The following is a 57671-nucleotide window of genomic DNA, read 5'->3' on the forward strand; positions in this document are numbered from 1 at the left end:
GGCGCGCGGCGTCGGTGTCCGTGAAGTTGTTGTACGACATTTCCTTGCCGTGCAGCTGCTCCGCCTCGGCGAGGCCTCCCTCGCCGGAGGTGTAGAGCGCGGCGGGCTGGTGCGGGTTCTCGCCGTAGCGCAGGACGTTCTTGCGCTCGTAGGTCGCACCCGTGAAGTCGGGGAAGCCCGAGTCGTCGGCGGCGGCGTAGTCGGCGGCGAACCAGGAGGCGACGGCCACGTCGTACGCGGCGGTGTGCTGGAAGGCCTCGGCGGCGAGCCGCTTGCGGGCGGTCAGGTCGAAGCCGCCCGCCTTGACGGCGGCCAGCACGTCCGCGTAGCGCCCGGGGCTGGTGACGACGGCCACCGACGGGTGGTTCTTGGCGGCGGCACGGACCATCGACGGGCCGCCGATGTCGATCTGCTCCACGCACTCGTCGGCCGAGGCGCCGGAGGCGACGGTCTCCTTGAACGGGTAGAGGTTGACGACCACCAGGTCGAACGGCTCCACGCCCAGCTCGGCGAGCTGCTCGCGGTGGGTGTCCAGACGCAGGTCGGCCAGGATGCCCGCGTGGACGCGTGGGTGCAGCGTCTTGACGCGGCCGTCGAGGCACTCGGGGAAGCCGGTGAGCTCCTCGACCTTGGTGACGGGCACTCCGGCGGCCGCGATCTTCCCGGCGGTGGAACCGGTGGAGACCAGCTCGACACCGGCCTCGTGCAGACCGCGGGCGAGGTCTTCGAGCCCCGTCTTGTCGTAGACGCTGACCAGGGCGCGGCGGATGGGCTTATTCACCGACATGATCGAGATGAACCTTTCGTCCCTCAATGCGATAGCCGTCACGGGCGAGCCGCCCCACGGCCTCGACGAGCAGCTTGCGCTCGACTTCCTTGATGCGTTCATGGAGGGCCGCTTCGCCCTCCGGGGTGTCCTCTTCGGCCACCTCGACCACGCCCTGCGCGATGATCGGACCGGTGTCGACGCCGTCGTCGACGAAGTGGACGGTGCACCCGGTGACCTTCACGCCGTACGCGAGCGCGTCACGCACTCCGTGGGCACCGGGAAAGCTGGGGAGCAGGGCGGGGTGGGTGTTGATGATCCGGCCACCGAACCCGGCGAGGAACTCCTTGCCGACGATCTTCATGAACCCTGCGGAGACGACGAGGTCCGGGCGGTGCGCGGCGGTGGCGGCGGCGAGCGCGGCATCCCACTCCGCGCGCGTCGTGTGGTCCTTGACCCGGCACACGAACGTGGGGATTCCGGCTCGTTCGGCCCGCTCGAGACCGGCGATTGAGTCACGGTCCGCGCCGACCGCCACGACCTGTGCGCCGTACCCCTCGGGGTCGTCGCCGATCGCGTCGAGCAGGGCTTGGAGGTTCGTACCGGAGCCGGAGACCAGCACGACCAGTCGGGCCGGGGCGGCGGAGGAGAGCGGGGAGGCCACGGCTGGGCCCTTTCTCGCGTATGGAGCAGTTCGAAGCGGCCGCTTCGGCTGCCGTATCGCCCGCCTCGTTGCGGGCGCAGCGGCACGGCGACACGACGGCCATGCTGTTTGTACGGTCGTACGAAAGAATCACGCTCCCCGATACGGGGAACTCTACGAACGAGCCGACCGTCAGCAACGATACCGGCACCTTGCGAGGCCCTTGCGTGACGGGGGTGAGGGACCGGTGGCGCTCCGGCAGGTGCCGGGAGCGGGCGCGACCGGCGGCAGCTCTCGGCCACCGCGCGTACACGCCCAGCTTTCGGCCCCTCCTCGCCGGGAGGTAGCGTCAGGGACAGCGAACCGTCCGCAGGGCGGCAATGACGAGATGGGGAAGACGTTCACCATATGCCGGACCGACGCCGCCGCACCGCCTTCCGCCACCCGCTGCCCGAGCCGAGCTCACTGCTGATGCGGGAGCGCCAGTCCCCCACGCCGGGCTCCTCCTCTTCTTCCTCCTCTTCTTCCTCTCCCTCTTCTCCCTCTTCCTCGTCCTCTTCGCCGTCGGGTTCCTCCGGGTCCGGCCCGCAGGACGACAATCCCTTCGCGCCGCCGCCGGAGGACCGTCCGGACCAGCCGTGGCAGCCGCGCCACCCGGTCAACGGCGGGAACAACGGAAACGACGGGGACGGCGCGGACGGCGGCGACGCCCCCGAGGGCGGCTCGCCGGACGACCGGCCCGTCTGGGGCAGCCAGTGGAGCAGCCACCAGCCGGGCCGCCAGAGCGGCGGCTTCGGCGGACAGCCCGCCGGACCCACCGGGCCGAACGGGCAGGGCGGCGGCCGGGGCGGCCCCGAGGGCAAGCCCGGCGGGATGCGCTGGGATCCGACCGACCCGTTGCAGCGCCGGGCGCGCTACTCCCTGCTCGCCGGCATGTGGGCCTTCTTCTTCGCGATCTTCGATCTCCCGGAGATCGCCCTGTTGCTGGGCGCTCTCGCGACCTACTGGTCGATCAGCGCGCTGCGCGCCAAGCCGAAGGACCCCTCGACGGCCGGCGAGAAGCCCGCCGGGCCGGGCGAGGCCCACGCTCCTGGATCCGCTGCCGCGCCCCAGGCTCCGGTATCCGCTCCCGCACCCACCGCACCGGGCGCACCGGGCGCCAACGTCGTGCAGCGCGGCAGCCGGCAGCAGACCACGGCCGCGGTCAGCGGTCTGGTGACGGCGCTGATCGCTCTGGCGATCGTCGCGACGTCGTTCACGGTGCAGCTGGTCTACCGGGACTACTACACCTGCGTGAACGACGCCCTCACCAAGTCGGGCCAGGTGTCCTGCAACGACCTGCTGCCGAAGCCGCTGGAACCCCTCTTCGGCGTCAAGAAGTAGCGGCCGGGTCAGGAAGCGGCGTCCGGCGGGCGGACCGGTCCGGCCTCGGCCGGCCGGTCCGCCCGTTCGTCTGCCGCCCTCGCGTGCCAGGGATCGGTCGGCAGGAAGTCGTACAGCTCGTCGTCCCCGTCGTCCTCGGCATCGTCCGCGTCGCCGGCATCGTCGCCGCCCGCTCCGGGCAGCGATACGGGCACGAGCGCGGGCGCGGGTGCGGACGCAGCTGCGGGCGCGGACACGGCTTCCTTCTTCCCGGTCGCTGCGGCCCGTTGCGCCCCTCCCGTGTCCCCGGCCCCTTCCGTCTCGGTCGCCGGCTTTTCGGGGGCGGTGCCTCCACGCAGCCGCCAGGCCCGCAGCAGCAGCGCCAGCGGAACGCCCAGCGCGGCCGTCCACGCCAGGGCCGCCGCCCCGGTGAGCCACCATACGGGGCCGAACTCCGCCAGCGCCCGGGTCCCGAGCGGTCCTCCGGCCGCCGCCGCGAGGAGCGCGGCGCCGATCCCGCATCCCAGCGCCCCCAGCGCGGCGGTGAGCGCGGTCTCCCGCAGGCTCCACGCCTCCTCGCGCGCACCGTGGGCGGGGGCCGCCCGCCGCACGGTGAACCAGGCGACAGTGACCGCCGCGGCGACCGGGACCGCCGCGGTCGCCCAGTTCAGCGGCGCCCCCGCACCCTCGGCCGGCATCGCGGCCAGCAGCGGGAAGTCCGGCACCGCCGCGCGGCCGGTGAACCCGAGCGGGGTGACCGTGGCCGCCGTACCGAGCGCGAACCCCGGCCCCAGCCCGTACGCCGCGCCCCACAACGCCGCGTTCGGCACCAGCAGCAGTGCCAGGAACAGCACCGCGAACCGCCCGCCCCAGTCGCCGGAGAGCCGCAGGAACGAGTCCTGGACCGGGTCCGCGTGCCACACCAGTGCCGCCGCGACCACCAGCGCGCCCCCGCCCAGCAGGACCATCACCCCGGCCGCCGCGGACCGGCCCACCACCTCCGCCCGCCGGACGAACAGGGAGCGCGCCATCGCCTCGTGCAGCCGCACCGGTGCCCACGACGGGGGCGGCCCGAGCGGGCGCCCGGAGGCCGTCCACACCCCGGCCGCCGCCGCGCCCGCCACCACGAGGAGCGACGGGAACAGCAGGGAGAGCGGCTCGGCGGACAGCGCACCGCCTCGTGCGTAGAGCGCGACCGGCGCCCCGACCAGCAGGTATCCGGCCGTCACCAGGGCGAACGCAGCGGCGGGCGAGGGGGCTCCGCGCCCCTCGTCGGGCTCCAGCGCATCCCTGACCGCGCGGTGCACCAGCCAGACCGGCAGCGCGGCGAGCAGGAGGGGGACGACGCCGACGGGGGCCGGGGTGCCGGTCAACGTGTCGGTTCTGATCAGTTCGGCGCCATGGGCGAGCAGCCAGAGGCCGGCCGCCGTGTGGACGGCCTCGCCGGGACCGCTGTCGGAGGCGGGCGAGCTGATCCACAGCACCATGACGAGCACCGCGACGGAGCCCAGCCCGAGCCCTGCGGCGAGCACTCCGCGCAGCAGCGCCGAGGCCAGTACGGCGGGCCGTCCCTGCTCTGCCGACAACGAGGGGCTGAGTTCGGTCACTTGGGTCACACCGCAATGCTCCCAACGACACGCGCTTAATCCATGTAACGGGCGAATGACCGCTGTGTCGCTCAATATACGTTTATGTACTTTTTCACCCAGTGCAGGCCGGGCGGGGAGCCCTCATGACACAGAGCACGACCGGCACGGCAGCCGCCCAACCGCTTCCCTCACCCAAGGAGCGTCGCAGGCTGCGGGAGGCGAAGTCACTGAGCGAGGAGCAGGTCGCGGCGGCCGTGGGGGTCACCCGGGCCACGGTCAGGGCCTGGGAGACGGGCCGTACCAGTCCGCGCGGGCGCAAGCGCGAGGCATACGCCCGGCTCATCGGGACGGCCGACGCGACGTCCACGCCGCCCGCCGAGGCCGTCGGCGCCGTCGAGGCCGTGGACGCCGTGGACGCCGTGGATGCCGTGGATGCCGTGGATGCCGTCGAGCCGGATACCTCGGACAAGTGGTCGAAGGATGCCTCCGGAGACGCCCCGGGACCGGCGGACCGCCCTTCGGTGGACCGCCCGTCGGCGCCCGCCTCGGTCACGAAGCCGGCCGACACCCCGGCACCGCCCCCGGTGCTGCCCCCGGCGCCCTCTCCGGCCCCGGCCGGGACGCCCGCCGAGTCCCCCGCCGAACCGCCCACCGAGCCGTCCGCCGAGGCGCCTGCGGAGGCGCCTGCGGAGGCGTTCGACGCCCTGTACCGGCACACCGCCGCCGCACTGTTCCGCCAGACCTACCTGTTGACCGGGCGCCGGAGCCTGTCCCGCGAGGCCGTCGGCAAGGCCTTCGACCTCGCCTGGCAGCGCTGGCCGGAGGTCGCCGTGGACCGCGACCCGGCGGGCTGGGTCCGGGCGGCCGCCTACGAACACGCGATGTCGCCGTGGCGCCGGCTGCGCCCCGAACACCGCCGCGCCGATCCGCCGCCCGAGGCGCCCGGCCCGCGTGCGCTGCTCGACGCGCTGCTGTCCCTGCCGCCCGCGTACCGTCGCACGCTGCTGCTCCACGACGGCGTCGGCCTGGGGCTGCCCGAGACCGCGGCGGAGACGGAGGCGAGCACTCCGGCAGCGGCGGGGCGGCTGATGACCGCTCGGGCGGCCGTCGCCGAGCGGCTGCCCGAGCTCGCGACGCCGACGGAACCGGCCGAGCAGGTGGCGCTCCTGCACGAGCGCCTCGGCGCACTCGCCCTCGCCCAGCCCGCGACCTCACTGCCGGTCCCGGAGCTGATCCGGACGGGCAGCGAGCGCAAGGCGCAGCTCTGGACGCGGGCGGCGATCGCGTTCACCGTGCTGCTGATCGGGCTGACGCTGATCACCCTGGCCACCGCGCCCAGGAAGTACGAGACGCCCCAGTCGCCCGCCCAGAAGGTCGGCGGGGTGCCCGCGCTCGGCGGGCCGCAGAAGCTCACGCCGCAGGACAAGAAGCTCCAGAAGAAGCTCGGCGCCGAGCTGGTGCACGGTCCGGCCCGGCTGGTTCCCCACGTGGGCTGAGCCCGGACGCGTACGCGAAAGACGCGGGCCCGTACCCCCGGCCGGGGGTACGGGCCCGCGTCTGTGCGCTCGGTGGCGCGATCGCTCGGTGCTGCTGCGACGCGGTGAGCGTCAGGCGCCGAGGATCTCGCGCGCCAGCTTGGCGGTCTCGGTCGGCGTCTTGCCGACCTTGACGCCGGCGGCCTCGAGGGCCTCCTTCTTCGCCTGCGCGGTGCCGGAGGAGCCGGAGACGATGGCGCCGGCGTGGCCCATGGTCTTGCCCTCGGGGGCGGTGAAGCCCGCGACGTAACCGACGACCGGCTTGGTGACGTTCTTCGCGATGAAGTCCGCCGCACGCTCCTCGGCGTCGCCGCCGATCTCGCCGATCATGACGATGAGGTCGGTCTCGGGGTCGGCCTCGAACGCCGCGAGGGCGTCGATGTGCGTCGTACCGATGACCGGGTCGCCACCGATGCCGACGGCGGACGAGAAGCCGATGTCACGGAGCTCGTACATCATCTGGTAGGTCAGCGTGCCCGACTTCGACACGAGACCGATGCGGCCGGGCTTGGTGATGTCGCCCGGGATGATGCCGGCGTTGGACTGACCGGGGGTGATCAGGCCGGGGCAGTTCGGACCGATGATCCGGGTCTTGTTGCCCTTGGCGTTGGCGTACGCCCAGAAGGCGGCCGAGTCGTGAACGGCGATGCCCTCGGTGATCACGACGGCGAGGGGGATCTCGGCGTCGATCGCCTCGACGACAGCGGCCTTCGAGAAGGCCGGCGGCACGAAGAGGACGGACACGTTCGCGCCGGTCTTCTCGATCGCTTCCTTGACGGAACCGAAGACCGGTACCTCGTTGCCGTCGATGTCGACGGAGGTGCCGGCCTTGCGCGGGTTCACGCCGCCGACGATGTTGGTGCCGTCGGCGAGCATGAGCTTGGTGTGCTTCATGCCCGTCGCGCCGGTCATCCCCTGGACGATGACCTTGCTGTCCTTGGTGAGGAAGATAGCCATGGTGGTCTGAGTCCCTCTTCCTTACTTCGCAGCCGCGGCGAGCTCGGCGGCCTTGTCGGCCGCGCCGTCCATGGTGTCCACGCGCTGAACCAGCGGGTGGTTGGCGTCGGAGAGGATCTTGCGACCCAGCTCCGCGTTGTTGCCGTCGAGGCGCACGACGAGCGGCTTGGTGACCGCCTCGCCCTTGGTCTTGAGCAGCTCGAGCGCCTGGACGATGCCGTTGGCGACCTCGTCACAGGCGGTGATGCCGCCGAAGACGTTGACGAACACGGACTTGACGTCCGGGTCGCCCAGGATGATCTCCAGGCCGTTCGCCATGACCTCTGCGGAGGCGCCGCCACCGATGTCGAGGAAGTTGGCGGGCTTCACGTTGCCGTGGTTCTCACCGGCGTACGCGACGACGTCCAGGGTCGACATGACCAGACCGGCACCGTTACCGATGATGCCGACCTCGCCGTCGAGCTTGACGTAGTTGAGGTTCTTGGCCTTGGCGGCAGCCTCGAGCGGGTTGGCTGCGGCCTTGTCCTCGAGCGCCTCGTGCTCCGGCTGGCGGAAGTCGGCATTCTCGTCGAGAGACACCTTTCCGTCCAGGGCCAGGATGCGCCCGTCCTTGGTCTTCACCAGCGGGTTGACCTCGACGAGGAGCGCGTCCTCGGCGACGAAGGTGTCCCACAGGGTCACCATGGCCTCGGCGACACCCTCGGCCACGTCGGCCGGGAACTTCGCCTGGGCCACGATCTCGCGGGCCTTCACGATGTCGACGCCGTCAACGGCGTTGACCGGGACCTTCGCGAGGGCCTCGGGGGTCTTCTCCGCGACCTCCTCGATGTCCATGCCACCCTGCACCGAGGCCATGGCCAGGAAGGTGCGGTTGGTGCGGTCCAGGAGGTACGAGACGTAGTACTCGGCCTCGATTTCCGGCGACAGCTCGGCGATCATCACCTTGTGGACCGTGTGGCCCTTGATGTCCATGCCGAGGATGTCGGTCGCACGGGCGACCGCCTCGTCGGGGTTGGCGGCCAGCTTGACGCCACCGGCCTTGCCGCGGCCGCCGACCTTCACCTGCGCCTTGACGACAGACTTGCCGCCCAGCCGCTCGGTCGCCTCGCGGGCTGCCTCAGGCGTGTCAATGACTTCACCGGCCAGCACCGGTACACCGTGCTTGGCGAAGAGGTCCCTCGCCTGGTACTCGAACAGGTCCACGCGCGTCCGTCCCTTATCAAATGGTCTCGCGGTTGGTTTTCTGCGTGGGCGTGCCGCGAGGGGCAACGTGACTGCTCTGTCACCAGGAAGGCGCACACGGTGACCGAATACGCGGCATGTCCATCTCGCAGGTTATCCCCGTGCCCCGCAGGACCCTAAATCGCAGCTGACCCCTGGGCGGTGATTACGGTCACAGACCGCCCTGGTGGCCGGGTCGCAGTGGACAAACCGGCCCCGGTACGGGGGTCCGGGGCAGCCCGTCGCGCAGGTCACGCGGGGGCCTCCCGGTCCGGCACGGGCAGCGGCCGCTTCTCGATCGCGGCCGCCATCACCTCGGGGAAGAGGTCCGGGGTGCAGGCGAAGGCCGGGGCACCCAGCGCGGCCAGCGCCGTCGCGTGGTCGCGGTCGTAGGCGGGCGCGCCCTCGTCGGAGAGCGCGAGCAGCGTCACGAACTGCACCCCGGACGCCTTCATCGCGGCGACCCGCTTCAGCATCTCGTCGCGGATGCCGCCCTCGTACAGATCGCTGATGAGTACGACGACGGTGTCCGCCGGGCGGGTGATCTGCGACTGGCAGTAGGCGAGTGCCCGGTTGATGTCGGTGCCGCCACCGAGCTGGGTGCCGAAGAGCACGTCCACCGGGTCGTCGAGCTGGTCGGTGAGGTCGACGACGGCCGTGTCGAAGACGACGAGCCTGGTCCGCAGGGCGCGCATGGAGGCGAGTACCGCGCCGAAGACCGAGGCGTACACCACGGAGGCCGCCATCGAGCCGGACTGGTCGATGCAGAGGATGACGTCCTTGCGCACGGACTGAGCCGCGCGCCCGTAGCCGATGAGCCGCTCGGGCACTACCGTGCCCGTCCTCTCCTCGCCGTCCGCCCCGGGGAGGGTCAGGTAGTTCTTGAGGTTGGCCCGGATGGTCCGGTTCCAGTCGATGTCGTGGTGGCGCGGCCGGCTGACCTTCGCGGAGCGGTCCAGGGCGCCGGCCAGTGCGGCCGCGGTCCGGGTGGTGAGCCGGCTCTCCAGCTGCTCGACGACCTTGCGCACGACGGCCCGCGCGGTCTCCTTCGTCGTCTCCGGCATGACCTTGTTGAGCGAGAGCAGTGTGCCGACGAGATGGACGTCCGCCTCGACGGCCTCCAGCATCTCCGGTTCGAGCAGGAGCGCGGAGAGGCCCAGGCGGTCGATGGCGTCGCGCTGCATGACCTGGACGACGGAGCTGGGGAAGTACGTACGGATGTCCCCGAGCCAGCGGGCCACGGAGGGCGCGGACGCGCCGAGCCCGGCCGAGCGACCGCTGCCGCCCCGCCCGCCGGGCTGTCTGCCGCCGCTCTCGTACAGCGCGGTCAGCGCGCCGTCCATCGCGGCGTCGCGGCCGGCCGGGGTGTGGCCGGTGCTCTCCGTACTGTCCGCGCCCAGCACCATCCGCCAGCGCCGCAGCCGTTCGGCGTTGTCCGCGACGTGCGCGGCGCGGACAACACCGTCCCCCTCGGTCGGCCCGTCCGTTGTCGTCGGCTCGTCCGTTGTCGTCGGCTCGTCCGTTGCGGTCGGCTCGTTCGTCCTGGTCGTCGTCATCCCGTTGCCCCCAGCGGTTCCTCGGTGTTCTCGTGTCCCTCCGCCTCCGTGCCTGACTCCGCTTCCGTGTCCGGGCCGAGCAGGAGGCGCAGCACCGGCACGACCGCGTCCGCGCGCGGCCCGTCCAGGACGGGGCCGAATCCGGGGGCCGTCGTCCCACCGGGTGCGGCGGCCGCCGCGTGGCCTCCCCCGGCGGCCGGGCCGCGCCGGACGAGCTCGCCCAGCGTGCGCCGGACGCCCGACTCGTACGCCGAGAAAGTGCGGCGCAGCAGCGGCAGCACGTCGGTGAAGGTGTCCGGGGAGACTCCGGACAGCCAGGTGTCGACGAGGGCGAGCAGCCTCTCGTCGTGGACGAGGAGCATGCCGCCGCCGGCCGCCCCGCCGACGAAGCCCTCGATCCAGGCGGCGGCGTCGGCGGGCGGTGTGCCGGGCGACAGGGCCAGGCCCATCAGCCGGGCCGCGTCGTCCTGTTCGAGGTGCCCGTCGTCGAGGAGGAGCCGGGCGGCCCGGCCGCGGATCACTCCCGCGACCGTGTCCCGGGCGGCGAGCTTGTGCAGCACCGCTCTCCACCGCTCGCGCAGCCCGTCCGCGTTGGCCGGTACGGCACCGGCGAGCAGGCCGATCGCCGTGTGGACTCCGTCCACCTGGCGGCGCAGGGCTGCCGCTCCCTCGTCGTCGAGTCCGGTGCAGGCGGGTGGCAGCCCGACGCAGATCCGCTCCGCGAGCCCTGCCGCGACCTCCCCGAGCGCGGCGGTGTCCGTGGAGCGGACGTCCCCGTAGCGCAGCGAGCGGGCCAGGGACGGCAGGGCGTCGGCGAGGTGGCCGACGTCGGTGTCGAGCGCCGCGCGGTCCGCGAGCACCCGCATGACGACGGGCAGCGCGTCGGGCAGTCCGGCCAGCAGGCACCGTTCGGCGAGCGCGGTGACGTCGGCCAGGGCGGTGGCCGACAGGGCGTCCGACTCGGCGCGGGCGGTCGCGGCGGAGAGCACGGTGGTGCCCCAGATGCCGGCCTCCGCGACGCGTACGTACAGCTCGGGCTCCCAGCACAGCCGCCAGCTCTCCCGGAAGGTGCCGGTGCTCCCCCGGCCCTCGGTGGGCTCGCCCCAGCCGACGCCGAGGATCCGCAGCCGGTGCAGCAGCCGGCCGCGGGCCGCGTCGGTGTCCTTGCGGAGGTCGAGCTCGATGTCCCGTTCGGACGCCTCCGGCTTGAGCCGCAGGGTGCGCTGACTGCGGGTGAGGTCGCGCTGGAGCGGCACGGCGGGGGCGGTGTCCGGTACCTCGCCGAGTGTGCCGCCGACGATCAGCCGGTCCCGGACGAGGGCGAGCGGTACGTCGGAGCCCTCGCACATCACGGCCCGCACGGCGTCGGTCGCCTCGCTCAGTCCGGCGAGCGGGCGGCCCCGCATGGCGGCGAGAGTCGCGGCGAGCCGGACGGCCTCGATGACATGGGCGGACGACACGAACCGGTCCTCGTCGCGCAGGAGTCCGGCGACCTTGGTCATCCAGCGTTCGACCGGGCGGTCCGGGGACGCGAAGAGGTGTGCGTACCAGCCGGGTGAATCGATACCGGCCCCGTATCCGCTGTGCCGGGCGAGCCGCCGGTGGGTCCAGGGCACCCAGGTCAGCTCGGTCTTGACCTTGGGCAGCCCCTTGAGGAGGGCCCGGTCGGCCGCGAGCGTCGCCCTCGCTCGGAGCGCGGGTACGTGCCAGGCACCGCAGACCACGGCGACGTCGTCGTCGAACTCCTTGCGCGCCGTGCGCAACTGGATCCGCATGCAGGCCTCGCGGACCGCGTCCCTGGGGTGGCCGCCGTCCCCGTACACCTCGCGCAGCGCGGTCATCGCCTCGCCGAGCGCGGCGAAGGCCGCCAGCGGGTCGGCGGGGGCGCCGTCGTGGGCGCGGTGTTCGACGACGTCCTCCCACCAGCGCTCGGGGTCGTCGTAGCCGGCGGTCTCGGCCAGCACCCCGATGGGGTCGACCGGGGCGGGCGCGGGGGCCGCTTCCCCGGAGTCCTCGGACGCCGCCCGGCGCCCCTCCTCCTCCTTTTCCGTCATGGCCAGCGAGTGCGCGGCGGGGAGGTCGATGAAGCGGACCGGGACGTCGTTCGCGAGGGCCCAGCGGATCGCGACCCATTCGGGCGAGAACCCGGCGAGCGGCCAGAACGCCGCCCGGCCGGGATCGTCCACCGCGTGGGCGAGCAGCGCGACGGGCGGCCGCATCTGCTCGTCGGCGGCGAGCGGCAGCAGCGCGTCCCCCTCGGGCGGGCCCTCGATGAGCACCGCCCTGGGGCGGGCGGCCTCCAGTGCGGCGCCGACGGCGCGGGCCGAGCCGGGGCCGTGGTGACGCACCCCCAGCAGCAGCGGCCCGGCGGGGCGCGGGGCGCCGGTCATACGGAGGCCTCTCGGCAGGCGCGGTAGAAGTCCTTCCAGCCGTCCCGCTCGCGCACCACCGTCTCCAGGTACTCCTGCCAGACCACCCGGTCGGCGGCCGGGTCCCGGACGACCGCGCCGAGGATGCCCGCGGCGACGTCCCCCGCGCGCAGCACCCCGTCACCGAAGTGGGCGGCGAGCGCCAGGCCGTTGGTGACGACGGAGATGGCCTCGGCCGTGGACAGCGTCCCCGAGGGCGACTTGAGCTTGGTACGGCCGTCCGTGGTGACGCCGTCGCGCAGCTCACGGAAGACGGTGACGACGCGGCGGATCTCCGCGAGGCCGTCGGGTGCGGGGGGCAGGTCGAGCGAGCGGCCGACCTGCTCGACGCGCCGGGAGACGATGTCGACCTCCGCCTCGGGGGTGGCCGGCAGCGGCAGGACCACCGTGTTGAACCGGCGGCGCAGCGCGCTGGACAGCTCGTTGACCCCCCGGTCGCGGTCGTTGGCCGTGGCGATGACGTTGAAACCTCGGACCGCCTGGACCTCCTGGCCCAGCTCGGGCAGCGGCAGGGTCTTCTCGGACAGGATCGTGATCAGTGAGTCCTGCACGTCGGCGGGGATGCGGGTGAGCTCCTCGATCCGCGCGGTCATGCCCTCGGACATGGCGCGCATCAGCGGGCTGGGCACCAGCGCGTCGCGGCTGGGGCCGTGCGCGAGGAGCTGCGCGTAGTTCCACCCGTAGCGGACCGCCTCCTCGGGGGTGCCCGCCGTGCCCTGGACGAGCAGGGTCGAGTCGCCGCTGACGGCGGCCGCGAGGTGTTCGGACACCCAGGTCTTGGCGGTGCCCGGCACACCGAGCAGGAGCAGTGCCCGGTCGGTGGCGAGGGTGGTGACGGCGACCTCCACCAGCCGGCGCGGGCCCACGTACTTGGGGGTGATCACGGTGCCGTCGGGCAGCACGCCGCCCAGCAGGTACGTGGCGACGGCCCAGGGCGACAGCCGCCAACGGGCGGGCCTCGGGCGGTCGTCGGCGGCCGCGAGCGCCTTCAGCTCGTCGGCGAAGGCGACCTCGGCGTGCGGGCGCAGCGCCTCGGCGCCCACGGCTGCGGTGGTTTCGGACACGGTCATGGATCCCCCTCCGGATCGGTCGTCCCGATTCGCTTCCCACCGTGCACCATGGCACTGACAATCAACGTTCCCGCAGGTCGGGGCCGTTGTCAGTGGTGCGGCCTACCGTCGTACCCATGCTGCTGACTGACGGGGGAGAACCCTTGCGCACCGCTGCTCCGGCAGTGCGCTGGACGGTGGAGCAGGTCCTGGCCCTGGCTCCTGACGACGCTTCACGCAAGGCGGGGAACAAGCTCGGTTCGGCCGGGCCGTGGTCGGACACCGGGTGGGACGGGCCGGGTGCGGTGTGGGGGCTGTGCAAGGGAAGCGGGAGCAAGCCGTACCGGACGGTGATCGACACCACCGGCCCCGCGTACAAGTGCAGTTGCCCGAGCCGGAAGTTCCCCTGCAAGCACGCGCTGGGCCTGTTGCTGCTCCGCGCGTCCGACGAGACGGCGCTGCCTGCGGCCCAGCCGCCGGACTGGGCTGCTGAGTGGCTGGCGGACCGGCGCCGACGGGCCGAGGCCGCAGCGCTGAAGGAGCGGCCGGAGGGCGGCGAGGACGCCTCGGCCGGACCCGCCGATCCGGAGGCTGCCAGGCGGCGGGCCGAGCGCCGGGCCGAGCGGATCGGCGGCGGCGTGCAGGAGCTGGAACGGCGCCTGACCGACCTGGTGCGCGGCGGGCTGGCGGCGGCCGAGCAGACGGGGTACGGGCTGTGGGAGGAGACGGCGGCCCGCATGGTCGACGCCCAGGCACCCGGCCTCGCGGGCCGGGTGCGGGAGTTGGGCGCGATACCGGCGTCCGGGCCGGGCTGGCCGGTGCGGCTGCTGGAGGAGTGCGCGCTGCTGCACCTGCTGGACGCGGGCTGGCAGGGCATCGACCGGCTGCCGCGACCGCTGGCCGCCACCGTCCGTACCCGGATCGGGCTGCCGGCCCCGCCCGGGGGCGCGCCGGTCCGTGACCACTGGCTGGTCCTCGCCCAGTACGACACCCCCGAGGGCAAGATCGTCGCCCGTCGCATCTGGCTGTACGGGCGGGAGTCGCGCCGCACCGCGCTGCTGCTGTCCTTCGGGGCCGCCGGCCGCTCCCCCGGACAGGCCCTGCCGGTGGGCACCACGCTGGACGCGGAGCTCACGCCGCATCGGGGGGCCGGGCAGCTACGGGCGGACCTGGGGACGCAGTTCGGGACCCCGGCACCGGCCGGCGCGCCGCCGCCTCCGGGCGTCACGGCCGGTGAGGCGATCGCCGCGTACGGGCGGGCCCTGGGCGAGGACCCCTGGCTGGACTCCTGGCCGGTGACCTTGCGCGACGTCATACCCGTGCCGTCCCGGGACGGTTGGCAACTGGCCGACGCGGAAGGGGATTCGGCCCTGCCCGTCGCTCCGGCCGCGCTGTCCCGGCCCGCGCTGTGGAAGCTCGTCGCGCTCTCGGGCGGCGGGCCGGTCACCGTCTTCGGGGAGTGCGGCCACCGGGGCTTCGACCCGCTCGCGGCCTGGCCGGCCACGCCCGCACGCCCTGCCGGGACGGAGACGGAGACCCCGGTCGAGACCGTGCCGCTCATCTGACTCCGGTAACTCCTGCAACTCCCGTGACACCGGCTACTCCTGGAGGAGGAACGATGCCCCGCACCCATACGCCCACCACACCCACCCCGATGCCCGGTACCGCCGCCTCGGCGGCCACCACCCCGTGGGACGAGCTCGTCACCTCGGCGCTGCTCGGCACGGACCGCCGCCCGCCCGCGATGCCGGACGGCACCGGTCCGGACGGCGCGGCGGCCGCGCTGTTGAACGCCGCCGCCCTGCACACCGTGCGGCGCCGGGCAGGCCTGCTGCCCGCCCCCGCCGCGCCCCGGCCCGTTCCGGCGCCCCCCGACCCCCGGCCGGCCCTGCCGAGGGCTGCCCGGAGCCAGCTGGAGCGGCTGCTCGCGGACCGGGCGGCCCCGAGCGGCTCGGGTGGCCGACGCGGCACGGCCCCCGATCTGACGGAACTGATCCCGCAGTGGCTGGCCATCGCCAATCTGCACGGCTACCGGGCACCGGACGCCGCCCTGCCCGCCCTGCTGGACGCGGCCCGCGCGCGGACCGATCTGCGGCCGCAGGCCCTGACGTTCGCCGGACCGCGCGGGCTCTGGCTGGCCGGGCTGAACCCCGAGTGGAAGTTCGCGCTGCGCGGTTCGTCGGGCACCTCGCTGCTGCCGGACGTGACCGACCGGGAAGCGGTCCACCGGCTCTGGGAGGAAGGCCTGTTCGCCGAACGGGTCGCTCTGCTGTCGGCGGTCCGGGCGCACGAGGCCGGCGCCGCCCTCGCCCTGCTCGCCACCACCTGGGCCACCGAGCGGGCCGAGGACCGGCTGATGTTCGTCGACTCGCTGCGTACCGGGCTCTCCGGCACCGACGAGCCCTTCCTTGAGCAGGCCCTGACCGACCGCAGCCGCAATGTGCGGGCGACGGCCGCCGAGTTGCTGTCCGCGCTGCCCGGATCGGCGCTCGCCCTCCGGATGGCGGAGCGCGCGCTGTCCTGCGTGAGCCCCGGCCTCACCGGCACCGGGCCGTCCGTGGCGGTGGAGGCCCCGCACGAATGCGATGCGGCGATGCAGCGCGACGGCGTGGTGGCGCTCCCGCCCTCCGGGCGTGGCGAACGGTCCTGGTGGCTCGGCCAGTTGGTGGAGTCGTCCCCGCTCGCCATCTGGCCGGCCCGGTTCGGTGGCCGCGAGGCGCGGGACATCGTCGCGCTGCCCGTGGCCGACGGCTGGAGCGAGGAGCTGCACGCGGCCTGGTGCCGGGCCGCCGTCCGGCAGCGGGACCCTCAGTGGGCACGGGCGCTGCTGGGCGCCCCCTCGACACCCCCGTCGAACGGTCCCGGCACGGCATCGCTCGCCGAGCGGTCAAAGCTCCTGATCGTACTGCCCGCCGCCGAACGGGCCGCCTGGGTGGCCGAGTTCATCGCGGCGCACGGACTGTCGGAGGCGTTCCAGCTGCTGGGGGTCTGCCCGACGCCCTGGGCGCAGCCGCTCGGCCGCTCCGTCGTCGACGCCCTCGACATCGCGCGGGACGCCGGCAGCTATCCGTGGAGCTTCAGCGGCGTGATGGGCCTCGCGGAGCGCTGTCTGAACCCGGCCGAGGCCGACCGCCTGGAGGTCCTCACCACGACCCCCGACGAACCGGCGGACGCCTCCCCCGGCGCGAACGGCTACTGGTCGGAGGCGTTCCAGCGGCTGGTCTCCACCCTGCGGCTGCGCGCGGGAATGGAGGCGGAGCTGACGCCTGACCGGTGAGCCGGACAGCGCGGAAGGGCGGCACCGGTCCGAGGGGGCGGACGGACGGGGCAGGCCCGCCCGCAGGATCAGGCTTCCGCCGGCTGACGGACGTTCGCGTTGACCCAGGAGACGATCTCGACCGTCGTCGCGCCCGGGGTGAAGATCTCCGCGACGCCCTGCTCCTTGAGCGGTGCGATGTCCGCCTCCGGGATGATGCCGCCGCCGAAGACCTTGATGTCCTCGGCCTCGCGCTCCTTCAGCAGGGCGATCACCTTCGCGAAGAGCGTGTTGTGCGCACCCGAGAGGATCGACAGGCCGATCGCGTCGGCGTCCTCCTGGATCGCGGTGTCCACGATCTGCTCGGGAGTCTGGTGGAGCCCCGTGTAGATGACCTCCATACCGGCGTCGCGCAGTGCCCGCGCGATCACCTTGGCCCCTCGGTCATGGCCGTCGAGGCCCGGCTTGGCCACCACCACTCGGATCGGACCGGTCACACCCATCACTGCCTCCACACGCGTCTCCCGCCCCCGACAGGCCGGGGATGTGAACGAACGTTATCCACAGCATCCCGCAAGCCGCTGTTTCGCGGTGGGCGGGGAGGGGGAAATCACACATGGGACATGTTCACCGGGCGCCGTTTCCCGCAGCACGCGGCACACCTGCCGTGCGGGACCGGCCGCCGGGAGAGCCGCACGAGGTCGTCGTACCACCGCGCCGTCAGCCGCACGGCACGGTGGTACGGCTTCACCGACCGCCCACCGGCCGCTCACCGAGCGGTGACCCGGAAGGCACGGCGGGCGGCGGTCCCGGACGGTGCACGGCCGCCCGGACCTCCGCACGGCTCCCCACGAGGGCATACGGGGCAGGAGCCGCCGCTCCCCGGGTGCCGGAGCAGGAGGTCGGCCGATGAAGGCCCTGCCCTTTCTTCCCCTACCGCTGCGCCGGCCGGGTCCGCACAAGGCCTGGCTGCCGTCCGCACTGCTGAGAGCGACCGCGCTGGAACTCGTGGTGCTCGCCGGACACGCACTGATCTACCCCACCGGCATCACCGGCGAACGGCGCACCACGCCACGCCCGGCGGCCGGCCCGGTCCCCGTACCGCCCGGGACCACCGCCCTGCCCAGCACGAATGCCGGAGCCGGCGCGAGCACCGGGCACACGGACCGGCCGCCCGTCGTGCTCCTGCACGGCTTCATCGACAACCGCTCCGTGTTCGTCCTGCTGCGCCGCTCACTGGCCCGGCACGGCTGGCGCCATCTGGAATCGCTCAACTACTCCCCGCTGACCTGCGACATCCGCACCGCCGCCGAGCTGCTCGGCCGCCACATCGAGGAGATCTGCGCCCGCACCGGACACCGCGAGGTCGACGTCGTAGGACACAGCCTGGGCGGCCTGATAGCGCGCTACTACGTACAGCGGCTCGGCGGTGACCGGCGCGTCCGCACCCTGGTCACCCTCGGCACGCCGCACGCCGGCACCGCCGTCGCCCCGCTGGCCAGCGCCCACCCGATCGTGCGGCAGATGCGCAGCGGCTCCGCCCCGATCGAGGAGCTCCGGCTGCCGGCGCCCGGCTGCCGCACCCGGTTCATCAGCTTCTGGAGCGAGCTGGACCAGGTCGTCGTCCCCGCCGAGGCGGCCTGCATCGAGCACCCCGACCTCGACGCGGTCAACGTGCGGGTCAGCGGGATCGGCCATCTCGCGCTGCCCGTGCACCCGGCCGTGGCCGCCGGAATCCGCCAGGCGCTCGACGCGGACGGGGCGGCGCGCGAGGCCACCGGCGCCGCGTCCGTGGCCTGAGGCCACGGTCTACCAGCCTGCTCCCTGCCCGCCGGTCGGCCGGCAGGGAGCCGCCACCCCCCGAGGACGGCTCGCAGTGATCAGGAGTGCCCTTCGGCGGTGATCAGTGACCAGCAGCGGCCGGCCGGAATGTCTCGATTCCGGGGGCATCAGTGGCGGCCTCCGCAGCAGCGGCCCAGCGGCGCGAAGGCCCCTGGGAGCGCGGCCCGATGAGCCTCCCTCGGCAGGTCAGACCGACAGCGTCCGACCGGGTCGGCGCTTCTTCCACGGCAACCCCGGTCAGCCCGGGGACGCACGCCTTCCCCGGTCCTCCGACCTCAGTCGCACGGGCGGACGACTCTTCGGGATGACGCAACCGGCGCCCGCGGATCAGAGCATTGGTGCAAGCGGGCAGCGGACATCTTCCGCCCGCACCACATCATCGACCGGAGGCCCCCATGAGCCGTGTGAATCCCGCGAGTTCCCTGTTCCGCACCCGCGGGGCAGCGGCCTTGGCCATCGCTGTAGCGATCATGGCTTCCGCCACCGCGGCCACTGGTGCGACAGCGTCCGTCCGCTCACGGGAACGACCGGTACGGGCGGACGTCACCGGATCCGCCGAGTTCCGTCTGCCGTACCTGGAAGACGCCGACATCCGCTCGCTGGCCTTCGACGCGCACGCCGCCCCCTACAGCAGGCCTTTTCCCGGCGTACCTACCGGACTGCCGACCGACGCGTACGGCACGGTGAAGGTCTCGCACTACTCCGCGGAGAGGGGCATCACCTATACCGCCGAGGGCACGGTCGACTGTCTGGTGACCGCGCCCGGCAGCAGCGCCACCCTGACCGCGGTCATCACCGAGGTGAGCACCGGAGGTCCGGACTGGGTGGGAAAGCGGCTGGGGTTCAGCGTTTATGACGGCGGCACGGACAGACCCGGGAAGGTGTCACGGGACCGGGTGGGGTTCTCCTGGGACGACGGGGTGAACTGGACGACCGGCTCCGACGAACACATGGATTCGGTCGGATCCTGCATGGCACCGGCCCCCTTCGCGCCCGTGGCAAAAGGTGGCTACCGGGTCCGGCACGCAGATCTGCCGCCCTGGCCGACGGTGGGCTGATCCCCCGGGCGGAACCGTGCCGCAGCCGGCGGACCGAACCACTACTGATCCACGAGGCCTCCCCCGAACCCTCAATCCCCCGCCCGCTCACCGCCGTCCGTGAACCAACCGTCACCGGGGGGAGTGGCACCGGCGCCTGGCGCGACAGCCACGAGCTCGGTGGCGGGATCGCCCCGGACCCCCGATGGACACCGCGTCAACGGCTGACACCACTCCCCCCAATAGAACAAATTTCGAACATAGAGCCAAGGCTGTGTGAGTGGTCCGTCGAAAGACGGCCGATTGCCCGTTTCTGGAGCACCCGCGGGCCGTGGAAGATTGTCGGTGTCGCATACCGCCGGGTACAGTCGCGGCCACTGCTTTCCCCCGGGGTCCCCCACGGGCCCCGGACCAAGGTCCTGCTGCCGAGGCGAGAGAGAAGTTGGTGAACGACCAGCACCCCCACGCCGGGTATGTCGGATACGACAGCCACTCCACAGGCGGCTTCGACGACGACCCGCTCTTCGGCTCCCTCCCCAGCGGTTACGACGGTTCGTACGACACCACGACCGGTTACGCGGCCCCGTACGACAACGGCCAGACCGGATACAGCGGGCAGTACGACAGCACCCAGTGGGACACCGGCGCACACCGGACCGCCGAGTACGACCACACCAGCGGTTACGCGGCCTACGCCCCCCACCCCCAGCAGTACCCCCAGTACGACGCGGCGCCGCAGCAGTACGACACCACAGCCGCCTGGGCGACGACCGACGGTCACGGCGCGAACATCCCGTCGCAGGGCGGCGCCCCGGACGCATCGGGCCAGTGGGACACCTCCGGCTGGTACGCCAACGGCCAGTGGTCGAGCGCCGACACCGCGGGATACGACTCCGGCGCGTACGACGCCACCGCCTGGAACGCGGGCGCCACGCCCGAGCACGCACAGCAGACGTCGCAGAATTTGACGGCATCGCACGAATCCGAACAGACCCGGCAGCATCCGTACGAGACGCACGAGTCGTACGGAACACCTGAGGCGTACGGGACATACGAGGTAGCCGAGGCGCACGAGGCCTACGAACCCTCCCGAACCGCCGAGTTCAGCCTCCCGGAGCCGGAGCCCGAGTCGGAGCCGGTCCCGGAACCGCCCCCGTCCCCCGCCGACTCCCACCGCCCCGCAGGCCGTCAGGTCTCCCGCGGTGGCAGCCGCAGCCGCAGGCGTTCGCCCGCCAAGCGCTCCGCTCTCCTCACCGTCGCCGTTCCCTCCGCCTGCGTGATGAGCGTGGCGGGCATCGCCGCCGCCTCCGTGGGCGGCATGGGCGGCGGCGAGGAGAAGAAGGACGACACCACGACGATGGCGGCCGCCGACCCCGGGACGGTCGAGCCCGTCGCCGCCAACAACAAGCTGGACACCCAGCTCGCCAACCTCAGCGCCGACGCGGAGAACTTCGCGGACCGCGCCAGCCGCACCCAGGAGCGCATCGACCTGAAGGAGCGGCAGGCCACCGAGAAGAAGAAGCGCGAGGAGGAGGCCGCCCGCAAGGAGGCCCTGCGCCCCAAGTACGTCATGCCGGTCAAGGATCACGGTCTCAGCGCGTACTTCGGCCAGGCCGGGGTCAACTGGATGTCCGTGCACACGGGCATCGACTTCCCCGTGCAGTACGGCACTCCGGTGATGGCGGCGACCGACGGCACGGTCCGTACGCAGTTCAACACCGCCTACGGGAACATGGCCATCGTCACGATGGCCGACGGCACCGAGACCTGGTACTGCCACCTCAGCAGCACCCGGATCCGCTCGGGCCACGTCAAGGCCGGTGACGTGATCGCGCACTCCGGGAACTCCGGCAACTCGACGGGCCCCCACATGCACTTCGAGGTGCGGCCCGGCGGCGGCGCGGCCGTCGACCCGCTGCCCTGGCTCCGCAGCCACGGCATCGACCCGACCTGACCTGGCCCCTCGTTCCGGCCCGGGGCGTCCCGGGCCGGAGCGCTACAGCTTCTGGACCGGGGCGTACCGCAGCAGCAGCTTCTTCGGCCGCTCGTCCCCGAAGTCGACCGTGGCCTTCGCCTGGTCCCCGATGCCGTCGACCGCCGTCACCGTGCCCAGACCGAACTGGTCGTGGGTGACCCGGTCGCCGACCACCAGCGTGATCGTGGGCTTGTCCGACGTCCGCCGCGTCGCGAAGCCCGAGGGCCCGGAGCGCGAACGGGACGAGGACAGCGACGAGGTGATGCCCGACGTCGGTCCCGCAGGGGCGCCCATCGGGCCCTTGCGCTTCCACTCCAGGTGCTGCTCCGGGATCTCCTCCAGGAACCGCGACGGCGGGTTGTACGAGGGCTGGCCCCACGCGCTGCGCATCGACGCCCGGGTCAGATAGAGCCGCTCGCGGGCGCGGGTGATGCCGACGTAGGCGAGCCGGCGCTCCTCCTCCAGCTCCTTGACCTGGCCCAGGGCCCGCATGTGCGGGAAGACGCCGTCCTCCATGCCGGTGAGGAAGACCACCGGGAATTCGAGGCCCTTCGCCGTGTGCAGGGTCATCAGCGTGACGACTCCGGAGCCGTCGGTGTCCTCGTCGGGGATCTGGTCGGAGTCGGCGACCAGCGCGACCCGCTCCAGGAACTCGGCGAGCGTCCCCGCCCCCTCCTCCTCGCCCCGGTCCTGCTCGAATTCGAGTGCGACGGAGGCGAGCTCCTGGAGGTTCTCAATCCGGGTCTCGTCCTGCGGGTCGGTGGAGGCCTGGAGCTCGGCCAGGTAGCCGGTCCGCTCCATGACGGCCTCCAGCACCACCGCGGGGCCCGCGCCCGACTCGACGATCGTGCGCAGCTCCTCCATCAGCGTGTTGAACCGCTTGACGGCGTTCGCGGAACGCGCGGCCATGCCGTACGCCTCGTCGACGCGGCGCAGCGCCTGCGGGAAGGTGATCTTCTCGCGCAGCGACAGGGCGTCGATCATCGCCTCGGCCCGGTCCCCGATGCCGCGCTTGGGCACGTTCAGGATGCGGCGCAGCGGGACCGTGTCCTCGGGGTTGGACAGGACCCGGAGGTAGGCCAGGACGTCCCGGACCTCCTTGCGCTCGTAGAAGCGCACACCGCCGACGACCTTGTAGGGCAGGCCGACCCGGATGAAGATCTCCTCGAAGACACGGGACTGCGCGTTCGTCCGGTAGAAGATCGCGACGTCACCGGCCTTGGCGTCGCCCGCGTCGGTCAGCCGGTCGATCTCGTCCGCGACGAACTGCGCCTCGTCGTGCTCGGTGTCCGCGACATAGCCGGTGATCCGGGTGCCGGAGCCGGCGTTGGTCCAGAGGTTCTTCGGGCGGCGGCTCTCGTTGCGCTCGATGACGGCGTTGGCCGCGGACAGGATCGTCTGGGTGGAGCGGTAGTTCTGCTCCAGCAGGATCGTGGTCGCGTCCGGGTAGTCCTCCTCGAACTGGAGGATGTTGCGGATCGTCGCGCCGCGGAAGGCGTAGATCGACTGGTCGGCGTCACCCACGACGCACAGCTCGCCGGGGGCGTCGGCGGCACCGGCCGGGCCGACCAGTTCCCGTACGAGCGTGTACTGGGCGTGGTTGGTGTCCTGGTACTCGTCGACCAGGACGTGCCGGAAGCGGCGGCGGTAGTGCTCGGCGACGTCGGGGAAGGCCTGGAGCAGGTGCACCGTCGTCATGATGATGTCGTCGAAGTCCAGCGCGTTGGCCTCGCGCAGCCGGGACTGGTACATCGCGTAGGCCTGGGCGAGGGTCTTCTCGAAACCGTCCGTGGCCTGGCCGGCGAAGGTCTCCTCGTCTATCAGCTCGTTCTTCAGGTTCGACACCTTGGCCGTGAACGACTTCGGCGGGAAGCGCTTCGGATCGAGGTCGAGATCGCGGCAGACCAGGGCCATCAGCCGCTTGGAGTCCGCGGCGTCGTAGATCGAGAACGAGGAGGTGAAGCCGAGCTTCTTCGACTCGCGGCGCAGGATCCGTACGCACGCGCTGTGGAAGGTCATGACCCACATGGCGTTGGCGCGGGGGCCGACGAGCTGCTCGACGCGCTCCTTCATCTCGCCCGCGGCCTTGTTGGTGAAGGTGATCGCCAGGATCTGCCCGGGGTGCACGCCGCGCTCGGCCAGCAGGTGGGCGATGCGGTGGGTCAGCACCCGGGTCTTGCCGGAACCGGCCCCGGCGACGATGAGCAGCGGGGAGCCCGCGTGCACGACGGCGGCACGCTGCTCGGTGTTCAGCCCGTCGAGCAGCGCGACGGCGTCGATGACCGGGCGGTGGGCGCCGTCCCGGTAGTACGCGTCGCGGGGCGGCGGGGGCCCGTCGAACACGCCTGAGAAGAGGTCCTCCGGCACCGCTTCGGGTGCGGAGTCCTCGGGGGGCGGCGGGGGCCCTTCCTCCGTGTGCTGGAGGCCGGCCAGGAAACTGTCGTCAAAGAGGCTGCTCATCGCTGTCCGAGTCTAGGCGGCCGCACTGACACCCCGGGGCCGCATGGGGAAACGCACACCGTCCGGGGCCACACACGGCGACGCCCGGCCCACCCTGCGTAGGGAATTCGCGCGCCGCGCCGGGCCGGACCGCACGGCTTCCGCAAGGTCACGAAAACGTATCGGGCATATCGAACATCAACCTTCACAGCGGCACCATGAGTTGGCTAGCGTGCTCGTTCGGACGGCCCGTACCCCCAAGAGGCGAACCACGCCGAGCGGGCGTCCACGTCGAATCCGGGCCGCCTCCAGGGGTCCGGAACCGGGGACCCACACGCAGCACCGGGGTGAATCGGTCCGAAACCCCCACCAGGACCGTAGGGCAGCCTTCCGTTCCGCCCGAACCCGACAGCTAACCCGGTAGGCGGTCCACGGAAGGAGATGCCGGCCTTGGCATCGCATCGCAAACCGCGCCCCCGGGTGCGCAGCTCCGCCCCGGCCATCGGGTTCACGACGGCCGCGCTCGCCTCGGTGACCCTGCTGTCCACACAGAGCGCGCTCGCGGCCCCGGCCCCGAAGCCCGGCATCGAGGACGTCCAGAAGAAGGTCGACGCCCTGTACCGGGAGGCGGGCACCGCCACCCAGCACTACGACGAGGCGAAAGAGGCGTCCGCCGAGCAGCGCACCAAGGTGGACACGCTGCTGGACGACATCGCCAAGCGCGCCGACAAGCTGAACGACGCCCGCCGCACCCTCGGCAACTACGCGGCCGCCCAGTACCGCGACGGCGCGCTCGCGCCGACCGCCACCTTCTTCCTGGCCAACGACCCGCAGTCGTTCTTCGACCAGACCCATCTCATGGACCGGATGGCCTCGAACCAGCAGCAGGCCGTCACGGACTTCCGTACGAAGCAGGCCGAGGCGTCGAAGAAGCGTGCCGAGGCGGTGACGAGCCTGGAGACGCTCACCGCGACGCAGACCAAGCTGCGCACCAGCAAGCAGAACGTGCAGACGAAGCTGACCGAGGCGCGCACGCTGCTGTCGAAGCTGACCGCCGAGGAGAAGGCGCGGCTGGCCGAGCTGGAGCAGAAGAAGAAGGCCGAGGCCAAGCGCAAGGCGGCGGAGCTGGCGAAGAAGCAGGCCGCCGCGGAGGCCGAGGCCGACCGCAAGGCCAAGGAAGCGGGAAGCGGGACCGGCTCGGACACCGGAACGGGCTCGGATGCCGGCACCGGGTCGGATTCGGGTTCGGGTTCGGACAGCAGCGCCTCGACGAAGGCCGAGAAGGTCCTCGCGTTCGCCAGGGCCCAGCTCGGCAAGCCGTACGTCTGGGGGGCGACCGGCCCGTCCTCGTACGACTGCTCGGGGCTGACCCAGGCGGCCTGGAAGGCTGCGGGCGTCACCATTCCGCGGACCACCTGGGACCAGGTGAACGTCGGCACCCGGATCGCCACGGATGACCTGCGGCCCGGGGACCTGGTCTTCTTCTACGACGACATCAGCCACGTCGGCATCTACAAGGGCGACGGCATGATGATCCACGCGCCGAAGCCGGGGGCCAACGTGCGCGAGGAGTCGATCTTCTACATGCCGATCTACGGGAGCGTGCGCCCCGGCTAGGGCGTGGCGTCGGACTGCCGTCGTCGCCCGGAGGGCGACCACGCGGTGTCAGGCGCGTGCTTTCGGCGTGCCGGCCTCAGGCTCCTGTACTGGACGTACTGGGGTCTGGGGCCGGTGCGACGAGGGCGCACGGGCCCGGAACGCTCCGGCCGGGTGCGCTCGGGCCGGGTGTGCTCAGGTCCAGATCGTGGCGATGAAGATGTTGACCATCGTCAGCCCGCCCACCGCCGCGAAGAGGCCCTTGTCGACCTTCTCCTCGTCCCGCTTGACGTAGACGAGCCCAAGGATGACGACGAGGATCAGCAGCTTGATGCCGATCTTGACGTTGTTCACGGGGTGGTCGTCGGCCTGATCGAGCCCGACCAGGGCGATCCCGGTGACCAGCATGGTCAGCGCGCCGTGCAGCATCCCCGGCACGAACCGCGCCGTCCCCGCGCCCATCGCCTTCATCTGGGTGAGGAAACCTCCCAGCAGGGCGGCGATCCCGATGATGTGGAGGGCGACGAAGACATCGATGAGTACACGCATGGTTCCGCACCCTAGCCCTGGCCATATCAGGCATCGGCAGCCAGGTCAGGCTTACTGGATGCTTGACTCATGAATGCACCAATTGCCTTACTCTGGTGCAATTATTCCGGTCACCCAACAACAACGAAGCGCCAAATTCAGGCAATAAGCGTCATTACGACTCTTCCCCGTGCCCCGGGTTTAGCGTCCCTACCAGGTGACCGGATCACCGCCGCTCCGCACCCGGGCGGCACCGTCCGGTCGCCCCGCCGAGAGATCCGGCGGCGGGCCGCTCCCCCTGTTGGCGACCCGCCGCCGGACCGGGCGGGCCCTCCGGTAGGCCCCGGCGGGCAGTCGACAGGAAGGACCACCGCCCTCGTGGCCGCGCACCGGAAACCCAAGCAGCGCCCGTACACCGGCTCTGCTGCCCGCACCGCAGCGACCCTCGCCCTCGCCGGGGCCGCGACCGCTGCCGCGCTGCCGGGATCCGCGCACGCCGACCCGACGCCCTCCGCCGCCCAGGTCAAGGCCCAGGTGGACCGGCTGTACCGGGAGGCGGAGGTCGCCACCGAGCAGTACAACGGCGCGAAGGTGAAGACGGCCGCCACCGCCAAGGCGATCGACGCGATGCGCGACGAGGCCGCCCGCAAGACCGAGCGGCTCAACGCCGCGCGCGAGGAGCTGGGTTCGTACGCCGCCGCGCAGTACCGCTCCGGCGGCCTGGACCCGTCGCTGCAGCTGGCGCTCTCCTCGGACCCCGACCAGTACCTGCGGCGCGCCTCGTACGTGGAGCGGGCCGCCGCCGGCCGCAGCGACGAGCTCCGCACCGTGCGGCGCCAGGTCGCGGACGTGGCCCAGCTGCGGTCCGAGGCGGCGGGACAGCTGGCCGAGCTCACCGCCCGCCAGGCCGACCTCCAGAAGCACAAGGCGACGGTCCGGTCCAAGCTCTCCGAGGCCCGCAAGCTGCTGGCCCGCCTCTCCCCCGCCCAGCGGGCCTCCTACGACGCCTCCGACGACGACGGCCGAGGTACGGGCCATGCCGACCGCAGCGCCCCGCGCGGCTCCGACCGGGCGCCCAACGCCCGCGCCGCCTCGGCCGTCGCCTTCGCGTACGGGGCCCTCGGCAAGCCGTACGTCTGGGGCGCCACCGGCCCCTCCTCGTTCGACTGCTCCGGCCTCACCCAGGCTGCCTGGCGCTCCGCCGGTGTCTCGCTGCCCCGGACCACGTACACCCAGATCAACGCCGGCCGGCGCGTCTCACGCTCCGAACTCGCCCCCGGGGATCTGGTGTTCTTCTACTCGGGCGTGAGCCATGTCGGCCTCTACATCGGCAACGGACGGATGATCCACGCCCCGCGCCCCGGGGCCCCGGTCCGCATCGCACCGATCGACGAAATGCCCTTCGCCGGAGCGGCCCGGGTGGCATAGGCTCCCGTCCTTCCGACCGACCGGACCGAGGGACACCCACTCATGCCCATGGACTTCGACGTCCAGACCCATGCCCGTACGCTCGCCCTCCGCTCCCCGGACCACTACCGGGTCGGCCCGTTCACGGTGCGCCACAACGTGAACTGGTCGCTGAAGTACGCCAACTACGCAATCCCGGACCAGGGCGCCGAACCGGCCCCGGAGGACATCGACGCCCTGATCGCGGGCTTCCGCGAACGGGACCGGATGCCGCGCCTGGAGTACCTGCCCGGCTGGGCGCCGGCGGTCGAACCCGCGCTGCTCGCCGCCGGGTTCACCGTCGAGAACCGGGCCCCGGTCATGGCCTGCGCGCCCGGCGGCCTGCTGCCGCCGAAGCCGGTGGACGGTCTGGTGACGGCCGAACCGATCACGGCCGCGGAGTTCGACGCCGCCGCCCTCGTACAGCACCTGGGGTACGGCGGGACCGGCGAGCCCGAGGGCGGCGAGGCGAAGTGGCTGCGCGACGCGGCGGCGAACGGCGGGGTCGCCGCGCTCGCCACGCTGGAGGGCGTCCCGGCGGGCGCGGGCGGCTGCTCGGTGCCGGTCGACGGCCTCAGCGAGCTGGTGGGCCTGGCCGTCGCCGAGGAGTTCCGGCGCCGCGGCATCGGCGCCGACCTCTCCGCCCGGCTCACCGCGACCGCCTTCGAGCAGGGCTGCCGGGTGGTCTGGCTGGAGCCGGGCGACGCCGATGTGGAACGGATGTACGCGGGCATCGGCTACCGCAGGGTCGGCGAGAAGCTGAACATCTCGCTCGACCCGGCCTGAGGCGTGGGCCCGCCGGTCTCAGACCAGCCGACGGGCCGTCGCCCAGCGGGTCAGCTCGTGCCGGTTGGACAGCTGGAGCTTCCTCAGCACCGCCGAGACGTGCGACTCGACCGTCTTCACCGAGATGAACAGCTGCTTGGCGATCTCCTTGTACGCGTAGCCCCGCGCGATCAGCCGCAGCACCTCGCGCTCGCGCTGGGTCAGCCGGTCGAGGTCCTCGTCGACCGGTGGCGCGTCCGTCGAGGCGAAGGCGTCGAGGACGAAGCCGGCCAGCCGGGGCGAGAACACCGCGTCGCCGTCCTGGACCCGGAAGACCGAGTCGACCAGGTCGGCGCCGGTGATCGTCTTGGTGACGTAGCCTCGGGCGCCGCCCCGGATGACCCCGATGACGTCCTCCGCGGCGTCCGACACGGACAGCGCGAGGAAGCGCACCGGGTTCTCCACCGCGCCCATGAACGGGGCGCAGCGGCGCAGCACCTCGACGCCGCCGCCGCCCGGGAGGTGCACGTCCAGGAGGACGACCTCGGGGCGGGTCGCCGTGATGACGGTGACGGCCTGGTCGACGTCGGCGGCCTCGCCCACGACCTCGACGCCGGTCTCCTCGGTGCGGCCGATCTCGGCCTGTACGCCGGTGCGGAACATCCGGTGGTCGTCGACGAGCACGACTCGTACCCGGCGCTCCGGGTCCGCGTGGCCCCCGGTCGCCTCAGTGGTCCCGTTCATCGCTCGTCCTCTCCATCTCCAGCTCGACTTCTGTGCCCCCGCCGGGCACCGAACGCAGCCGGGCGGTACCGCCGTTGCGCTGCATCCGGCCGATGATTGATTCTCGTACGCCCATTCTGTCCCCCGGTACGGAGTCCAGGTCGAACCCCGGCCCCCGGTCGCGTACCGAGACGAAGACCGTGCGGCCCTCGACCTCCGCGTAGACCTGTACGGCGCCGCCCTCGCCACCGTACTTGGCGGCGTTGACCATCGCCTCGCGTGCGGCCTGCATCTGCGCGGTCAGCTTCTCGTCGAGCGGGCAGTCGCCCACGACGACGACCTCCAGCGGGACGCCGTGCTTGTCCTCGACCTCGGCGGCGGCGCGTTTGACGGCCTCGGCCAGGTTCTCGGGTTCGTCGTCCTCGTCCTTGCCGGTGCCCTCGGGGTTGTAGAGCCAGTTGCGCAGTTCGCGCTCCTGGGCGCGGGCCAGTCTGCGCACCTCGCCGGGGTCCTCCGCGTTGCGCTGGATCAGGGTGAGGGTGTGCAGGACGGAGTCGTGCACATGGGCGGCGACCTCGGCGCGCTCCTGGGCCCTGATGCGCATCAGGCGTTCCTCGGAGAGGTCCTGGGTCATCCGGACGAGATAGGGACCGGCCAGCAGGGCGATGCCGGTGAGGACGGCGATGGCCGCGGTGAGGACGTTGCCGAGCTGGGCGGCGGAGCCGCGCACCACCATGAAGCCGGCCAGGCCGAGGCCGACCAGGGCGACTCCGGCGAGTCCCCGGGCCAGGTTGAGGACCCGGCGGCGGCTGCCGACCTCCATCCAGCGGGCGCGGCGGGCGTTGTCGGCCTGCCGCCAGACCAGGACGGAACCGGCGCCGATCAGCAGGGTCGGCCAGATGTAGCGGTCGGCCTTGCTGCCCATGTCGACGTTGCCGACGAAGATCACGGCGCCGATGAGGAGGGCGACGAGGGCGAAGACCTGGCCCCGGTCGGGCTTGCGGAGCCGGCGCCTGCCGTCGGGGGCGGTCTCGAAGACGGACCTCGGGCCGTCCACGCCGCCGACGCCGAGCGGCACGACGATCCAGAACACCGCGTACAGGAGCGCGCCGAGGCCGTCCGCGAAGAACAGTCCGAGGAAGACGAAGCGCACCCAGGCGACCGGCAGCCCGAGGTGTCCGGCGAGACCGCGTGCGACGCCGCCGAGCAGCCGTCCGTCGGCGCTGCGGTACAGCTTGCGCAGCGGTGGTTCCTCCGGATCGGGGTTGAGGGAGCTGGCGGCTCGGGTGGTGGCGGCTGGCATGCCCCGATCGTCACACGTGGGTGCGGCCGGTGGCATCAGGGTCGGCCCCCACTTCGACCCTGAGAGCCGGGCGGAGAGCCGGGCGGAGCCGGGGCGGGGAACGGCCCGGTACCCGGAACGGTCCCTTCAGGGTCCGGCGGGGGCGATCTCAGGGTTCGTCCAGGGTCGGGGCGGGTGCCGGACGGGCCCGCCGCCCGTCACCATGGAGCCATGACCGTTCCCCAGGATGCGCCGCCCGGCGCCGTACCGTCCGCCGGGCCGGGCGGGCGACTGCACCGCAGCTCGCGGCAGAAGGTGGTGGCCGGGGTCTGCGGCGGCCTCGGCCGGTACTGCGACGTCGATCCGGTGATCTTCCGGATCGTGCTCGGGGTGCTCTCCGTGACCGGGGGGCTCGGGCTGATCTTCTACGGCTTCGCGTGGCTGCTCGTCCCGCTGGACGGTGAGGAGGAGAACGAGGCGCGCCGGCTGCTGTCGGGCCGGGTGGAGGGGGCGTCGCTGATCGCGGTGCTGTTCGCGCTGGTCGGCTGCGGCCTGTTCCTTTCCATGCTGGGCAACGGCGGCACGCTGGCGTTCTCCGCGATGCTGGCCCTCGCGGTGATCGGCTTCTCGGTGTGGACGCAGCACCGCAGGACCGCCGATCCGCAGGGCCCGCTGCATCCGGCGGCCGCGCAGGCGGTCTCGGACGCGCCGCCCGAGGTGAAGGCGCCGCCCCGGCCGGACAGCCCGTCCTGGTGGCGGGACCCGATCGTCAAGGACGGCACCACGGGCCCGGTGGGCTCCGGCTATCTGTGGGGGCCGGCGGACACGACGATGGACAGCCGGGCGGCCGGGCCGCGCGGGGCGACGGCGGCCGGCCCGTTCCGGACGCCCCGCAAGTCGCGGCAGGACGGGGATGCGACGTCGATCGCGGGGGCCGTCTTCCTGCTGGCGGTGCTGGCGGGCGTGCTGGGCGCGAGGGCGAACTGGGACACCCAGCCGCTGGGGCTGAGCCTGCAGATCGGCCTGGCCGCCGCGCTCGCGGTGTTCGGGGCGGGGCTGCTGGTCAGCGCGTTCGTCGGCCGGACCGGTTTCGGTACGGTGCTGCTCGCGATGATCACCGCGGGCCTGCTGGCGGGTGCGTCCGTGCTGCCCGCCGACATCACCGCGCACTGGGTGCGCCAGGAGTGGCGGCCGGCCACGGTGGCCGCGGTGCAGCCGCGCTACGAGGTGGGCTCCGGGGTGGCGGACCTCGATCTCACCCGGGTCGCCGTGCCCAGGGGCGACACGCTCACGACCCGGGTGGAGGTCGGTGCGGGCCGGGTCGTGGTCCGCGTGCCGGAGGCGGTCACCGTACGGCTGAGCGCGCGCGCCGGTCTCGGCGACATCAGGCTGCCGGGCGAGGCGCCGGGCGGCGGATCGCGAAAGGGCGACGTGGACATCAGGGTCTCCGAGAACGAGCACCGGACGCTGCCGCCCACGTCGGGCGGCGAGGCGGCAGGCACCGTGGAACTCGATCTGGAAGTCGGCATCGGACAGGTGGAGGTCACCCGTGCTGCGTCATGAGATCCGGCCCGGACGGGCGGTGGCGGGCCTGGTGATGCTGGGTCTGGCGGCCGGCTACGCGGCGGATGCCGCAGGCGCCTGGCACGCCCCGTTGGCCTTCTTCATCGCGCTCTTCACCGCCGGCCTCTGGGTCGCCGTCCTGACCACCTGGGTGGCCTACCGGATCCGGCGCCGCCGGGGCGGGAGGACGCCGTCCACGGAGAACGACGTGGCCCCGCCGAGCAGCAGCGGCAGCCAGGCCATGAGGTAGATCAGGTCGTTGCCGAGGTAGTACGGCTCGGCCTGCCAGCTGACGGTCAGCCACAGGCTCAGCGAGATGAGCGCACCGCCGAGCGCGGCGATCCTGGTCCACAGGCCCAGCAGCGTCCCGATCCCGACGAGGAGTTCACCGATCGCGATGGCGTAGCCGAAGCCGGCCGGGCCCTTGAGCGCGAGGTCGACGAGGGCCGGGATCGCGGCGGAGTCCCGGACCGCGCTCATCGTCTCGCCGATGGAACCGGAGCCGGTGGCGTGGAAGAAGGCGCTGTCGGTCAGCTTGTCGAGCCCGGCGTAGACGAAGGTGACCCCGAGGAAGATCCGCAGCGGCAGCAGGGCGTGCTCCCGTGCCAGCTCCCGCAGGCTCTTCGGCTCGCCAAGACCGCGCCCGTTCATGCCGTAGTGCATGGTTGTCCCGCCTTCCGCGGCCCTGCGGCGGACCGCCGGCCCCGCCCACAGGGCCATTCGACCCTCGCCGGACCGTTCGACCCGTCACCAGACCTTACGACCTTCCGCGCGGCCGGCTCCCGGTGCCCTGAGGACCCCGGAGCGGGCCCCCGGGCCGATGGGCGGGCGGCGGGCGGCGGGTCTCAGTCGGTCACGTCGATCTCGACCCGGTTGGACTCCGTCCCCGCCGCCGTGACCACCTGCACCTCGACCACCCCCGGCTCCACCTCCACCGGCACCGGCACGGTCAGCACGGTGTCGCTCGGGTTGGCGAAGCCGCCCGCGACCGGGATCAGCGGCACGTGGACGTGGACCGCGCCGATCCGGACGACCATCCGGGCCAGCCGGTCGGGGGCCCCGGCGCCGGGCGGCACGAATCCCGCGCCGCGGATCTCGATGTCGTCACCGGTACGGATCGGGGCGTCCAGATCGCCGGCCTCCCGGGCCCTGACGACCGAAAGCACCACGGGCCGGCCGGACTCGGTGTACTTGCCCGCGAAGTACGCCGCCGCCGAGACGGCCACCAGCAGGGCCAGACCCCACGGCAGATCGGGCAGCTGCTCGGGCCGCCGGGCGAGGCGGACGGCGGCGAAGAGCACCGCCACGGTGGACACCAGCACGTACTGCACGTCCGTGAAGCCGCCCCGGCCGGCGTCATCGGTCAGCAGGTCGGCGGCGCGCGGCCGGTCGGCCCGCAGCTTCTGGAGCCGCCCGGACAGCACCCGTACGCCCACCACCCGCTTGACCACCACGGCGATGGCGCACACCAGCGCCAGCACGCTCACCACCCCGGCGCCGCGCGCCAGGTCCAGGCCCTCGATCAGCGCGTCGCGCCGCGCGTGGCCGGAGGCGACCGCCAGCTGGAGCGCGAGGACGAGCACGGAGAAGACCGCGAGCAGCACCCAGGACGCGGCGACCGCCCTGGAGGTGGAGAGCCGGTTGTCCTCACCGATGAGCGGGGCGAGGAGGCCGCCGCGCGCCCGGTGGACGTGGGCGGCCCCGGTCAGAGTCGCGGCGGTGACGAGTCCGGCGACCAGACCGGCGGTGCGGGCGTGGGTCCAGCCCGCCCCGATCGCGGTGGCGGCCTCGGCGACGGCCAGTACGGCGACGGCGCCCCACACGATGACCAGGGTGCGCTGCCACACCCGGTACAGCCAGGCGTCGCCCTCCTCCCGGCCCCGGTCCGCGACGACGCGCGCGGACTGGGTCAGCTCGTCCGAGACCCACTGCCGGGTCGCGGAGGGGGACTGGGCGACCCCCGCGGGAAGCCCCTGGCCTGCGGCGAGTTCGTCCCGCTTGGCCAGGAAGGCGGCCACCGCGCGCCGGTGCCCCTCGCGCGCTCCGTGCGGGCAGTCGCCGCACGTACAGCCACCGCCGTGCGCGCCTTGTCGTGCCTCGTCCAACGCCACGGAGAACGCCGCCCTTTCCCGCCCCTGTACAGCTGTCACTCAATCCAACTCAGCTGTGATTGCTGCGAATTGTGCCGTACCGGGCGGGCTGGTCCCGCATCGGGGCGCATCGGGCGAGCGGTTTCGTCAGAACGTTCGAGCGATGCGCTGCCACTGCGGCTGGTAGTTGATCCAGGCGACCAGGTCGCTGCCCAGCTGCTCCCGGGTGGTGAGCGCGTCCCGGTGCTCGATCAGCACCGGCTTGCCGGCCGCCCGCGCGGCCAGCTGTACCTGGCAGGACCGCTCCAGGGTGAGGAACCACCAGGCCGCCGCGTCCACCGAGTCGCCCACGGTCAGCAGCCCGTGGTTGCGCAGGATGACCGCCTTGCGGGCGCCGAGCGCGGCCGCGATCCGGCGTCCCTCGTCCTCGTCCACGACGACCCCGGTGTACGCGTCGTAGAGGGCGTGGTCCTCGTAGAAGGCGCAGGACTCCTGGGTGATCGGCTCGATGAGCTCCCCCAGCGCGGCCAGCGCGCGCCCGTGCACCGAATGCGTGTGCGCGACGGCGACGACGTCCGGGCGGGCCCGGTGCACCTGGGCGTGGACGGCGAACGCCGCCTGGTTGACGTGGCGGCGGCCCTCGACGACCTGCCCCTCCCCGTTCACCAGGATCAGCTCGTCCGGGCGCAGCCCCTCGAAGGGGGCGCCGAAGGGGTTGACCCAGAAGCAGTCGGTGAACTCGGGGTCGCGCGCCGTGATGTGCCCGGAGACGCCGTCCTCGTACCCGTACTCACCGAACAGGCGCAGCGCCCCGGCCAGGCGTTCCTTGCGGTGGGTGCGTTCCTCGTGGAGGGAGGCGTGCACGGGCGGCATCGCGAAGTGGAGCTGGTCCACCGGTATGGGTGTGGGCTCGGGCATGGCGGCTCCTCGGGGCTCCCTGACGTACGGGATCAGGCGTACGGGATCGGAAGTTACCGCCGGTTGCCGCAGGTGGCCAGAGGTACGACGCTGCCGCCGCCCGGAGGACCGGACGACGGCAGCGTCATGGGCGAAGGCGTGGGACTACTCCCACTCGATGGTGCCCGGCGGCTTGCTCGTCACGTCGAGGACGACGCGGTTGACGTCGGCCACCTCGTTGGTGATGCGGGTGGAGATCTTGGCGAGGGTCTCGTACGGCAGCCGCGACCAGTCCGCCGTCATGGCGTCCTCGGAGGAGACCGGGCGCAGCACGATCGGGTGGCCGTAGGTGCGGCCGTCGCCCTGGACGCCGACGCTGCGGACGTCCGCGAGGAGGACCACCGGGCACTGCCAGATGTCGCGGTCCAGGCCGGCCGAGGTCAGCTCCTCGCGGGCGATGGCGTCGGCGTCGCGGAGCAGGTCGAGCCGCTCCTTGGTGACCTCGCCGACGATGCGGATGCCGAGGCCGGGGCCGGGGAAGGGCTGGCGCTGGACGATCTCGTCGGGCAGGCCGAGCTCCTGGCCGACCATCCGGACCTCGTCCTTGAACAGCTGGCGCAGCGGCTCGACGAGCTGGAACTCGATGTCGTCGGGGAGCCCGCCCACGTTGTGGTGGGACTTGATGTTGGCGGTGCCGGTGCCGCCGCCGGACTCGACGACGTCCGGGTAGAGGGTGCCCTGGACGAGGAAGGCGACCTCGGGGCCGTCCTCCTGGAGGATCTCCAGCTGGGCCTGCTCGAAGACGCGGATGAACTCGCGGCCGATGATCTTCCGCTTCTGCTCCGGGTCGGACACGCCGGACAGGGCGTCCAGGAAGCGCTTCTCCGCGTCGACGACCTTCAGCTTCGCGCCGGTCGCGGCGACGAAGTCCTTCTCGACCTGCTCGGTCTCGCCCTTGCGCATCAGCCCGTGGTCGACGTACACACAGGTCAGCTGGGAGCCGATGGCCTTCTGGACGAGGGCGGCGGCGACGGCGGAGTCCACGCCGCCGGAGAGGCCGCAGATGGCGCGCTTGTCACCGACCTGCTCACGGATGAGGGCGATCTGCTCCTCGACGACGTTGGTGGTCGTCCAGTTCGGCTCGATGCCCGCGCCCCGGTACAGGAAGTGCTCCAGCACCTGCTGGCCGTGCGTGGAGTGCAGGACCTCGGGGTGGTACTGGACGCCGTAGAGCCGCTTCTCGTCGTTCTCGAAGGCGGCGACCGGCACGACGTCGGTGGACGCGGTGACGGTGAAGCCCTCGGGAGCGGCGGAGCAGGCGTCGCCGTGCGACATCCACACCGACTGCTGGTCCGGGGTGCCCTCGAAGAGGGTCGAGCCGGACTTGGAGACGGCGAGCGCGGTGCGGCCGTACTCGCGGGCACCGTTGTCGTCGACGGTGCCGCCGAGGGTGGTGGCCATCAGCTGGAAGCCGTAGCACATGCCGAAGACCGGGACCCCGGCCTCGAACAGCGCGCGGTCGAGCGAGGGCGCGCCCTCCGCGTACACGGAGGAGGGTCCGCCGGACAGGATGATCGCGCGGGGGTTCTTGGCCAGCATCTCGGCCACCGGCATCGTGGACGGCACGATCTCGCTGTAGACCCGGGCCTCACGGACGCGGCGGGCGATGAGCTGGGCGTACTGCGCGCCGAAGTCGACAACGAGGACCACGTCGGTGGTGGTGTCGGGGGCGGCGGGGGGTGCTGCTGGCACGGGGCGGCCTTCCGGCGGTGGAGAGGGGGTCGGTTCTTCCGATTCTACCGGCGGCCGGGGGCGTCCCTCGTCGCGCGGGGAGCGCCCCGGCCGTCTCACGATCCGGCCGGGCGTTGGACCCCGGCACGGGGCCGGGTCCATACTGTCCCCCATGCGTCAGCACACGATCTTCGTCTTTACCTATGGCACCCGGCCCGCCGGCTGCCATGGTCGTGCTGCTTGAGCAACTGACAAGCAACGTTCCAGGCGCCCCGGGCCGACAGGCCCGGGGCGTTCTGGCGTTCCGGGCCCGGTCGGTCCCTGGGAGCCGCAGCTACCCGGGAGACCCCACCATGAGCAGCACCGCAGCAGCCCGCCCCGCCACCTCCGCCGAGGCGACCGGCGCGCACACCGAGGAGGCCGCGTCCCTGATCGGCGACGCCCGCTCGCGCATCGACACCCTCGACGACCGGATCATCGGTCTCGTCCAGGAACGGATGGCCGTCTCCTCGGTCATCCAGGAGGCCCGGATCACCTCCGGGGGCCGCCGGGTGAACCTCTCCCGGGAGATGGAGATCCTCGGCCAGTACCGGGACGCGCTCGGCAAGCCGGGTACCTCCCTCGCGATGACGCTGCTGGAGCTGTGCCGCGGCCGCGTGTGACGCGCCGCAGGGCTGTACGGACGTATCCCAGTTCGGGCGGGGTCTCACCCGTACGGCGCGTGACCGGGCCCGTCGCGGCTTCGTTGGTCCCGGTGTCCGTGCCAGCCAGGGGCGGCTGTGGAACGAAACCACGCGTGGCTTCGCCGGGGCGTGTGGCGTACCGCTGGTACGCCGTGGGACCGCGCACCGGCGTGCGTGACCGGTCGGCAGGGGACAGCAGCCCGGTCACCCGGAGGGTCCGCCCCCAGGGGCTGGACCCTCCAGGGAACGGCCGGCTCCGGGGACGCCCGGGGCCGGCCGTTCTTCGTTCCCGTCGGCTGCCGTACGGCCTGGGCCGTGTCCTCGGCTCAGCGGACCGCGCGGCGGCGGGACACCGTGAAGAGGATCCCGCCCGCGACCAGCGCGACGGCCCCCGCGGCGCCGGCCGGCAGGGCGACGGAGCCGGTGGCGGCCAGGCCGCCACCGGAGTCGCCGCCGGTGGCGTCACCCGTCGAGGAGGAGCCGGCCGAACCGCCCGTGGCGCCCGACGCGCTGCCGCCGGAGTCGCCCGGACCCCCGGTGGAGCCGGTGGGACCGGTGGAACCGGTGGTGGCGCCCGTCGAGGACGAGCCGCCCGAACCGGCGTCGCCGTCGCCGGTGGTGGCGCCCGGGTCGCCCGTGCCGGAGTCCTTGGCGTTCAGCACCAGCGAGGCGGTGTTGTTGGCGGGCTCGGGGTCGAAGGCCGGCTCCGGGTCCCGGAGGGAGGTGTTGCGGACCACGACCTTGCCGGAGGCACCCTCGACCACCTCGGTGATCTTCAGCTCGAAGGGCAGGGCGAAGTCGGCGTCCTCGCGGACGGACATCGGGGTGGAGCAGAAGTAGCGCGGGGCGCCGGTCTGGTTCTCGCGGTACTCCCCGTCGGCCGTCACACCCCGGCAGAGGTCCGGCTTGGAGACGACCGACGCGCCCTCGGGCACGGTGACGTCGACGGTGGCGACGTCCTCGCCGGAGCGGATGTTCCCGATCCACGCCGGTCCGTTGCTGCGGAACCCGACCTTCACCGCGACCGAGTCGCCGGCCGCGCCCTTCGCGCGGGCGCCGTACGCCTCGAAGTCGGCGGTGTTGGTGGTCCGGAAGTCGACGTCCTGCTGGTTGTCACTCGGGTCCAGGTCGGCCGTCAGCGCCGCGGGGGCCTTGTGCAGGGCCAGCGTGGCGCCCTTGCCGGGGCTGAACCGCGCACCGGCGCGCCGCGCCGCGCGGGCGGCGGATCCGCCCTCCTCGATGCGGTACAGGAACGAGTCGTAGAAGGCGCGCCGCGTGGCCCTGATGGCGGGCGGCTCGGCGAGCGTGTAGGCGACGCCGGGCTCGTAGCTGCCGTCGAAGGCGCACAGGGCGGTGGTCCAGGCTCCGGGGCTGCCCATGCCCAGGTCGGACTCGCTGTACTCGCAGTTCTGGTACCGCTCGGTGAACTCCATGCCCCGGGTGTACCGCAGGGTGAGCAGCAGGCCGTCGGCAGCGCGGGTGCCGTTGTTCGTGAAGGTGACGGGCACCGGCTGGGTGTCGCCGGGCTCGAGCTCCGTCCTGAACGGCAGCCGCTCCATCGACAGGTCGGGGCCGCCGACGCCGATCCGGGCGGTGAACGAGGTGAACGTGGCCCCGTCCGCCTCGGCGGTGACCTCGATGGCGCCCGTGTCGCCGTTCGCACTCCCCTTCGCCGCGGTGACGTCGAGCTCCGCGAGAGTGCTCAGGCCGGGGAAGATGCCCCAGTCGTGGCAGACGGCACTGGTCCCGGTGACGGTGCAGTCGGAACTGGCCTCCTTGTCGAAGGCCACGTCCGCGACGCCCTTGATCCCGCTGAGGTCGAAGCGGACGGTGTACTCGCCCTGGAAGGCGCCGTTCTCCTCGTCCTCGGACGGGTTGTTGACCGTGAAGTCGAGGGAGGCCTTCTGCGGGGCGCCCGTCGCCGGATACGGATGCAGCGCGGTCTCGGCCGGACCACCGAGCGTGAACTCGGGGACGGCCGCCTCTGCCGGAGCGGTGAGGGCGAGAGATCCGGCGGCCAGCAGACCGGCTGCGGCGAATCCACCCGCGGCCCTGCGCAGAGCGGCTCTCGGGGTCGTGCTTCTCATATCGCGGGTTCTCCGGGTCGTGAGGAGCTAAGTGATCGCCTTTGCGGCGACGTGGGTACGACCACGGGTCCGGGTGAATAGTTGCGCGGCTCCGGATCACGGAACGAGCACATCGCGGATCGGTACATCACTGGACTCGCACACCACCGGACACACACATCACTGGACGTGACTGACGTCACACAGGGATTCTGTGAACTCCGGGACAACCATCGGGACACCTTGCAGGTCATGCATGCGGAACCAGAACCACCGGTCGCATCCGTAACTCGGCTTCACCGGTAGAGCATGAGGGGCTGCACTCGGAGGGGGGTGCAGCCCCTTCTGCTGTCCCCTGCGCGTGCGGCCCCTCCGGACCTCAGGCCCGGCCGGACTCCTTCGGCGGCATCGCGGGCATCCCCAGGAACGGCAGCCTCAGCGCGCCGAACGCCTTCTCCGGAACGGCCGGTGCCTGCGGTTCGACCGCCGCCAGCCGCTCGTACGCCTCGCCCGCCGCCGGGCGGGGGTCCCGCTCGCCCTTGTTCGGCCAGAAGGACATGGCCCGCTCGGCCTGCGCGGTGATCGTCAGCGACGGGTTCACGCCGAGGTTGGCGGAGACCGCCGAACCGTCGACCACCGAGATGCCCGGGTGCCCGTACAGGCGGTGGTAGGGATCGATGACGCCCTCCTCGGCGCTCGCGCCGATCGGGCAGCCGCCGAGGAAGTGCGCGGTGAGCGGGGTGCCCATCAGCTCACCGATGTTGGAGCCCGCGAAGCCGTTGATCTCCTCGGCGAGCAGCGTCGCGCTCCGGGTGGCCTCCGCGATCTGGGTCGGGTTGGGCGCGCCGTGGCCCTGCCGGGCGGTGAGCAGGCCCTTTCCTATGCCGCCCGGCTTGCGGTAGGCGGTCAGGGAGTTGTCCAGCGACTGCATGACGAGCCCTATGATCGTCCGCTCCGACCAGTGCCGGTTGGAGAGCGAGCGCACGGCGAGCGCCGGGTGCCTGGCCATGTTGCCGAGCCAGCTCAGCACCCGGTGGGTGCCGTAGGGGACCTGGAGGACGGTCATCCCGCCCATCGCGTTGGATCCCCTGCCGTAGCGGACCGGTTCGATGTGGGTGTTCTCGTCGGGGTGGATCGAGGAGGTGATGGCGACGCCCCTGGTGAAGTCGGCCTTGGTGCCGTGCTTCCTGCGGTAGCGCCGGTCGGAGGTCTGCGCCCCCACGAGCCCCTCGGAGTTGGTCCGGGTCAGCTCACCGAGCCGGGACGAGACGCGGGGCAGCAGTCCCCGGTCCTTCATCGTGTGCAGCAGGGTCTGGGTGCCGTACGTGCCCGCCGCCACGACCACCTGACGGGCGCGCAGCCGCGTCGGCTTCGCCTTCCGGCGGCGGTCGGTGGGCACGGTGGTGACGCGGTAGCCGCCCTCCGGGTGCTCGGTGACCGCGACGACCGAGGTCATCGGGTGGATGACCGCTCCGGCCTTCTCCGCGAGGTGGAGGTAGTTCTCGTTGAGGGTGTTCTTCGCGCCGTGCCGGCAGCCGGTCATGCATTCGCCGCACTCGGTGCAGGCCTTGCGGGCGGGGCCCGCGCCGCCGAAGTACGGGTCCGCGACCGTGCCGCCGGGCTTGGCCCGCGCCGTCCCGTCGGCGTCCTTGCCGTCGCCGAAGAAGACACCGACCGGGGCGAGGTGGAAGGTGTCGCCGACGCCCATGGCCTCGGCGGCCGCCTTGAGGTGGACGTCCGAGGGGGTCGTCGTCGGGTTGAGCCGGACGCCGAGCATCCGCGTGGCCTGGTCGTAGTACGGCTTCAGCTCGTCCTGCCAGTCGGTGATGTGGGCCCACTGGCGGTCCTCGAAGAACGGGGCCGGGGGCACGTACAGCGTGTTGGCGTAGTTCAGCGAACCGCCGCCGACCCCCGCACCGGCCAGCACCATCACCTTGCCGAGCAGATGCACCCGCTGGATGCCGAAGAGTCCGAGCGCCGGGGCCCACAGGTAGTTCTTCAGGTCCCAGGAGTTCTTGGGCAGGGTGGCGGGGGTGAACCGGCGGCCCGCCTCCAGGACGCCGACCCGGTACCCCTTCTCGCTCAGCCGCAGGGCCGACACCGCGCCGCCGAAGCCCGAGCCGACGACCAGTACGTCGTAGTCGTACGCGGCGTCGTCCTCGGCCGCACCGCCGGGTCCGGCCTGATTCTGGGCAGGGCTGTCCTGGGACATGGCACTCCTCCGTACGAAAAGGACAGAAATGCTGCGGTGGTGCGGGGGCGGATCAGCGCAGCCGGAAGGCCTTCATCGCCTTCAGGCTGAGGCTCATGAACGCCGCGTACTTCTCGTCGTCCATCCCGAAGGACGGGGCGAGCGGGATCAACCGCTGCTGGGCGACCGTCTGGGCCTCGGTGTACTTGAGGATGCCCTCGGAGCCGTGCCGGCGGCCGAGGCCGGACTCCTTCATGCCGCCCATCGGGGACTGCACACTGCCGTACGCGGGGGCGTAGCCCTCGTTGATGTTGACCGTGCCGGTGCGCAGCCGGGCGGCGACCCGGTGGCCGCGCCTGCCGTCCTTGGTCCAGACGCTGGAGTTAAGGCCGTACGGGGTGGCGTTGGCGCGGGCGATGACCTCGTCCTCGTCGCTGAAGCGGTAGACGGAGACGACCGGGCCGAAGGTCTCCTCGGTGCAGACGGCCATCGACGGCACGACGTTGTCGAGGATGGTCGGCTCGTAGAACAGCGGGCCGATGTCGTCGCGGGCGACGCCGCCCGCGACGAGCGTGGCGCCCCTCTCGACGGCCTCCGCGACATGGCGGCTCACCGTCTCCAGCTGGCGCTCACCGACCAGCGAGCCCATGTCGGCCCCGTAGGCGAGGGAGCTGCCGAGCCGCATGGCCTTCGTGCGGGCGGCGAACCGCTCCAGGAAGTCGTCCGCGACCGACTCGTGCACGTACAGCCGCTCGATGGAGATGCAGAGCTGGCCGGCGGAGGAGAAACAGGCGCGGACGGCGCCCGCGGCGGCCTTCTCCACGTCGGCGTCCTTCAGCACCAGCATGGCGTTCTTGCCGCCGAGCTCCAGCGAAACGCCGACGAGCCGGGCCGCCGCGCCCTGGGCTACCTCGCGGCCGGTGCGGGTGGAACCGGTGAACGAGACGTAGTCGGCGTGCCTGACGACCTCGGGGCCCACCACCGGTCCGTCACCGAGCACGACCTGGAACACCTCGGCGGGCAGCCCGGCCTCGATCAGCAGGTCACGGGCCCACAGCGCGGTCAGCGCGGTCTCCGTGTCGGGCTTCATCACCACGGCGTTGCCGGACACGAACGCGGGCAGCGCGTCGCCCACGGACAGTTCGAAGGGGTAGTTCCACGGCGCGATCTGGCCGACGACCCCGCGCGGCTGGCGCAGCTCGGTGACCTTGGTGAGGGTCGGTACGACACCGGTGTGCCGCTTCGGCCGCAGGTACGAGCCGGCCTTGCGGCCGTAGTGCCGGGCGGCGACGGCGACGGCCTGCACCTCCTCGTGGGCGTGCAGCCGGGCCTTGCCGGTCTCCAGCTGGATGAGGTCGAGGACCTCGGACTGGCGGCCGAGCACCAGGTCGTGGAAGCGCAGCAGCACGGCGGCCCTGGCCCGGACGGGCGTCGCGGCCCAGGCCGGCTGGGCCGCACGGGCCCGCTCGAAGGCGGCGGCCACGTCCTCGGGGGTGGACTCCGGCAGGTCGGCCAGCTTCTCCCCGGTGAACGGGGTGTGGTTCGCCGTACGGCCGGAGCCGGCGACGCCGCGGGTCAGCTGGGCGATCACCTCGGGGGTCACGACGTCGGCGGCCGTGCGCACGCCCGCGGGCGCCGCGGCCACCGGGTTGGTGCCGACACCGGCGGCGGAGGTGGGCGTGGAGGCCTGCAAGTCCGTCATGAGGGCGAGAGTACGTCCAGCCGGATGCTTTGGGTACCCGTGGGTAACGGCTTTTCACAGTCCCCACAAGAGCCCTCCGCGAGCACCCGCCGATCGAGCCAGTGTCCACTGGCTACATAAGCGCTGATCAGGGGCTATCTTCCCGTGCTCGCGCTCCGCCGGCCGCGCTCGTACTTGCTGGGAGTGACGGCGTCAGCCGGTGTCCCCCGGCGCGCGCCAGCCGCGCAGCATCGTGTCGAACTGCTCCCGGGTGGTGTCCCAGTCCGCCGCCGGCCCGGTCATGTACAGCGCGTACTCCGGCCCGCCGTCGTCCGCGTAGTACATCTGGTCGATGGCGTGCCGCTGCTCGCCGTTGTTCTCGGTCCAGGTGAACTCCCAGAGCGATCCGGGGTGGTCACGGTAGACGTTGTCGCGCAGCACCAGGCCCCGGTACTGCGGCAGCCGCTTGCGCAGCCCCGGCTCCAGGTTCTGCATGTGCTGGTAGGAGGTCTCGAAGTCGGGCTGCTGGTCGATGCTGATGCGGAGGTAACGCTTGCCGTTGTCCGGGGTGTAGTCGATGTTCGTGCCGTTCGTCCGGCGCTCCCAGCCCTGCGGCACGAGGAGGCTGAACCCCTCCGGGTCGTGGACCCGCTTCCAGCCGGCCGGTACGCCCTTGAGCGTCGGATCGGGCTTCGGGCTGGGCTTCTTCGAGGCGTCGGGCGAGGACTTGTGGGGAGCCGGGTCCGGCGAACGCCCGCCCGGGTCCCCGGTACCGCCGCTCGCGGCGCTGCTCTCCGGGTGGTCCCGGTACTTCATCGCGGCGACCCCCGCGCCGACGCCGAGCAGCGCCGCCAGGGCGAGGACGAGCAGCGCCGTGCGCCACCGGGCGCGACCGGGCCGGGCCGCCGCCGGGGCGGGGCCGGCGGGGCCGGCGGGGTGCGGCTGCGGGGCGGTGCCGCCGGGGTAGGGCAGCTGGGCCGTGCCACCGGGGTGGGGCAGCTGGGCGGTGCCGCCGGAGGTGCCGCCGGAGCCCATCGCACGCAGGACCTCCTCCGGCACCTGCTGCGTCGGGACGTACGCCTGGGCCGCCCGGGGCTGGCGCCCCTCCATGGCCTCGATCAGCATCCGTTCCGTCTCCGCGGCCGACGGCCGGTCCGCCGGCTCCTTGCGGAGCAGCGCGGTGATGACGGGGGCCAGTGGCCCGGCCCGGACCGGGTCCGGCGGATCCTCCGCGACGACGGCCTGCATGGTGGATATCGGGGAGGTGCGCCGGAACGGCGATCTGCCCTCGACCGCCGTGTACAGCGTCGCGCCCAGCGACCACAGGTCGGACGCGGGACCGGGGTCGCCCCCGCGGACCCGCTCGGGCGCCAGGTAGTCGATGGACCCGACCAGTTCACCGGTCCTGGTGATGGTCGAGTCGCCCTCTATCGCGGCTATCCCGAAGTCGGTGAGCAGCACCCGGCCGTCCCGGGCGAGCAGGACGTTGCCCGGCTTCACGTCACGGTGCAGCACCCCGGCGCTGTGGGCGGCGCGCAGCGCGCCCAGCACGTGCAATCCGATCCTGGCGGCCTCGCGCGGCACCAGCTCGCCGGATTCCTTGGCGGCGTCGGCGAGTGACGGGCCGTCGACGTACTGCATGACGATCCACGGCCGGTTGTCGTACTCGATGACGTCGTGAACCGTGACCACGCCCGGGTGCGTGATGCGGGCGGCGGCGCGGGCCTCCTTCTGCGTACGGGCGTGCAGCACCACCCGGTCCGCCTCCGCGACGTACAGCCCGGCGGTCAGCTCCTTGACGGCGACGGTGCGGTGCAGCACCTCGTCGTGGGCTCTCCAGACCTTGCCCATGCCGCCGCGCCCGAGGACTTCACCGAGCCGGTATCGCCCGGCCAGCAACAGTCCCGCATCCGTGCCCTGTGATCGATCCACGTGTCCCTGCCCCGTTCCTTCGGATGACAGGTTACGGATGAGAGGTGCGGCCACGGAACCTCGCACCGCCCACGAGATCGCACTGTGATGCTTGTCGCGTCGTCCTGTCGCTCTGGGGTCCCCTGAGGTATCAGGGCGTCACGCGGTATGAGGCGATGGCCTGTTGGTAGATGTCCGAGACCTTGTCTCGCTGGTTCTCCGGGCCGATGACCTGAATGAGGTGGTACCGGCCCTTGACTATCATCGCGAGGTTGCGTACGTAGACCTCCCGGCCGGAGCTGTCCTGCCAGGTGAACTGGCCCTCCGCCATGGACTGTCGGCCGACGTCGATGCGGCGCAGCCCGCTCGCGGTGGACCAGCTGGAGTCCCGGAAGGGCTTCAACTCGGGTTCCTTGTCGCGCTGGTAATCGAGCGGGTCGGCGCCGTTCGTCTTGACGGTGTCGCGGCCGGGGACGATCAGCAGGGTGAAGCCGTCGCTGCCGTAGTGGACCTGACGCTCCGTGTTGGCGGGGCTGCGCTGCCAGCCCTTGGGCACGCCGACCTCGAAGCCCTCGTCGTCCTTGCGCAGGACGTAGCCGGACGGGAGCGCGACGGCGGACCGGCTGGTCTGCGGCTTCTGCTTCGCGGGGGACTTCGCCGGAGGCTTCGACGGGGAGGCAGACCCGCCGGAGCCGCTCGGACGGGCGGAGCCCGGATCGGGCGGTCCGGTCGCCGTACGGGACGGGCTGGCGCCCGCGCCTGACTGTGAACCGGACTTGGGCATGAACATCACGGCGTACACGATCGCCGCGACCAGCACCAGCAGGATCAGCACGAGCAGCAGCCGGCCGAGCCGTCGCGGCGCGCGCTGCCCGCCCTGCTGCGGGCGCGGCGGGGTGCGCAGCGCCTTGGGGCCCTTCGGCTCGCGCGGCGGCCTGACGGCCCGGGGCTCGCGCGGTTCCGCGCGTACCGGCTCCGCCTCGAGGCGCCCCCTGGCCTGGCGGTGGCGGCCGTGCGCCGCCCCGCCCCGGCGGCCGCGCCGCTTGCGGACGAGTTCGCCCCGGCGGCGTACGACGGGCAGCCGGGTCTCGTCCACGGACGGCAGCGGCACCACGTCGAGGCCGGCCTCGGGTTCGGGCGCCGACCGCACCAGGGAGCGCAGCCAGCCGCGCAGCTCCTCGAAGTCCGGCCGCTCGGTCGGGTCCTGCCGCAGCAGCGACTCGACGACGGGGCGCAGCGCGCCGCACTCCTCCGCGAAGGCAGGTGGCTCACCGCAGACCATCTGGACGAGCTCGGCGGCGTTCTCCTCGGGGTAGGGGGCGTGGCCCTGGACGGCGCGGTAGAGCAGCGCGCCCAGCGCCCAGAGGTCGGTGGAGGGGCCGATGGGCGGGGCCAGCTGCCAGTTCTCGTGGACCGGTCCGGCCTGTTCGGGCGCCCAGCGCTCGGTGACCGCGCCGACGACGGCGATCCGGGCCTGCCGCGCGCGCTCGGCGGCGAGGGTGGTGGCGGGGCCCCGGTAGGCGGGGGTGTCGCGGTCCCTCGCGACGATCTCGTCCCAGCGGCCCGGGGCGGCCTCCCCGGTCCCCCCGGTCCCGGCGCCCGGGACGGACGGCTCGCGGCGGACGACGGCCGGGGTGGCGCCCTGGCGCCGGGAGTCGGCCCGCAGGGCGTCCTCGCTGGAGCCGCCGGCCGGGACCGGGCGTCCGGCGCCCGGCCCGTCGTCCCAGGAACCGGTCAGATGCAGCCGCCGGGGCGGGGCCTGACCGTCGTCGTCATCGCCGTACTCGTCGTCCTCGTCCTCGTCGTCGTACGGGTCGGCGTCGCCGCCGTACCCGTAGTCGTAGGCCTGGGGGTCCAGCGGGTCGGGCAACCGGTCCGGGTCGCCGGGCGTCCGCGACCCGGCGGGGCCGCCCGGTCCGGCGCCGTCGCGCTGGGGCGGCAGGACGCCGGTGTCCCACGCCTCGTCCGCACCGGCGCGGCGCTCCTCCTCCTCGCTGACGCGGGCGGCGGCGGCGCGGGCCCCCGCCCGGTACGCGGCGATGGCGCCCGCACGCGCGGCACGCGCCTGGGCGGCGCTGCCGGGCTCGGACGCGGGGACGGGCTGCTGCGGCGTACGGCGTACGGACTCCAGCTCACCGGCGCCGCGGGGGCTGCCGGGGCCGGGCACGTAGCCCTGCCGGTACTCGGTCTCGTACTCGGACCCGGCCTCGGTCTCGGCCTCGGTCTCGGCTTCGTACTCGGTCCCGGAGGCGTACTCCGGCTCGGACGGGTACTCGGGCTCCGGCTCGCGCCCGGTTCCGTACTCGGGCTTGTACCCGGACCTCGGCCCGGCCATCGGCAGCGCGTAGGGCTCGTGGTCGTCGGGCCCCGGGCCCGGTTCGACCACCGGCGGGACGTACGGGCCGGTGGGGCCCGACTCCACGGCGGGGCCGCCGTACTCGCCGTCCTCGCCGGCTTCGTCCGGGCGTGGCACCGGCACGTAGCCGCAGAGGGCCTCCTCCGCCGCCCCGGCCGCCAGGCCGGTCAGTACGACGCGTCCGTCGTCGCAGATGAGCACGGTGCGCACGGTGATGTTGCGGTGGGTCCAGCCGTGGGCGTGCAGGACGCGCAGCGCCGTCAGGACGTCGGAGCCGATCTCCGCGGCGCGGTACGGGTTGAGCGGGCGCTCCGCGAGCAGCGCCGCGAGCGGCCGGGCCGCGACCAGTTCACTCACTATCCAGAGCGATCCCGCCTCGGCGAACACGTCGAAGACCTGGTCGAGCCTCGGGTGGTCGGGGACCTGGGCCGCCGCCTGGGCGGCCTCGATGGCGCGCCGGACCGCCGGGTCGGTGGACCGCCGCACCGTGCGCCCGCCGGGCCGCCGGGCCGGGGTGGGCAGGCCGTCGGCGTCGAGCACCTCCGCGTCCACGACTTCCGGTAACGGCACCTGCCGGACCAGGACTTCCTGTCCGCTATAGGTATCGAACGCCCGGGTTTCCACCAGTTCGTACGCATCGGACGGGGGCAGCGGAAGGCGGTAGCGGTCGGCAAGTACCCGACCCGCGTAGTCGTCCACGACGCCTCCCCAGAGCGCGCTGTCCCCCGGTCACGCAGACCGCACCGAAACCACCAATTGCGGTCACTTAACGTGCAATTGACATGCGGTTCCGGCTGCGTACGGTCTCCGGGCTCTCACAATACGTGGCAACGGGCGGCCGCGCGGCAGGGTCGGTGCAACCCGGCCCGGCAGCCGTCCTCAGCCGAGCGGCTTGAACGTGCCGAACGCCGTCTCGCGCAGCGTCTTGCACGCCTTGCCGTCCCACTCGTCGACCTTGCAGCTGATCATGATCGAGTAGCCGCGCTTCGCGTCGACCTTGAAGCCCCGGTTCAGTATCCGGCTGCGCTGGCCGTGTTCGTTGCGCTCGAACTGCCAGTCCGCGACGGTCGGGTACCCGTTGTACTCGACCTTCTTGATGCTCAGGTGCTGGTACCCGCTGCTGCTGCCGGCAACCGCGCCCTTCAGCGAGTTCCAGGCCGCGGCCGCGTCGTCGCCGGGCGAGCTGTTGTAGTCGATCTGGACGCGCGGGAAGCCCTTGTCGATGTTGTAGATGCCGCCGGAGTTGCTGCCCGCGATCGAATTGCGCTCGAATCCCTCGGGCATCGCCATGGTGAAGTGGAACCGCTTGTCGGTGACCGACTTGTACCCGGCGGGCAGCGCGCCCTTGCCGTCCGCGTCGCCCGAGTCGTCCGAGCCTTCCGACCCCTTGCCGGAGTCGTCCTTGCCCTTGCCCTGGTCCTGGCCGTCGTTCCCGTCCTGGCCCTGGCCCTGGCCCTGGCCCTGGTCCTTGCCGCTGCCGCCCTGTTCGGTACCGGCGGTGCCGGCGGAGGCGCCTGCCGTCGAGGCGCCGGCCGAGGCCGAGGGGTCGTCCTTGCCCTTGCCCGCGTTGTCCGTGCCCGTGTCGTCGCCGCCCAGTGTGAGCGCGAGGACCGTGCCGAGCACGGCGAGCACGATGACGGCCGCGATGATCGCCAGGGTGCGGCGCGGCACCACGTCCGTGAGCGACGCCTTGGGCGGGGCGCTCGGAGAGGTGGCCGGACGCGGCGGCGGTACGGCCCCGGAGGCGGTGGCCGCGGCCGTCGAGGGGGCCTTGGCGGGGCGGGCCGGCGCGGACGCGGCGGCGGCGGGCGCCGCCTTGGCGTTCCGCGCGGAGCGCAGCGCGCCCCGCAGCCGGTCCCGGGTGCCCTCGCCCGGTTCGCCGCTCTTCGACGCCGGCTTCGTGGGTGCGGGCACCTTGGGCAGCGCCATCACCTGGGTGGCGTCGGCCGGCGGCACAGGGACGTCCGACTGCTCGGGGGCGTTGATCACGTCGTTGAGCAGGGCGCGCGCACCGGCGTCGTCGAGCCGCTGCTCGGGATCGCGGGCGAGCAGACCGTAGATGACCTCTTCCAGCGGGCCCGCGTTCTTCGGCGGGTCGAGCGGCTCGGTCATCACCGCGGTCAGGGTCGCGATCGCGGAGCCCTTGTCGTACGGCGGGCAGCCCTCGACGCTCGCGTACAGCAGTCCGCCGAGCGACCAGAGGTCGGCCGGCGGGCCCGGCTTGTGCCCGCGGGCCCGCTCCGGCGAGATGTACGAGGGTGCGCCGACGAGCATGCCCGTGGAGGTGACGGAGGGGTCGCCCTCGACCTGGGCGATCCCGAAGTCGGTCAGTACGACCCGGCCGTCCTCGGCGATCAGCACGTTGGACGGCTTCACGTCCCGGTGCAGGATGCCCTCACGGTGGGCCGAGCGCAGCACGTCGAGTATGGCCAGCCCCACCTCGGCCGCCCGTCTCGGCGTCAGGACACCGTCCTCGCGCACCGCCTCGGCCAGCGACTTGCCCTCGATGAGTTCCATGACGATCCACGGCCGGTCGTCCTCGTCGACCACGTCGTAGACCGTGACCGCGCCGTTGTTGCGAATCCGGGCGATCGCCTTCGCCTCGCGCAGCGTACGCGTGATGAGACGGCGCTTCTCGTCGTCGTCGATGGCTGTCGGGAACCGCAGTTCCTTGACCGCTACCGTGCGGCCCAGCGTCTCGTCGACGGCACGGTGGACCGTGCCCATACCGCCCCGGCCGAGCACCTCCCCGAGCCGGTAGCGCCCCGCAAGGAGACGTCCGTCCTTGTCCCGTTGGGGCTCCCGTGCCTGCTCCGCCTCCGACATGCGTCCCCTCTGCGATCAACCCGCCCTGGCAGAGCGTTCATTGTCCCCTACCCCGGGACCGGCCCTGGTGCCGGGGCCCGGCTCCGCCATGATGTGGCCGGAGGAAGGGACTCCCTGACATGCCGACTCTAAGGGCACCGCTCGTCACCCTGTTGGTGACGGCGCTGCTCGGCCTCGGAACCGCGAGCCTGCCCAGCGAACCACACCTCACGCCCGCAGCCTCCTACCTGCCGAGGCTCGCCGTCCAGGGCCGGGCACCCACCGCAGCAGTCCTGGTACAGAGTTCCGCCGCCGGCCCCGGCAGCTTCCGGTCGACGGGACCGGGCATCCGCTACGCGGACCGTTTCCGGGCGGGCAGCATCACCAAGACCTTCGTCGCCACCGTCGTCCTCCAACTCGCCCACGAGGGAAGACTGCGGCTGTCGGACCGGGTCGAGCGCTATCTGCCCGGACTGATCCGGGGGCACGGCAACGACGGCCGCCGCATCACCCTGCGCGCCCTGCTCAGCCACACCAGCGGGCTCTACGACTACACGGACGACGGGTTCGCGCGTCCGCTCTCCGCCCTCGCGGCGATCCGTACGGCGACGAGCCACCGCCCCGCCTCCCGCCCCGGCCTGTTCACCTACTCCAATACCGACTACGCCGTGCTGGGCCTGGTCGTTCAGCGCGTCACCGGGCACGGCTACGCCACCGAGATCCGACGCCGCGTCATCGCCCCGCTCCACCTCACCGGCACCTCGCTGCCCGGCGCCCGCACCACCCTGCCCGCACCGCACGGCCGCGGCTACTCGCGCGATCCGGCGGGCGGCGGCCTGACCGATGCCACCGAGCTGGACCCGCGCACCGCGGGCGCCGCCGGTGAGCTGATCTCCACGCTCGCCGACCTGAACCGCTTCTACGCGGCCCTGCTGGGCGGGCGGCTGCTCCCGCCCGCCCAGCTCGCCGCACTGCTGAACACCGCTGCGGCGCAGGGCGACTACGGCCTGGGCATCTACCCGGAACGACTCGCCTGCGGGGTCACCGTCTGGGGCCACAACGGCCGCATAGCGGGCAGCTACGTCCGTACCGCCGCGAGCCGCGACGGCGGCCACATCATGACGTACCGCATCGACACGGACATCCTGTCCCACGCGGACACCCTCGAACCCGCGCTCCTGGAAGCGGAGTTCTGCCCGGCACGAACGGACCACGGACCCTGAACGGTCCGCCCGGACCGGACGGGTCAGACGGCTGGACGGGTCAGATGGGCTGGATGTCCGGCGCTCCGAGCCGCGCCGCGTCCGCCGTCAGGTCGTCGGGCTGGCGCTGCGACTCCCGTTCCGCCTCCACCCGCTTCTCGTAGTGCGTGACCTCGCGCTCGATCTGGTCCTTGTCCCAGCCGAGCACCGGGGCCATCAGCTCCGCGCAGAGCCGCGCGGAACGCGTGCCCCGGTCGAAGGTCTCGATGGAGATCCTGGTCCGCCGGGTCAGTACGTCGTCGAGGTGACGGGCCCCTTCGTGCGAGGCCGCGTAGACGATCTCGGCCTTCAGGTAGTCGTCGGCGGACGGCAGCGGCTCGCCCATCACCGGGTCGGCGACGATCAGCTCCAGGATCTCCTCGGTCATCGCGCCGTACCGGTTGAGCAGATGCTCCACCCGGGCGACGTGCAGCCCGGTGCGGGCGGCGATCCTGGCGCGCGCGTTCCACAGGGCGCGGTAGCCCTCGGCGCCCAGCAGCGGGATGTCCTCGGTGACGCAGTCGGCCACCCGCTGGTCGAGGCCGTGCACCGCCTCGTCGACGGCGTCCTTGGCCATCACCCGGTACGTCGTGTACTTCCCGCCCGCGACGACGACGAGGCCCGGCGCCGGATGCGCCACCGTGTGCTCGCGGGAGAGCTTGCTGGTCGCGTCCGACTCGCCGGCCAGCAGGGGGCGCAGCCCGGCGTAGACGCCCTCGACGTCGTCCCTGCTCAGCGGGGTGGACAGGACCGAATTGACGTGTTCGAGCAGATAGTCGATATCGGCGCTGGACGCGGCCGGGTGGGCCTTGTCCAGGTCCCAGTCGGTGTCCGTCGTGCCGATGATCCAGTGGCGGCCCCACGGGATGACGAAGAGCACGGACTTCTCGGTGCGCAGGATCAGGCCGGTGGAGGAGTGGATGCGGTCCTTCGGGACGACGAGGTGGATGCCCTTGGACGCCCGGACGTGGAACTGGCCGCGCTCGCCGATCAGCGCCTGGGTGTCATCCGTCCAGACGCCGGTGGCGTTGACCACCTGTTTGGCCCTGACCTCGTACTCACCGCCCGCCTCGACGTCCTCCACCCGGACGCCGACGACCCGCTCGCCCTCCCGGAGGAAGCCGGTCACCCGGGCCCGGTTCGCCACGTGTGCGCCGTACCCGGCGGCGGTCCGCACCAGCGTGGCCACATAGCGGGCGTCGTCCATCTGGGCGTCGTAGTACTGCAGGGCCCCCACCAGGGCGTCCTTCTTCAGCGCCGGCGCGACCCGCAGGGCGTGGCGGCGGGAGAGGTGCCGGTGCGTGGGCAGCCCCCGGCCGTGTCCGGAGGACACCGACATCGCGTCGTACAGCGCGACGCCCGAGCCCGCGTACAGCCGCTCCCAGCCCTTGTGCTGCAAGGGGTACAGGAACGGCACCGGCTTCACCAGATGCGGGGCGAGGCGCTCCAGCAGCAGCCCGCGCTCCTTCAGCGCCTCCCGGACGAGCGAGAAGTCGAGCATCTCCAGATAGCGCAGCCCGCCGTGGATCAGCTTGCTCGACCTGCTCGACGTGCCGGACGCCCAGTCGCGCGCCTCGACCAGGCCGGTCGAGAGCCCTCTCGTGACCGCGTCGAGTGCCGTCCCGGCGCCGACCACGCCCGCCCCCACGACCAGCACGTCCAGTTCGCGCTCGGCCATCGCTGCGAGCGCCTCGACGCGCTCCGCGGGTCCCAGTGTCGCTGTCCTCACCGCTGCCTCCCGGTAGATCGGGGTGGTCCGGGCACGGGGGTGCGGTCCGACCGGGGGGTCGGGCGCCCGTGCCCACCCCTCGATTCTGTCCGCGCTCCGCGACTTCAGCCACCGCCTGTGGACAACACCCGGGCAACCACGGCCCCACAATGCGACATATAGGTCATATTTACGCCTAGTCTGACATTGCGCTGTCCCCAGCGGTTGCGCTTTCTGTCTTCATGGTCTTAGGGAAGGACGGCCACCCACGTGCCTGCAGACCTCGCCGTCATCGGACTCGGTCACCTCGGCCTGCCCCTCGCCCAAGCCGCCGTCGCAGCCGGTATCCAGACCGTCGGCTACGACACCGACCCCCGGGCCTTCGCGGAGCTCTCCGCGGGCCGCACCCCCGTCGAGGGATCACTCCCCGCGTCCGACATCCGGCGCATGCTCTCCGGGGGTTTCCGCCCCACCACCAACGAGGCCGAGCTGGGCCGGGTCCGCACCGCCGTGATCTGCGCACCCACCCCGCTCGGCCCCGACCGCACCCTGGACCTGAGCGCCGTCGGCGAGGCGGCCCGTGCCCTCGCCGCCCGGCTGCGGCCGCACACCACGGTGCTGCTGGAATCGTCCGTGCCCCCCGGCACCACCGAGAACTTCCTGCTCCCCATCCTGGAGAAGGGCTCGGGGCTGCGCGGCGGACGCGACTTCCACCTCGCCCACTCCCCCACCCGGCTCGACCCGGGCAACCGCAGCCACGTCTACGCCAACACCCCCAAGGTCATCGGCGGCCTCACCCCCGCCTGCACCGAATCGGCCGCCGCCTTCTACGGCCGGCTCACCGACAAGGTCGTACGCGCCCGGGGCCCGCGCGAGGCCGAGATGACGAAGGTCCTGGAGACCAACTTCCGGCACGTCAACATCGCCCTGGTCAACGAGATGGCGGTGCTCTGCCACGACCTCGGCGTCGACCTGTGGGACGTCATCCGGTGCGCGGAGACCAAGCCCTTCGGCTTCCAGCCCTTCCGCCCGGGGCCCGGCGTCGGCGGCCACGGCGCCCCGGTCGACCCCGGCTACCTCCCGTACAGCAGCCGCACCCCCGGCCACCCGCTGCGGATGGTCTCGCTCGCCCAGGAGATCAACGACCGGATGCCGCAGTACGTGATCCAGCGCTGCGCCACCCTCCTCAACGAGCACGGCAAGTCCGTGCGCGGTGCCCGGGTGCTGCTGCTCGGCGTCACGTACAAGCCCGACCTCGCCGACCAGGAGGCCTCCCCCGCCCGCGAGATCGCCAACCGGCTCATCGACATGGGCGCCCAGATCGGCTACCACGACCCGCACGTACTGGACTGGCGGGTACGCGAACTCCCCGTCCCCCGGGCCGATTCGCTGTACGAGGCGGCCTCCAGCGCCGACCTCACGGTGCTGCTCCAGCACCACCGCACGTACGACCTCCAGGGGCTCGCCGTGAAGGCACAGCTCCTCCTGGACACCCGCGGCGCGACTCCGGCGGGGGCCGCGCACCGGCTCTGATCGCAGTCCCCCCATGGATTCCGGCGGGTCACTGTCGGAACCGACTGCTAGCCTGCGGCGTCACTCATCGCACACTCGTGCGCCACAGTCCCAGGGGGAACACACCATGAGCACGCCCGTACCACCGCCGAACCAGCCGTACGACGCCCAGCCGCAGCCCGGCAACCCGTACGCGGGCCAGCCCGGGCAGCCCGTCGCCCCGACCGGCAACCCCTTCGCGGGCCAGCAGCCGGCCGGCGCCCCCTTCGGCGGCGGCGCACCGTTCGCTCCGCTGGCACCGGCGCGCAACAACGTGGGTCTCGGACTGCTGGCCGCCGTGGCGGCGGCGCTCGTGGGGGCGTTCCTCTACGGCCTCATCGCCGGCTCGATCGAGCGCGAGGTCGGCTACATCGCCGTCGGCGTCGGCTTCCTCGTCGGCTTCGCCGCGAGCAAGGTCGGCGGTCGGAACCCGGTGCTGACCGTCGTCAGCGCCCTGCTCTCGATCGGCGCGGTCTACCTCGGCCAGATCGTGGGCATGTCGATCATCCTGTCCGACCTGGCGGACCAGTCGGCGTCGAGCATCTTCTTCGACCACTTCGGCGACCTCACGGACGCGTGGAAGCAGTCGGCCGACTTCAAGACGTACCTCTTCCTCGCGATCGGCGCGATCGGCGCGATCGGCGGTGCGCGCAAGGCGTCGTAGCCGGAACCCACCCCGGTATCGCAACGTCGGCCCTCAAGACCTGGTCAAGGTCTTGAGGGCCGACGTTGCGTTATGGAAGGGCAGCGGCTCGCTCATGCCCAGACGATGAGCACCCCGGAGAACCGACGGAACCGCCGAATCATTCACTTCATCGCGAGCAGGTCGAGAATTTACTTGGCCGAGTGCACGTAGCGGTAGCCGACTGCCTTTCGGGCGGTTCCCTTGCCCATGTAAGTCCCTCCGAACTTACTGTAGGCCTTGAAGGAATACGCCTTGTACAGCGGATACGCCTTGAGGGTGCCGTACTTCCCCTTCGGCACGGTCCAGCTTCCGGCCATGCTCTTCGTACGCGACTTCGTGACGTCGAACCCCACAGCAGCCGTCAACGATCCTGCGGTGACCGAGATCGATGAGCTCTTGGTGTTCCCCACCGTCTCCATGGCGGTCAGGGTGAGCGTCATGGGACCGCGCCCCTGGACGATGGCGATGTAGCCCTTGCCCTGCTGCAGCCCCAGGTACTTGACGCCCTTGATGTTGCAGAGACTCTGCGTCTTGACGCGCCCGAGGTCATCCGTGATGCGATGCACGCACGAATAGGACTTCTTCGCCGTCGCTGCCGAGCTGACCCCGGCCGACATACCGACAACGCTCGCCATCGCGGCCAGCACCACGACAGAACTCCGACCGACGCGGCCGAGTCCGCTTACCCGCTTCCACATCTGCGATTCCCCGATTTCACTTGGTCCAGCGCTTGAGAACCCTCAAGCGCTCGAAGTGACACCTCATAGAGCTCCCCGGGGTGTCACCGGAAAGGGCTGTAACCCTCCGTCAGCAACACATTCTCCCGAGTTGAGGAGAACATGAGCATCCGTCAGGAGGTGATTCGAGGAACCGCATTGACCTGGACTGCACAGCACTTCGCCCCGCCGAACAACTCGGCGGGGCGAAAAGGCCGGACCCGAAGCAACGATCAGCGGCCTCGGCCCGGGGCGTCAGTCATGCGGGACACGCTCAGCGGCGGTGCTGCGAGTCCGCCACCGTGACCTCGACGCGCTGGAACTCCTTGAGGTCGCTGTAGCCCGTGGTCGCCATCGCCCGGCGCAGCGCGCCGAAGATGTTCATCGAGCCGTCGGGGGTGTGCGAAGGACCGGTGAGGACCTCCTCCGTCGTCCCGACCGAGCCGAGGTCGACCAGCTTGCCGCGCGGCACGTCCTCGTGGACGGCCTCCATGCCCCAGTGCCGGCCGCGACCGGGCGCGTCCGTCGCGCGGGCCAGCGGGGAGCCCATCATCACGGCGTCCGCACCGCAGGCGATGGCCTTCGGCAGGTCGCCGGACCAGCCGACGCCGCCGTCCGCGATCACGTGCACGTACCGGCCGCCGGACTCGTCCATGTAGTCACGGCGGGCACCGGCCACGTCCGCGACGGCGGTCGCCATCGGGACCTGGATGCCGAAGACGTTGCGCGTGGTGTGCGCGGCGCCGCCGCCGAAGCCGACGAGGACACCGGCCGCGCCGGTGCGCATCAGGTGCAGGGCGGCGGTGTACGTGGCGCAGCCGCCGACGATCACCGGGACGTCCAGCTCGTAGATGAACTGCTTCAGGTTCAGCGGCTCGGCCGCGCCCGAGACGTGCTCGGCGGAGACCGTCGTACCGCGGATGACGAAGATGTCCACACCCGCGTCGACGACGGCCTTGGAGAACTGGGCGGTGCGCTGCGGGGAGAGCGCGGCGGCGGTGACGACACCGGAGTCGCGCACCTCCTTGATGCGCTGCCCGATCAGCTCCTCCTGGATGGGGGCGGCGTAGATCTCCTGGAGCCGGCGGGTCGCGGACTCGACCGGCATCTCGGCGATCTCGTCGAGCAGCGGCTGCGGGTCGGCGTGCCGGGTCCACAGGCCTTCCAGGTTCAGCACGCCCAGGCCGCCGAGCTCGCCGATCCGGATGGCGTGCTGCGGGGAGACCACGGAGTCCATGGGAGCGGCCAGGAACGGCAGCTCGAAGCGGTAGGCGTCGATCTGCCAGGCGATCGAGACCTCCTTCGGGTCGCGGGTCCGGCGGCTCGGGACGACGGCGATGTCGTCGAATGCGTATGCCCGGCGGCCGCGCTTGCCGCGCCCGATCTCGATCTCAGTCACGATGTGTGGCCTTTCCCTCTACGTCTGCGTGTCCAGTATCCCCGACACACGGATGAGGGGCGGTCCCGGGAACCCCGGACCGCCCCTCATCTGCGTTGTCGTACTACTTCCTGCTGTAGTTCGGTGCCTCGACCGTCATCTGGATGTCGTGCGGGTGGCTCTCCTTGAGACCCGCCGAGGTGATCCGGACGAAGCGGCCCTTGGACTCCATCTCGTCGACTGAGGCCGCGCCCACGTAGCCCATCGTCTGGCGGAGACCGCCGACGAGCTGGTGCAGGACGTTGGCCAGCGGGCCCCGGTAGGGCACCTGGCCCTCGATGCCCTCGGGGACGAGCTTGTCGTCCGAGGACACCTCGGCCTGGAAGTACCGGTCCTTCGAGTACGAGCGGCCCTGGCCGCGG

Annotated in this window: 42 protein-coding genes and 1 riboswitch (2 of these 43 cut by a window edge); of the genes, 15 read left to right on the plus strand and 27 right to left on the minus strand. The window is 72.4% G+C overall.

Translation table 11 applies throughout. From position 1 onward, the window contains the following. Window positions 1–787 carry the 5' portion of a bifunctional phosphoribosylaminoimidazolecarboxamide formyltransferase/IMP cyclohydrolase gene (gene purH, locus ACGFU6_RS14115; protein WP_393610716.1) on the minus strand. 767 nt of this gene lie to the left of the window's left edge, so the window shows 787 of its 1554 coding nt (coding positions 1–787); the start codon lies at window positions 785–787; its stop codon lies beyond the left edge, outside the window. Then, window positions 774–1430 (minus strand): phosphoribosylglycinamide formyltransferase, encoded by a 657-nt coding sequence (gene purN / locus ACGFU6_RS14120; protein WP_393610717.1) that lies wholly within the window; start codon window positions 1428–1430, stop codon window positions 774–776. The genes purH and purN overlap by 14 nt, the downstream gene beginning before the upstream one ends. A 387-nt stretch (window positions 1431–1817) precedes the next feature. Between purN and ACGFU6_RS14125 the strand changes: the two genes are divergently transcribed. Next, on the plus strand, window positions 1818–2792 hold the full coding sequence (locus ACGFU6_RS14125; protein WP_393610719.1) for a hypothetical protein: 975 nt from the start codon (window positions 1818–1820) through the stop codon (window positions 2790–2792). Window positions 2793–2800: 8 nt separating this feature from the next. Here the strand turns inward: ACGFU6_RS14125 and ACGFU6_RS14130 are convergent, their stop codons facing one another. Next, window positions 2801–4378: a DUF6350 family protein gene (locus ACGFU6_RS14130; protein WP_393610815.1), complete on the minus strand. Its 1578-nt coding sequence runs from the start codon at window positions 4376–4378 to the stop codon at window positions 2801–2803. Window positions 4379–4503: 125 nt separating this feature from the next. Here ACGFU6_RS14130 and ACGFU6_RS14135 point away from each other — a divergent pair, with 125 nt between their 5' ends. Beyond that, window positions 4504–5856 (plus strand): helix-turn-helix domain-containing protein, encoded by a 1353-nt coding sequence (locus tag ACGFU6_RS14135; RefSeq protein ID WP_393610721.1) that lies wholly within the window; start codon window positions 4504–4506, stop codon window positions 5854–5856. A gap of 111 nt (window positions 5857–5967) precedes the next feature. On the opposite strand, the gene sucD is transcribed toward ACGFU6_RS14135, so the two are convergent. From sucD to ACGFU6_RS14160, 5 genes are all read right to left on the minus strand, one after another. Continuing rightward, window positions 5968–6852: a succinate--CoA ligase subunit alpha gene (gene sucD / locus ACGFU6_RS14140; RefSeq protein WP_393610723.1), complete on the minus strand. Its 885-nt coding sequence runs from the start codon at window positions 6850–6852 to the stop codon at window positions 5968–5970. A 21-nt stretch (window positions 6853–6873) separates the two neighbouring features. After that, window positions 6874–8055 carry an ADP-forming succinate--CoA ligase subunit beta gene (sucC, locus tag ACGFU6_RS14145; protein ID WP_393610725.1) on the minus strand — a complete coding sequence of 394 codons (1182 nt, stop codon included), beginning with the start codon at window positions 8053–8055 and terminating at the stop codon, window positions 6874–6876. Window positions 8056–8324: 269 nt separating this feature from the next. After that, window positions 8325–9629 carry a vWA domain-containing protein gene (locus tag ACGFU6_RS14150; RefSeq protein WP_393610727.1) on the minus strand — a complete coding sequence of 435 codons (1305 nt, stop codon included), beginning with the start codon at window positions 9627–9629 and terminating at the stop codon, window positions 8325–8327. After that, the gene (locus ACGFU6_RS14155) at window positions 9626–12019 is read right to left on the minus strand and encodes a DUF5682 family protein (protein ID WP_393610729.1); all 2394 of its coding nucleotides are present in this window, start codon (window positions 12017–12019) and stop codon (window positions 9626–9628) included. Before ACGFU6_RS14155 ends, ACGFU6_RS14150 begins: the two co-directional genes overlap by 4 nt. After that, complete coding sequence (locus ACGFU6_RS14160) at window positions 12016–13128, minus strand: AAA family ATPase (RefSeq protein ID WP_393610731.1); 1113 nt, start codon at window positions 13126–13128, stop codon at window positions 12016–12018. Before ACGFU6_RS14160 ends, ACGFU6_RS14155 begins: the two co-directional genes overlap by 4 nt. A 116-nt stretch (window positions 13129–13244) precedes the next feature. Here ACGFU6_RS14160 and ACGFU6_RS14165 point away from each other — a divergent pair, with 116 nt between their 5' ends. Continuing rightward, window positions 13245–14672: an SWIM zinc finger family protein gene (locus ACGFU6_RS14165; protein WP_393610732.1), complete on the plus strand. Its 1428-nt coding sequence runs from the start codon at window positions 13245–13247 to the stop codon at window positions 14670–14672. A gap of 53 nt (window positions 14673–14725) precedes the next feature. Beyond that, window positions 14726–16384 carry a DUF5691 domain-containing protein gene (locus tag ACGFU6_RS14170; protein WP_393610734.1) on the plus strand — a complete coding sequence of 553 codons (1659 nt, stop codon included), beginning with the start codon at window positions 14726–14728 and terminating at the stop codon, window positions 16382–16384. A gap of 68 nt (window positions 16385–16452) precedes the next feature. Here ACGFU6_RS14170 and ACGFU6_RS14175 read toward each other — a convergent pair whose 3' ends face one another. Continuing rightward, window positions 16453–16866 (minus strand): cobalamin B12-binding domain-containing protein, encoded by a 414-nt coding sequence (locus ACGFU6_RS14175; RefSeq protein WP_311303688.1) that lies wholly within the window; start codon window positions 16864–16866, stop codon window positions 16453–16455. A 406-nt stretch (window positions 16867–17272) separates the two neighbouring features. Here ACGFU6_RS14175 and ACGFU6_RS14180 point away from each other — a divergent pair, with 406 nt between their 5' ends. From ACGFU6_RS14180 to ACGFU6_RS14190, 3 genes are all read left to right on the plus strand, one after another. Further along, on the plus strand, window positions 17273–18163 hold the full coding sequence (locus ACGFU6_RS14180) for an esterase/lipase family protein (RefSeq protein ID WP_393610736.1): 891 nt from the start codon (window positions 17273–17275) through the stop codon (window positions 18161–18163). A gap of 512 nt (window positions 18164–18675) precedes the next feature. Continuing rightward, complete coding sequence (locus ACGFU6_RS14185; protein ID WP_393610737.1) at window positions 18676–19263, plus strand: hypothetical protein; 588 nt, start codon at window positions 18676–18678, stop codon at window positions 19261–19263. A gap of 424 nt (window positions 19264–19687) precedes the next feature. Beyond that, window positions 19688–21196 (plus strand): M23 family metallopeptidase, encoded by a 1509-nt coding sequence (locus ACGFU6_RS14190; protein WP_393610738.1) that lies wholly within the window; start codon window positions 19688–19690, stop codon window positions 21194–21196. Between the two features lie 42 nt (window positions 21197–21238). Here ACGFU6_RS14190 and pcrA read toward each other — a convergent pair whose 3' ends face one another. Then, the gene (pcrA, locus tag ACGFU6_RS14195) at window positions 21239–23677 is read right to left on the minus strand and encodes a DNA helicase PcrA (RefSeq protein ID WP_393610740.1); all 2439 of its coding nucleotides are present in this window, start codon (window positions 23675–23677) and stop codon (window positions 21239–21241) included. A 269-nt stretch (window positions 23678–23946) separates the two neighbouring features. Beyond that, window positions 23947–24099, plus strand: a riboswitch (cyclic di-AMP (ydaO/yuaA leader). Here pcrA and ACGFU6_RS14200 point away from each other — a divergent pair. Next, window positions 24098–25273, plus strand: a complete 1176-nt coding sequence (locus ACGFU6_RS14200; RefSeq protein WP_393610742.1) for an NlpC/P60 family protein — start codon at window positions 24098–24100, stop codon at window positions 25271–25273. It overlaps the preceding riboswitch by 2 nt. 174 nt (window positions 25274–25447) lie before the next feature. Here ACGFU6_RS14200 and ACGFU6_RS14205 read toward each other — a convergent pair whose 3' ends face one another. Continuing rightward, window positions 25448–25801: a hypothetical protein gene (locus ACGFU6_RS14205; RefSeq protein ID WP_393610743.1), complete on the minus strand. Its 354-nt coding sequence runs from the start codon at window positions 25799–25801 to the stop codon at window positions 25448–25450. Between the two features lie 357 nt (window positions 25802–26158). Between ACGFU6_RS14205 and ACGFU6_RS14210 the strand changes: the two genes are divergently transcribed. Both ACGFU6_RS14210 and ACGFU6_RS14215 read left to right on the plus strand, forming a co-directional pair. Beyond that, entirely contained in the window at window positions 26159–27208 is a 1050-nt protein-coding gene (locus tag ACGFU6_RS14210; RefSeq protein ID WP_393610745.1) for an NlpC/P60 family protein, read from the plus strand. 42 nt (window positions 27209–27250) lie between these two features. Beyond that, window positions 27251–28012, plus strand: coding sequence for a GNAT family N-acetyltransferase (locus tag ACGFU6_RS14215; RefSeq protein ID WP_393610746.1), 762 nt, complete (start codon window positions 27251–27253; stop codon window positions 28010–28012). Between the two features lie 18 nt (window positions 28013–28030). Here ACGFU6_RS14215 and ACGFU6_RS14220 read toward each other — a convergent pair whose 3' ends face one another. Both ACGFU6_RS14220 and ACGFU6_RS14225 read right to left on the minus strand, forming a co-directional pair. Further along, window positions 28031–28735 (minus strand): response regulator transcription factor, encoded by a 705-nt coding sequence (locus ACGFU6_RS14220; protein ID WP_073732601.1) that lies wholly within the window; start codon window positions 28733–28735, stop codon window positions 28031–28033. Next, window positions 28719–30017: a PspC domain-containing protein gene (locus ACGFU6_RS14225; RefSeq protein WP_393610748.1), complete on the minus strand. Its 1299-nt coding sequence runs from the start codon at window positions 30015–30017 to the stop codon at window positions 28719–28721. Before ACGFU6_RS14225 ends, ACGFU6_RS14220 begins: the two co-directional genes overlap by 17 nt. 210 nt (window positions 30018–30227) lie before the next feature. Here ACGFU6_RS14225 and ACGFU6_RS14230 point away from each other — a divergent pair, with 210 nt between their 5' ends. Beyond that, window positions 30228–31559 carry a PspC domain-containing protein gene (locus ACGFU6_RS14230; RefSeq protein ID WP_393610749.1) on the plus strand — a complete coding sequence of 444 codons (1332 nt, stop codon included), beginning with the start codon at window positions 30228–30230 and terminating at the stop codon, window positions 31557–31559. A 156-nt stretch (window positions 31560–31715) separates the two neighbouring features. On the opposite strand, the gene ACGFU6_RS14235 is transcribed toward ACGFU6_RS14230, so the two are convergent. From ACGFU6_RS14235 to guaA, 4 genes are all read right to left on the minus strand, one after another. Further along, the gene (locus ACGFU6_RS14235; protein WP_393610751.1) at window positions 31716–32222 is read right to left on the minus strand and encodes a DoxX family protein; all 507 of its coding nucleotides are present in this window, start codon (window positions 32220–32222) and stop codon (window positions 31716–31718) included. Between the two features lie 182 nt (window positions 32223–32404). Beyond that, window positions 32405–33670: a hypothetical protein gene (locus ACGFU6_RS14240; protein ID WP_393610817.1), complete on the minus strand. Its 1266-nt coding sequence runs from the start codon at window positions 33668–33670 to the stop codon at window positions 32405–32407. A 126-nt stretch (window positions 33671–33796) separates the two neighbouring features. After that, on the minus strand, window positions 33797–34567 hold the full coding sequence (locus ACGFU6_RS14245; RefSeq protein ID WP_393610753.1) for a class II aldolase/adducin family protein: 771 nt from the start codon (window positions 34565–34567) through the stop codon (window positions 33797–33799). Between the two features lie 144 nt (window positions 34568–34711). Next, complete coding sequence (gene guaA, locus ACGFU6_RS14250; RefSeq protein ID WP_393610755.1) at window positions 34712–36298, minus strand: glutamine-hydrolyzing GMP synthase; 1587 nt, start codon at window positions 36296–36298, stop codon at window positions 34712–34714. Window positions 36299–36630: 332 nt separating this feature from the next. Here guaA and ACGFU6_RS14255 point away from each other — a divergent pair, with 332 nt between their 5' ends. Then, the gene (locus ACGFU6_RS14255) at window positions 36631–36939 is read left to right on the plus strand and encodes a chorismate mutase (protein ID WP_393610756.1); all 309 of its coding nucleotides are present in this window, start codon (window positions 36631–36633) and stop codon (window positions 36937–36939) included. Between the two features lie 347 nt (window positions 36940–37286). Here the strand turns inward: ACGFU6_RS14255 and ACGFU6_RS14260 are convergent, their stop codons facing one another. The 6 genes from ACGFU6_RS14260 to ACGFU6_RS14285 form a co-directional block, all read right to left on the minus strand. Then, a complete protein-coding gene (locus ACGFU6_RS14260) occupies window positions 37287–39047 on the minus strand; it encodes a peptidase (protein WP_393610757.1) in 1761 nt (586 codons plus the stop codon). A gap of 358 nt (window positions 39048–39405) precedes the next feature. Further along, entirely contained in the window at window positions 39406–41238 is a 1833-nt protein-coding gene (locus ACGFU6_RS14265; RefSeq protein WP_393610758.1) for a GMC family oxidoreductase N-terminal domain-containing protein, read from the minus strand. Between the two features lie 52 nt (window positions 41239–41290). Beyond that, window positions 41291–42919, minus strand: coding sequence for a succinic semialdehyde dehydrogenase (locus ACGFU6_RS14270; protein WP_393610760.1), 1629 nt, complete (start codon window positions 42917–42919; stop codon window positions 41291–41293). A 192-nt stretch (window positions 42920–43111) separates the two neighbouring features. Further along, the gene (locus tag ACGFU6_RS14275) at window positions 43112–44830 is read right to left on the minus strand and encodes a serine/threonine-protein kinase (RefSeq protein WP_393610761.1); all 1719 of its coding nucleotides are present in this window, start codon (window positions 44828–44830) and stop codon (window positions 43112–43114) included. A 130-nt stretch (window positions 44831–44960) separates the two neighbouring features. Next, window positions 44961–47864 (minus strand): protein kinase, encoded by a 2904-nt coding sequence (locus tag ACGFU6_RS14280; RefSeq protein WP_393610763.1) that lies wholly within the window; start codon window positions 47862–47864, stop codon window positions 44961–44963. A 180-nt stretch (window positions 47865–48044) separates the two neighbouring features. After that, window positions 48045–49991, minus strand: coding sequence for a serine/threonine-protein kinase (locus ACGFU6_RS14285; protein ID WP_393610765.1), 1947 nt, complete (start codon window positions 49989–49991; stop codon window positions 48045–48047). A 119-nt stretch (window positions 49992–50110) separates the two neighbouring features. Here ACGFU6_RS14285 and ACGFU6_RS14290 point away from each other — a divergent pair, with 119 nt between their 5' ends. Further along, the gene (locus ACGFU6_RS14290; protein ID WP_393610766.1) at window positions 50111–51193 is read left to right on the plus strand and encodes a serine hydrolase domain-containing protein; all 1083 of its coding nucleotides are present in this window, start codon (window positions 50111–50113) and stop codon (window positions 51191–51193) included. Window positions 51194–51233: 40 nt separating this feature from the next. Here ACGFU6_RS14290 and ACGFU6_RS14295 read toward each other — a convergent pair whose 3' ends face one another. Further along, entirely contained in the window at window positions 51234–52940 is a 1707-nt protein-coding gene (locus tag ACGFU6_RS14295) for a glycerol-3-phosphate dehydrogenase/oxidase (protein ID WP_393610767.1), read from the minus strand. A 249-nt stretch (window positions 52941–53189) separates the two neighbouring features. Between ACGFU6_RS14295 and ACGFU6_RS14300 the strand changes: the two genes are divergently transcribed. Both ACGFU6_RS14300 and ACGFU6_RS14305 read left to right on the plus strand, forming a co-directional pair. After that, window positions 53190–54452 carry a nucleotide sugar dehydrogenase gene (locus ACGFU6_RS14300; protein ID WP_393610768.1) on the plus strand — a complete coding sequence of 421 codons (1263 nt, stop codon included), beginning with the start codon at window positions 53190–53192 and terminating at the stop codon, window positions 54450–54452. Between the two features lie 106 nt (window positions 54453–54558). Continuing rightward, window positions 54559–55134 (plus strand): hypothetical protein, encoded by a 576-nt coding sequence (locus ACGFU6_RS14305; protein WP_393610770.1) that lies wholly within the window; start codon window positions 54559–54561, stop codon window positions 55132–55134. Window positions 55135–55304: 170 nt separating this feature from the next. Here the strand turns inward: ACGFU6_RS14305 and ACGFU6_RS14310 are convergent, their stop codons facing one another. The 3 genes from ACGFU6_RS14310 to guaB all read right to left on the minus strand — a co-directional run. Further along, complete coding sequence (locus ACGFU6_RS14310; protein ID WP_393610771.1) at window positions 55305–55805, minus strand: hypothetical protein; 501 nt, start codon at window positions 55803–55805, stop codon at window positions 55305–55307. A 340-nt stretch (window positions 55806–56145) separates the two neighbouring features. Continuing rightward, window positions 56146–57270 carry a GuaB3 family IMP dehydrogenase-related protein gene (locus ACGFU6_RS14315; RefSeq protein ID WP_003966886.1) on the minus strand — a complete coding sequence of 375 codons (1125 nt, stop codon included), beginning with the start codon at window positions 57268–57270 and terminating at the stop codon, window positions 56146–56148. A 103-nt stretch (window positions 57271–57373) separates the two neighbouring features. Further along, window positions 57374–57671, minus strand: the 3' end of a protein-coding gene (gene guaB, locus ACGFU6_RS14320; RefSeq protein ID WP_393610773.1) for an IMP dehydrogenase. Its footprint extends 1205 nt past the window's final position; only the last 298 of its 1503 coding nucleotides appear in the window; the start codon falls outside the window, past its right edge — the gene reads right to left on this strand; it ends in the stop codon at window positions 57374–57376.

Source organism: Streptomyces sp. NPDC048462, from assembly GCF_043200175.1.
In the GTDB taxonomy this organism is placed as follows: Bacteria; Actinomycetota; Actinomycetes; order Streptomycetales; family Streptomycetaceae; genus Streptomyces.

What these genes read in the sequence shown, in the direction of transcription:
- ACGFU6_RS14125 (WP_393610719.1), top strand. Translation starts at nt 1,818, where the DNA reads ATGCCGGACCGACGCCGCCGCACCGCCTTCCGCCACCCGCTGCCCGAG.
- ACGFU6_RS14135 (WP_393610721.1), top strand. Translation starts at nt 4,504, where the DNA reads ATGACACAGAGCACGACCGGCACGGCAGCCGCCCAACCGCTTCCCTCA.
- sucD (WP_393610723.1), bottom strand. Translation starts at nt 6,852, where the DNA reads ATGGCTATCTTCCTCACCAAGGACAGCAAGGTCATCGTCCAGGGGATG.
- ACGFU6_RS14150 (WP_393610727.1), bottom strand. Translation starts at nt 9,629, where the DNA reads ATGACGACGACCAGGACGAACGAGCCGACCGCAACGGACGAGCCGACG.
- ACGFU6_RS14155 (WP_393610729.1), bottom strand. Translation starts at nt 12,019, where the DNA reads ATGACCGGCGCCCCGCGCCCCGCCGGGCCGCTGCTGCTGGGGGTGCGT.
- ACGFU6_RS14160 (WP_393610731.1), bottom strand. Translation starts at nt 13,128, where the DNA reads ATGACCGTGTCCGAAACCACCGCAGCCGTGGGCGCCGAGGCGCTGCGC.
- ACGFU6_RS14165 (WP_393610732.1), top strand. Translation starts at nt 13,245, where the DNA reads ATGCTGCTGACTGACGGGGGAGAACCCTTGCGCACCGCTGCTCCGGCA.
- ACGFU6_RS14170 (WP_393610734.1), top strand. Translation starts at nt 14,726, where the DNA reads ATGCCCCGCACCCATACGCCCACCACACCCACCCCGATGCCCGGTACC.
- ACGFU6_RS14175 (WP_311303688.1), bottom strand. Translation starts at nt 16,866, where the DNA reads ATGGGTGTGACCGGTCCGATCCGAGTGGTGGTGGCCAAGCCGGGCCTC.
- ACGFU6_RS14180 (WP_393610736.1), top strand. Translation starts at nt 17,273, where the DNA reads ATGAAGGCCCTGCCCTTTCTTCCCCTACCGCTGCGCCGGCCGGGTCCG.
- ACGFU6_RS14185 (WP_393610737.1), top strand. Translation starts at nt 18,676, where the DNA reads ATGGCTTCCGCCACCGCGGCCACTGGTGCGACAGCGTCCGTCCGCTCA.
- pcrA (WP_393610740.1), bottom strand. Translation starts at nt 23,677, where the DNA reads ATGAGCAGCCTCTTTGACGACAGTTTCCTGGCCGGCCTCCAGCACACG.
- ACGFU6_RS14200 (WP_393610742.1), top strand. Translation starts at nt 24,098, where the DNA reads ATGCCGGCCTTGGCATCGCATCGCAAACCGCGCCCCCGGGTGCGCAGC.
- ACGFU6_RS14205 (WP_393610743.1), bottom strand. Translation starts at nt 25,801, where the DNA reads ATGCGTGTACTCATCGATGTCTTCGTCGCCCTCCACATCATCGGGATC.
- ACGFU6_RS14215 (WP_393610746.1), top strand. Translation starts at nt 27,251, where the DNA reads ATGCCCATGGACTTCGACGTCCAGACCCATGCCCGTACGCTCGCCCTC.
- ACGFU6_RS14220 (WP_073732601.1), bottom strand. Translation starts at nt 28,735, where the DNA reads ATGAACGGGACCACTGAGGCGACCGGGGGCCACGCGGACCCGGAGCGC.
- ACGFU6_RS14225 (WP_393610748.1), bottom strand. Translation starts at nt 30,017, where the DNA reads ATGCCAGCCGCCACCACCCGAGCCGCCAGCTCCCTCAACCCCGATCCG.
- ACGFU6_RS14230 (WP_393610749.1), top strand. Translation starts at nt 30,228, where the DNA reads ATGACCGTTCCCCAGGATGCGCCGCCCGGCGCCGTACCGTCCGCCGGG.
- ACGFU6_RS14235 (WP_393610751.1), bottom strand. Translation starts at nt 32,222, where the DNA reads ATGCACTACGGCATGAACGGGCGCGGTCTTGGCGAGCCGAAGAGCCTG.
- ACGFU6_RS14245 (WP_393610753.1), bottom strand. Translation starts at nt 34,567, where the DNA reads ATGCCCGAGCCCACACCCATACCGGTGGACCAGCTCCACTTCGCGATG.
- ACGFU6_RS14255 (WP_393610756.1), top strand. Translation starts at nt 36,631, where the DNA reads ATGAGCAGCACCGCAGCAGCCCGCCCCGCCACCTCCGCCGAGGCGACC.
- ACGFU6_RS14260 (WP_393610757.1), bottom strand. Translation starts at nt 39,047, where the DNA reads ATGAGAAGCACGACCCCGAGAGCCGCTCTGCGCAGGGCCGCGGGTGGA.
- ACGFU6_RS14265 (WP_393610758.1), bottom strand. Translation starts at nt 41,238, where the DNA reads ATGTCCCAGGACAGCCCTGCCCAGAATCAGGCCGGACCCGGCGGTGCG.
- ACGFU6_RS14270 (WP_393610760.1), bottom strand. Translation starts at nt 42,919, where the DNA reads ATGACGGACTTGCAGGCCTCCACGCCCACCTCCGCCGCCGGTGTCGGC.
- ACGFU6_RS14285 (WP_393610765.1), bottom strand. Translation starts at nt 49,991, where the DNA reads ATGTCGGAGGCGGAGCAGGCACGGGAGCCCCAACGGGACAAGGACGGA.
- ACGFU6_RS14290 (WP_393610766.1), top strand. Translation starts at nt 50,111, where the DNA reads ATGCCGACTCTAAGGGCACCGCTCGTCACCCTGTTGGTGACGGCGCTG.
- ACGFU6_RS14305 (WP_393610770.1), top strand. Translation starts at nt 54,559, where the DNA reads ATGAGCACGCCCGTACCACCGCCGAACCAGCCGTACGACGCCCAGCCG.